Source organism: Rhodoferax sp. (assembly GCF_025354435.1).
Taxonomy (GTDB): domain Bacteria; phylum Pseudomonadota; class Gammaproteobacteria; order Burkholderiales; family Burkholderiaceae_C; genus Rhodoferax_B.
The window spans coordinates 1-43,444 of record NZ_JANXMU010000022.1; the positions used below are offsets into that span (position 1 = coordinate 1).

At 61.5% G+C, this 43,444-nt stretch carries 42 protein-coding genes, 1 tRNA gene and 2 pseudogenes; 21 read left to right on the forward strand and 24 right to left on the reverse strand.

What is annotated here, in order from left to right:
* Positions 1–207: 207 nt before the first annotated feature.
* From Q0T48_RS05350 to folE, 4 genes are all read right to left on the reverse strand, one after another.
* On the reverse strand, positions 208–1,080 hold the full coding sequence (locus tag Q0T48_RS05350; RefSeq protein WP_295953460.1) for a DUF429 domain-containing protein: 873 nt from the start codon (positions 1,078–1,080) through the stop codon (positions 208–210).
* A gap of 2 nt (positions 1,081–1,082) precedes the next feature.
* A complete protein-coding gene (locus Q0T48_RS05355) occupies positions 1,083–1,964 on the reverse strand; it encodes an EamA family transporter (RefSeq protein ID WP_295953463.1) in 882 nt (293 codons plus the stop codon).
* 63 nt (positions 1,965–2,027) lie between these two features.
* Positions 2,028–2,450, reverse strand: a complete 423-nt coding sequence (locus tag Q0T48_RS05360) for a BLUF domain-containing protein (RefSeq protein WP_295953465.1) — start codon at positions 2,448–2,450, stop codon at positions 2,028–2,030.
* A 4-nt stretch (positions 2,451–2,454) separates the two neighbouring features.
* A complete protein-coding gene (gene folE, locus Q0T48_RS05365; protein ID WP_295953468.1) occupies positions 2,455–3,189 on the reverse strand; it encodes a GTP cyclohydrolase I in 735 nt (244 codons plus the stop codon).
* 221 nt (positions 3,190–3,410) lie between these two features.
* On the opposite strand from folE, the gene Q0T48_RS05370 reads away from it, so the two are divergent.
* Complete coding sequence (locus tag Q0T48_RS05370; protein ID WP_295953471.1) at positions 3,411–3,791, forward strand: nuclear transport factor 2 family protein; 381 nt, start codon at positions 3,411–3,413, stop codon at positions 3,789–3,791.
* On the opposite strand, the gene Q0T48_RS05375 is transcribed toward Q0T48_RS05370, so the two are convergent.
* Both Q0T48_RS05375 and xdhC read right to left on the reverse strand, forming a co-directional pair.
* A complete protein-coding gene (locus Q0T48_RS05375; protein ID WP_295953474.1) occupies positions 3,788–5,008 on the reverse strand; it encodes a urate hydroxylase PuuD in 1,221 nt (406 codons plus the stop codon). The two genes, Q0T48_RS05370 and Q0T48_RS05375, sit on opposite strands and share 4 nt — an antisense overlap.
* Positions 5,009–5,124: 116 nt before the next feature.
* On the reverse strand, positions 5,125–5,943 hold the full coding sequence (gene xdhC / locus Q0T48_RS05380; protein ID WP_295953475.1) for a xanthine dehydrogenase accessory protein XdhC: 819 nt from the start codon (positions 5,941–5,943) through the stop codon (positions 5,125–5,127).
* Positions 5,944–5,982: 39 nt separating this feature from the next.
* Here xdhC and Q0T48_RS05385 point away from each other — a divergent pair, with 39 nt between their 5' ends.
* On the forward strand, positions 5,983–6,516 hold the full coding sequence (locus Q0T48_RS05385; RefSeq protein WP_295953568.1) for a hypothetical protein: 534 nt from the start codon (positions 5,983–5,985) through the stop codon (positions 6,514–6,516).
* 168 nt (positions 6,517–6,684) lie between these two features.
* On the opposite strand, the gene uraH is transcribed toward Q0T48_RS05385, so the two are convergent.
* Positions 6,685–7,035 (reverse strand): hydroxyisourate hydrolase, encoded by a 351-nt coding sequence (gene uraH, locus Q0T48_RS05390; RefSeq protein WP_295953570.1) that lies wholly within the window; start codon positions 7,033–7,035, stop codon positions 6,685–6,687.
* A 77-nt stretch (positions 7,036–7,112) separates the two neighbouring features.
* Between uraH and Q0T48_RS05395 the strand changes: the two genes are divergently transcribed.
* The 13 genes and pseudogenes from Q0T48_RS05395 (at position 7,113) to Q0T48_RS05455 (ending at position 21,607) form a co-directional block, all read left to right on the forward strand.
* Positions 7,113–7,784, forward strand: coding sequence for a GntR family transcriptional regulator (locus Q0T48_RS05395; protein WP_295953477.1), 672 nt, complete (start codon positions 7,113–7,115; stop codon positions 7,782–7,784).
* 32 nt (positions 7,785–7,816) lie between these two features.
* On the forward strand, positions 7,817–8,776 hold the full coding sequence (puuE, locus tag Q0T48_RS05400; RefSeq protein WP_295953479.1) for an allantoinase PuuE: 960 nt from the start codon (positions 7,817–7,819) through the stop codon (positions 8,774–8,776).
* A gap of 18 nt (positions 8,777–8,794) precedes the next feature.
* Complete coding sequence (gene uraD / locus Q0T48_RS05405; RefSeq protein ID WP_295953481.1) at positions 8,795–10,570, forward strand: 2-oxo-4-hydroxy-4-carboxy-5-ureidoimidazoline decarboxylase; 1,776 nt, start codon at positions 8,795–8,797, stop codon at positions 10,568–10,570.
* A 7-nt stretch (positions 10,571–10,577) separates the two neighbouring features.
* A complete protein-coding gene (locus tag Q0T48_RS05410) occupies positions 10,578–11,801 on the forward strand; it encodes a M20/M25/M40 family metallo-hydrolase (RefSeq protein WP_295953484.1) in 1,224 nt (407 codons plus the stop codon).
* 266 nt (positions 11,802–12,067) lie between these two features.
* Entirely contained in the window at positions 12,068–14,380 is a 2,313-nt protein-coding gene (locus Q0T48_RS05415; protein ID WP_295953487.1) for an NADP-dependent malic enzyme, read from the forward strand.
* 277 nt (positions 14,381–14,657) lie between these two features.
* Positions 14,658–15,689 (forward strand): annotated as a pseudogene (locus Q0T48_RS05420) (ABC transporter substrate-binding protein).
* Between the two features lie 67 nt (positions 15,690–15,756).
* Positions 15,757–16,551, forward strand: coding sequence for an ABC transporter ATP-binding protein (locus tag Q0T48_RS05425; protein WP_295953490.1), 795 nt, complete (start codon positions 15,757–15,759; stop codon positions 16,549–16,551).
* Between the two features lie 166 nt (positions 16,552–16,717).
* Entirely contained in the window at positions 16,718–17,485 is a 768-nt protein-coding gene (locus tag Q0T48_RS05430; protein ID WP_295953492.1) for an ABC transporter permease, read from the forward strand.
* A gap of 153 nt (positions 17,486–17,638) precedes the next feature.
* Complete coding sequence (locus Q0T48_RS05435; protein WP_295953495.1) at positions 17,639–17,950, forward strand: high-potential iron-sulfur protein; 312 nt, start codon at positions 17,639–17,641, stop codon at positions 17,948–17,950.
* Positions 17,950–18,114, forward strand: coding sequence for a DUF2256 domain-containing protein (locus tag Q0T48_RS05440; RefSeq protein ID WP_295953497.1), 165 nt, complete (start codon positions 17,950–17,952; stop codon positions 18,112–18,114). The genes Q0T48_RS05435 and Q0T48_RS05440 overlap by 1 nt, the downstream gene beginning before the upstream one ends.
* Positions 18,107–19,657 (forward strand): cryptochrome/photolyase family protein, encoded by a 1,551-nt coding sequence (locus tag Q0T48_RS05445; RefSeq protein WP_295953500.1) that lies wholly within the window; start codon positions 18,107–18,109, stop codon positions 19,655–19,657. The genes Q0T48_RS05440 and Q0T48_RS05445 overlap by 8 nt, the downstream gene beginning before the upstream one ends.
* Complete coding sequence (locus Q0T48_RS05450; protein WP_295953503.1) at positions 19,654–20,919, forward strand: FAD-binding domain-containing protein; 1,266 nt, start codon at positions 19,654–19,656, stop codon at positions 20,917–20,919. Before Q0T48_RS05445 ends, Q0T48_RS05450 begins: the two co-directional genes overlap by 4 nt.
* The gene (locus tag Q0T48_RS05455; RefSeq protein WP_295953505.1) at positions 20,858–21,607 is read left to right on the forward strand and encodes an SDR family oxidoreductase; all 750 of its coding nucleotides are present in this window, start codon (positions 20,858–20,860) and stop codon (positions 21,605–21,607) included. The genes Q0T48_RS05450 and Q0T48_RS05455 overlap by 62 nt, the downstream gene beginning before the upstream one ends.
* 2 nt (positions 21,608–21,609) lie before the next feature.
* Here Q0T48_RS05455 and Q0T48_RS05460 read toward each other — a convergent pair whose 3' ends face one another.
* From Q0T48_RS05460 to orn, 8 genes are all read right to left on the reverse strand, one after another.
* On the reverse strand, positions 21,610–23,007 hold the full coding sequence (locus Q0T48_RS05460) for an MFS transporter (RefSeq protein ID WP_295953508.1): 1,398 nt from the start codon (positions 23,005–23,007) through the stop codon (positions 21,610–21,612).
* A 165-nt stretch (positions 23,008–23,172) separates the two neighbouring features.
* On the reverse strand, positions 23,173–24,726 hold the full coding sequence (locus Q0T48_RS05465) for a cryptochrome/deoxyribodipyrimidine photo-lyase family protein (RefSeq protein ID WP_295953512.1): 1,554 nt from the start codon (positions 24,724–24,726) through the stop codon (positions 23,173–23,175).
* Between the two features lie 110 nt (positions 24,727–24,836).
* A tRNA-Ser gene (locus Q0T48_RS05470) sits at positions 24,837–24,929 on the reverse strand.
* Positions 24,930–24,964: 35 nt separating this feature from the next.
* A complete protein-coding gene (locus Q0T48_RS05475) occupies positions 24,965–26,233 on the reverse strand; it encodes an aspartate kinase (protein ID WP_295953514.1) in 1,269 nt (422 codons plus the stop codon).
* A gap of 43 nt (positions 26,234–26,276) precedes the next feature.
* Positions 26,277–27,269, reverse strand: coding sequence for a tRNA lysidine(34) synthetase TilS (gene tilS / locus Q0T48_RS05480; protein WP_295953518.1), 993 nt, complete (start codon positions 27,267–27,269; stop codon positions 26,277–26,279).
* Between the two features lie 6 nt (positions 27,270–27,275).
* A complete protein-coding gene (locus Q0T48_RS05485) occupies positions 27,276–28,742 on the reverse strand; it encodes a sensor domain-containing diguanylate cyclase (RefSeq protein ID WP_295953521.1) in 1,467 nt (488 codons plus the stop codon).
* Positions 28,743–28,867: 125 nt separating this feature from the next.
* A complete protein-coding gene (locus tag Q0T48_RS05490) occupies positions 28,868–30,838 on the reverse strand; it encodes a DEAD/DEAH box helicase (protein WP_295953523.1) in 1,971 nt (656 codons plus the stop codon).
* Between the two features lie 230 nt (positions 30,839–31,068).
* A complete protein-coding gene (gene orn / locus Q0T48_RS05495) occupies positions 31,069–31,656 on the reverse strand; it encodes an oligoribonuclease (RefSeq protein ID WP_295953526.1) in 588 nt (195 codons plus the stop codon).
* A gap of 36 nt (positions 31,657–31,692) precedes the next feature.
* On the opposite strand from orn, the gene Q0T48_RS05500 reads away from it, so the two are divergent.
* From Q0T48_RS05500 to rsgA, 3 genes are read left to right on the forward strand one after another with little or no spacing between them, the layout of a single operon-like run.
* Positions 31,693–33,003 (forward strand): M48 family metallopeptidase, encoded by a 1,311-nt coding sequence (locus Q0T48_RS05500; RefSeq protein WP_295953528.1) that lies wholly within the window; start codon positions 31,693–31,695, stop codon positions 33,001–33,003.
* Positions 33,000–33,350: a 4a-hydroxytetrahydrobiopterin dehydratase gene (locus Q0T48_RS05505; RefSeq protein WP_295953532.1), complete on the forward strand. Its 351-nt coding sequence runs from the start codon at positions 33,000–33,002 to the stop codon at positions 33,348–33,350. The genes Q0T48_RS05500 and Q0T48_RS05505 overlap by 4 nt, the downstream gene beginning before the upstream one ends.
* 56 nt (positions 33,351–33,406) lie before the next feature.
* On the forward strand, positions 33,407–34,276 hold the full coding sequence (rsgA, locus tag Q0T48_RS05510; RefSeq protein ID WP_295953573.1) for a ribosome small subunit-dependent GTPase A: 870 nt from the start codon (positions 33,407–33,409) through the stop codon (positions 34,274–34,276).
* Here rsgA and hisC read toward each other — a convergent pair.
* The 7 genes from hisC to rpsP all read right to left on the reverse strand — a co-directional run bounded on the left by hisC (position 34,273) and on the right by rpsP (position 39,391).
* Positions 34,273–35,298: a histidinol-phosphate transaminase gene (hisC, locus tag Q0T48_RS05515; RefSeq protein WP_295953535.1), complete on the reverse strand. Its 1,026-nt coding sequence runs from the start codon at positions 35,296–35,298 to the stop codon at positions 34,273–34,275. The two genes, rsgA and hisC, sit on opposite strands and share 4 nt — an antisense overlap.
* A gap of 109 nt (positions 35,299–35,407) precedes the next feature.
* The gene (locus Q0T48_RS05520) at positions 35,408–36,391 is read right to left on the reverse strand and encodes a CobD/CbiB family protein (protein ID WP_295953539.1); all 984 of its coding nucleotides are present in this window, start codon (positions 36,389–36,391) and stop codon (positions 35,408–35,410) included.
* Positions 36,392–36,424: 33 nt separating this feature from the next.
* Positions 36,425–37,135 carry a CoA pyrophosphatase gene (locus Q0T48_RS05525; protein WP_295953543.1) on the reverse strand — a complete coding sequence of 237 codons (711 nt, stop codon included), beginning with the start codon at positions 37,133–37,135 and terminating at the stop codon, positions 36,425–36,427.
* Positions 37,136–37,211: 76 nt separating this feature from the next.
* Positions 37,212–37,610, reverse strand: coding sequence for a 50S ribosomal protein L19 (gene rplS, locus Q0T48_RS05530; protein WP_295953545.1), 399 nt, complete (start codon positions 37,608–37,610; stop codon positions 37,212–37,214).
* A 119-nt stretch (positions 37,611–37,729) separates the two neighbouring features.
* Positions 37,730–38,482, reverse strand: a complete 753-nt coding sequence (gene trmD, locus Q0T48_RS05535) for a tRNA (guanosine(37)-N1)-methyltransferase TrmD (RefSeq protein WP_295953546.1) — start codon at positions 38,480–38,482, stop codon at positions 37,730–37,732.
* Positions 38,483–38,499: 17 nt separating this feature from the next.
* Positions 38,500–39,078, reverse strand: coding sequence for a ribosome maturation factor RimM (gene rimM, locus Q0T48_RS05540; RefSeq protein ID WP_295953549.1), 579 nt, complete (start codon positions 39,076–39,078; stop codon positions 38,500–38,502).
* Positions 39,079–39,130: 52 nt separating this feature from the next.
* Complete coding sequence (gene rpsP / locus Q0T48_RS05545; protein WP_295953552.1) at positions 39,131–39,391, reverse strand: 30S ribosomal protein S16; 261 nt, start codon at positions 39,389–39,391, stop codon at positions 39,131–39,133.
* A 173-nt stretch (positions 39,392–39,564) separates the two neighbouring features.
* Here rpsP and Q0T48_RS05550 point away from each other — a divergent pair, with 173 nt between their 5' ends.
* Together Q0T48_RS05550 and Q0T48_RS05555 are read left to right on the forward strand one after the other, a co-directional pair.
* The gene (locus tag Q0T48_RS05550) at positions 39,565–40,086 is read left to right on the forward strand and encodes a GNAT family N-acetyltransferase (RefSeq protein WP_295953556.1); all 522 of its coding nucleotides are present in this window, start codon (positions 39,565–39,567) and stop codon (positions 40,084–40,086) included.
* Positions 40,087–40,095: 9 nt separating this feature from the next.
* The gene (locus tag Q0T48_RS05555; RefSeq protein WP_295953561.1) at positions 40,096–40,542 is read left to right on the forward strand and encodes a hypothetical protein; all 447 of its coding nucleotides are present in this window, start codon (positions 40,096–40,098) and stop codon (positions 40,540–40,542) included.
* A gap of 1 nt (position 40,543) precedes the next feature.
* Here Q0T48_RS05555 and Q0T48_RS05560 read toward each other — a convergent pair whose 3' ends face one another.
* Both Q0T48_RS05560 and Q0T48_RS05565 read right to left on the reverse strand, forming a co-directional pair.
* Positions 40,544–41,554, reverse strand: coding sequence for an inorganic phosphate transporter (locus Q0T48_RS05560; RefSeq protein WP_295953562.1), 1,011 nt, complete (start codon positions 41,552–41,554; stop codon positions 40,544–40,546).
* Positions 41,555–41,567: 13 nt separating this feature from the next.
* The gene (locus tag Q0T48_RS05565; protein WP_295953565.1) at positions 41,568–42,215 is read right to left on the reverse strand and encodes a DUF47 domain-containing protein; all 648 of its coding nucleotides are present in this window, start codon (positions 42,213–42,215) and stop codon (positions 41,568–41,570) included.
* 559 nt (positions 42,216–42,774) lie between these two features.
* On the opposite strand from Q0T48_RS05565, the pseudogene Q0T48_RS05570 reads away from it, so the two are divergent.
* Positions 42,775–43,444, forward strand: a pseudogene (locus Q0T48_RS05570) (hypothetical protein); the annotation flags it as partial.

The following is a 43,444-nucleotide window of genomic DNA, read 5'->3' on the forward strand; positions in this document are numbered from 1 at the left end:
CTGACCTCCCTCGACCAGTCGCACTGCTTCTTGCTTGAATTCGAGCGTGTATCGCGCTCTCGCCGTCTTCGTCATTTCCGTTCTCCTTGCGTGAATTTAAACACTCAGCAAGGGATACGTTTTTCGAGGGCAAGGTCACACTGAAAGAATCAGTAAGTATTCGTTAATAACTATACAGCGACCCCAGCCCGTATCAAGCAAGTTGCATCACACAGTGATGATCCAGCCTTCCAGGGGGTCGAAATGGCCAGGCAGCCCGTAGCGCGGCTGACACGCTGCATGTTGCTGAGCGGCCCAAGCGGCCTGCAGCATGCATAGCACTGCATCCAACGCATCACCACTGGCATCGGCCACCAGTTCGGTACGCTGCCGTGTTGTAAGTTGCAAACGCATGCCCAACCGCAGGGGCCCATGTGCGCCTTGCCCCGCCTCCAGTGCGTGGACCAGGTCGGACCGTGCAGCCAGCCGCTGTGGGGTTTGCTTAGCCTTATCGTCGCTTTTGTAACTGCGCCGTCCGGTTCCTTGGGCCTTGGGAGTCCAGCCGTCCAGCACCTCGCGCGCCAACAAGCCAGGGTAGGCTTCCAGGGCCACGCGCTGTGGATCGCCTGGATGCAAGCCCGGGAAATCCACCCCGGCATCCAGTAGCAAAGGCACGCCCGCATGCAGCATGTAGGCCACGGGCGGATTGACCCATTTCATGGATGGGCTGGAGCCCGCCAACGCGTCGCAGGCGCGGTGGGCAAATTTCCCACCCACTGGCCGGGCATCGCAAAACGCGGCGAATAGGCTGCGAATCTGCGCCCGCTCCAGGCCCGCAAAGTGGCGGATGCAAGCCGCCCACTCCAGCGGCCAGCCCAAGCTTTCCACCAGTTCGCGCGGCAAGCCAAACGGCAGGTCGAAGCCGCCCACCCAAGGCCGTGACTCGACCAACACAGCGGCAAATGCAGCCAGTGAGGACAGGCGTTCCAGGCGCTGCAAAACCACGCGCCCCTCGGCCACCCGGCCCCAGGCCAGCACGATGTTTTTGCGGGCGTTGGGGCTGCTGGAGAAATCGCAGCCCAGAAATTCGGTCACAGCCATTTCTAACCCAGGGCCAGTGCCACCACGCCCAGCGCAATGCAGCCCGCACCCAGCAGCCGGGTGCCCCGCTGACCCTCGCCCAGCAAATGTCCGCCCAGCAATGCCGCAAACAGCATCGACACTTCGCGCGCCGGGGCCACGTGGGACAAGGGTGCAGTTTGCACGGCATACAGCACTAGCACATAAGAGACGGGGCTCAGGATGCCCACCACCAGCGCGTAGCGCCATTGCTGCCGCCACAGCACCCGGGCCGCAGGCAGGTCGCGCAACACGGTGGAACCCATCAGGCCCATGCGCAGCACGTTGCTGGCGTAGTCAAACATGAAGGGGGAGATCAGCAGCACCTTGACCGAATAGCCATCGGCCACGGTGTAGCAGGCTATGCACAGCCCCGTGAGTGCGCCGTAGCGCAGACCTGCGTGCAAACGGGCTGCGTTGACCGGATCCCGCGGAGCCCGCCACAGGCTAGGGCCCCCGGCGATCAGGAACACGCCCAGCACCACGCCGACCAGGCCCAGAGCACCCCAGATGGTGAGGCGTTCACCCAGTAGAAGCACCGCCGCCAGCGACGAAACCAACGGCCCCAGTCCACGCGCCAGCGGGTAGACCACGGTCAGATCGGCCTTGCGGTAGCCGCGCAGCAGCACCACAAAATACAGGGCATGCACGCAGGCGCTGAGGGCCAGCATGCCCCACTGGGTGGCATTCCAGCGCGGCACTTCGTCCAGCCCCAGCCAGATGCCAAGCGGGGCCCACACGACCATACCGACCATCCCCGAGAAGACGGCAAAGTGCGCGTCACCGCCGGCTTTTTTGGCGGCAATATTCCAACTGGCGTGGATCAGGCCCGCCAGCAACACCAGACACAAGGCAAAAGGGGACATGCGAAAAAACAAAAACCCGCAAGTCGGTTAAGGCTTGCGGGTTGGATGGGTCGGTGGGGACAGTTAGACGCGCCCGACGATAGAGGCGGTGGCCATCAGCTCTTCTAGCAAGGCCAGCGACACCTTGCCCGAGACCGCGTACGGGTCCAGCTCGGGCTTTTCGGCGTATTTCAGCAAAATCGACTGGTTCAACTTGAGGATGTTGACCTGGCCCATGGTCCAGCCACCAAAGCGGCGCTCGGAAATTTCTTCAAAGTGCAGCAAAGCCACGTCTTTGTGCCGCGCATCGCGCTGGATGTGGCCATACAGCTCATTGACCGGCATGCGCCCGCCTTCGATGGCCTGCAAGAATATGCCGCCGCCGTAGCACAAGATGCCGGTGATGCCACAGGCGGGGTTGTATTGACGCGACTGGGCCAGGATGGCTTCGATAGCGCCAGGGCTGGTGTCCAGCGCGCGACTGGCGTAGAGCAAACGTACAAGCATGGCGTTAGCCTTTTCTAGGAATGAGGGCCAAAAATTCGCGGCGCAAGTTCGGGTCTTTCAAGAAAGCACCGCGCATCACCGAGTTGATCATCTTGCTGTCCATGTCTTTTACGCCACGCCAGCCCATGCAGTAGTGGCTGGCTTCCATGACGATGGCCAGACCGTCGGGCTGGGTTTTCTCCTGGATCAGATCGGCCAGTTGCACCACGGCTTCTTCCTGGATTTGCGGGCGGCCCATGATCCATTCGGCCAAACGCGCGTACTTCGACAGGCCAATCACGTTGGTGTGCTCGTTGGGCAACACACCGATCCATATCTTGCCAATCACAGGGCACAGGTGGTGCGAGCAGGCGCTACGCACGGTGATGGGGCCGACGATCATCAGCTCGTTCAAGTGCTCGGCGTTGGGGAATTCAGTGATGTTAGGTGTCACCACGTAGCGGCCCTGGAATACCTCTTTGAGGTACATCTTGGCCACGCGGCGAGCGGTGTTGTTGGTGTTGTGGTCGCGGTCGGTGTCGATCACCATGCTGCTGAGCACGCCCTGCATTTTGTCGGTCACTTCGTCGAGCAGCAGCTCCAGTTCACCGGGCTGGATGAACTCGGCAATGTTGTCGTTGGCGTTAAACCGTTTGCGTGCGGCCAGCAGCCGCTCACGGATCTTGACAGACACGGGCGTGCCCTCACCGTCGCGGGCATCGGCCAGCGCAACAGAATTAATAGCGTCGGGTGTTTTCATTAACATCCAAGAATGGTAGCAGGGCGGGCACACTGGCTGCACGCACAGAGTGCAAAGCCCCCAGAAAGACGATCAGCACACAGAACTCGGCTGCCAATCCAAAGCGCTTACAGAGCACGGGATAATCACCCCATCGCGGCCTTGGTGCCGTTTCGCATTCCGCCAGTACGGCCTGCCCTTTGTGGGGTCCGCCGGTGTGTGGCAAACACTAAAAAGAAACTATGGACAACCTCAATTTACTGAACACCCGCGAAGACTGGTATGCCGCATTTTTCGCCGGTGACACCGACTTCATGGCCACCGTACAGGCCGACTCGTTTTGCGTAGTGCATGCCAGCGGTGTGCAATCTAAATGGGAGCAATTGCACGGCATCTCGCGCGCGGTGCAGGCCGATATGTGGTTTCCCGACACGGCCTACAAGCAGGATGCCAGCTTGTCATTGCAATACCACGGTGAATTTGCCGTGGTCTCGGGCCAAAGCCAGACCTTGATCGATGAAACGCCGCACAGCAGCGTCTTCTTCAGCGAGCTATGGCGCAAAACGCCGCAAGACTGGCAGCTTATGCATCTGCACTTCACACCTGTGCCGGACGCGGTTTAGTCCACCGCCGCGCCGCCCTCGAACCACTGCCCGATCAGCGCCCGCTCGGCATCGGTGATGCCGGTGGCGTTGTTCATCGGCATGATTTTGGTGACCACTGCCTGCTGGTAGACCATCTGCGCATGCAGTTTCAGGTTGGCGGGCGAATCCAGCCGCACGTTCTTCATTTGCACTTGCGGGCCGTGGCACATGTAGCAGCGCTGGGCAATGACCGCCTGCACTTTTTCATATGAAATAACCGGCTTTGCCTTGGCCCCACCTTCACTAGCAGCTACAGAAGTAGGAGCAGGCAGGGGTTTCATCCAGACAATCACGCCCGCAATCACCGCCAGACCCACAAGTGCGTAGCCGATGGGGTGCCGGTTACGGCCCAGCAGGTAGCCGTGGCGCAGCACAAAAAACTGCCGGATCGCCGCGCCCGCGAGCATCATCAACACCAGCACCAGCCAGTTCTGCGGGTGGGTGTAGGTAAAACTGTAGTGGTTGCTCAGCATGGCAAACAACACTGGCAACGTGAAATAGGTGTTGTGCACGCTGCGCTGTTTGCCACGCTGGCCATAGATGGGATCGACCGGCTGGCCCGCCTTGATGGCCGCCACCACCGTGCGCTGGCCGGGGATGATCCAGAAGAACACGTTGGCGCTCATGGTGGTGGCGATCATCGCGCCTACCAGCAAAAAGGCCGCGCGCCCGGCAAACCAGTGGCAGGCCAGCCATGCCGCGGCGCACACCAGCACCGCTACCAGTGCACCCACGATGGCATCGCCGCCCTTGCGCTTGCCAAATATCTGGCAGATGCAGTCGTAGGCCATCCAGCACACAACCAAAAACGCCAGCGCCACGCTCACCGCTGCGCCGCTGGACCAGTTCATCAGCGACTTGTCGACCAGGTAGGTGCTGGCGTTCCACAGGTAGGTGACGGTGAACAGCGAAAAACCGGTCAGCCAGGTCGAATAGCTTTCCCAGTAAAACCAGTGCAGGTGCTTGGGCAGCTGCGGCGGCGCACCAGCGAACTTCACCGGGTGGTAAAAACCGCCGCCGTGTACGGCCCACAGCTCGCCACTCACGCCTTGTTTTTTAAGATCTTCATCGACCGGCGGGGTCAGGCTGCTGTCCAAAAAGACGAAGTAAAACGATGAGCCAATCCAGGCGATGGCGGTAATGACGTGGACCCAGCGCAGCAGCAGGTTGGCCCAGTCGAGGTAATAACTTTCCATGTGTCACTCACCCTTGACAGTATTGCGATGCCCACCACTGCGGGCGCTGTAGGCACTAAAAGGTCACGCACAAAAGCCCCGGGGAGTTGGCTCTGCACCGCTGCGACCGGTTGATTCTATGTAGTAAGCCTTTGCAACAACTGTGCCGCTACCGCAACGGCAATCACCTCGGGCTCTTTGCCGGAGATGCCGGGCACGCCAATCGGGCAGGTGACCTGGGCCAGCTCGGCCTCACTGAAGCCGCGCGCAACCAACCGGTGGCTGAAACTGGCCCATTTGGTCTGGCTGCCGATCAGGCCGATAAAAGGCAGATCGCCCCGGCTACGCTGGCGCTGCAGGCAGGCTGCCACGATGTTCAGGTCTTCGACGTGGCTGAAGCTCATGATGAGCACCGGGCTGCCGGGCGCGATGTCCTGCACCGCCTGCTGCACCGGGTCGGAATGTTCGCAGCGCACAGAAGCGGGCAGATCGGCGGGGAAGATGCCGTCGCGGCTGTCGATCCAGGTCAGCGCAAATGGCAGGCGCGCCAGCACCTGCACCAGCGCATGGCCCACATGGCCACCACCAAACAAGGCCACGGGCGGATGTACGGCAGCCAGGTCGGCGCGCAGGCGATGTACATCGGCCTTGGTGAGCACCTCGAACCGCAAATGCACCACGCCCCCACAGCATTGCCCCAAACTGGGGCCTAGCGGGTAGCGCACCACCTCGGCCCCCGGGGCTCCGGTCAAACGGGCACGTGCCTCGGCCATCGCCTGGAATTCGAGGTTACCGCCGCCGATGGTGCCCACCAACTGGTCGGCCAGCACGGCCATCCAGGTGCCCGGCCCGCGCGGCACCGAGCCTTGGGTAGACTGCACCATAACCAATACGGCGGGCGCATGCTGTAAATGCTGGATTAAAGCGTCTGTAGAAGTCACCTGCGAAGTATGCATGGCACACAACATGGCAAGTCAACCTAATCGATTGAAATGATGAAACAAACGCGTTCTGCACGCCACTCTTTGCGCTGGGCGTTGGCAGGGTTCTCCACCGCCATCGCCACCCTGCTGGCCGGATGCGGTACTGCGCCCACGCCCCCTGCTGGGCAGTCGGCTACCCCCACAGCGCCCCAAGCCAGCTCCAAGCCGGGAGCACCCGCCCCCACGCCTGCGGCACCGCCCAAAATCTCCACCGCCACCACGCCACGCGACTACCGCCGTGATGCCGCCCGCCACCTGTACGAACGCAACGCCAGTCGCATCTACCAAGGCAAGCTGCAGCCGAATTTATACGCCGTGGGGGTGCTGGAAGTGCACGTGGACCGCCAGGGTTTGGTCACCGGTTTGCACTGGATGCGCGCGCCCAAACACGCCCCTGAGGTGATCGCAGAAATCGAGCGCACCGTGTACGCCGCCTCCCCCTTTCCGCCACCGTCGCGCCTGGGCCACGTCACCTACACCGACACCTGGCTGTGGGACAAAAGCGGGCAGTTCCAGCTTGATACGTTGACCGAAGGCCAACTTTAGGCAAGCCAGCAAAATACTATAAAAAATAGAGCTACTCGCATAGATTACATATACGCTAGAGGCCTATTTTTTATAAATTAACGTAACTACTCAGCTTCCTCGTGCAGGCAGAACACACGCCGTCCAGAAACACCGCAGAACTGCAGCCTGGGGCTGCGCCAAATTCACTTAGCTACCGCGGTAGGTGGAGTAACTCCAGGGGCTGACCAAGAGCGGCACGTGGTAGTGCTGCTGGGTGTTGGCAATACCAAAGTCCAGACTCACCCGGTTCAAAAAATTCGGCTCGGGCAACACCACGCCACGAGCCTTAAAGTACCCCACCACGTCGAACGTGAGCCTGTAAGTGCCAACCTGCAAGCTGGCGGTATCCAGTAAAAGGCCATCACTGCGGCCATCAGAATTAGTAATGAAACGCTTCAGCAAAGTGCTGCTTTCACCCTGCGTTGAGTAAAGCTCCACTGCCATACCAGCTGCAGGGCTGCCGTGCATAGTATCCAAAACGTGTGTGCTTAATCCCATACGTGTCCTCACATAATCAAATACGTTGTAACCAAACAAATTTGTATACAGTACAAAATTTGCGTTATTATGGTGGTATGGAATCCACCACGACCAATACCAATACGATCGTCGAAGCACTGACCAAGGCGATTGTCGAGCACCGGCTCCACCCCGGCACCAAACTGGCTGAACAAAAGCTAGCCGACCATTTTGGTGTATCCCGCACCCTGGTTCGGCAAGCCCTGTTCCAGCTCTCACAAAACCGCCTGATCCGGCTGGAGCCTGCGCGCGGGGCCTTTGTGGCCGCGCCGTCGGTGGCCGAAGCCCGCCAGGTGTTTTCTGTGCGCCGCATGCTAGAGGCTGAAATGGTGCGCTCCCTGGTGCGTGACATCACGCCAAGCAAAATCAAGGCCTTAAAAGAACAGGCCGTGATTGAAAAAGCCGCGCTCAAAGACAAAGACCTGACCAACCGCACTGAAGTGTTGGGCAATTTCCACATCCGCATGGCCGAGTTGCTGGATAACGATGTGCTGGTACAGATGATGGTGGAGCTGCTGTCGCGCTGCTCGCTCATCACCCTCATGTACCAGACCGACAACCCCACCGACCACGCCAGCGACGACCACGACGAGCTCATCAAGGCGCTGGCCGCCAAAGACGAAGCGCTGGCCGTGCGCCTGATGGACCAGCATCTGCACAACGTCGAAGCCAACCTCACTTTCGACCGCAAAATCCCCAGCAACGATATTGCGATGGCGCTGGCCTGACGCACTGGCCCAAGTTGTGCTTTGAAGCTGCCATGACCGAGACATCCGCCCCCTCCCCCCAACCGTACCCCCGCGACCTGGTCGGCTATGGCCGCAACGTCCCCCACGCCCAGTGGCCCAACCGGGCCAAAATCGCGGTGCAGTTCGTACTCAACTACGAAGAAGGCGGCGAAAACAATGTGCTGCACGGCGATGCAGCCTCGGAAACATTTTTGTCCGAGCTGATCACCGCCCAGCCCTTCCCCGACCGGCACATGACCATCGAGTCGATGTACGAATACGGTTCGCGGGCGGGCTCCTGGCGCATCCTGCGCGAGTTCGAAAAGCGCGGCCTGCCGCTGACTATCTTTGGCGTGTCCATGGCCCTGGAGCGCCATCCCGAACTCACGCAAGCCTTCGTCGATCTGGGCCATGAAATCGCCTGCCACGGCTGGCGCTGGATCCACTACCAAAACCTGCCAGAAGCCACCGAGCGCGAGCACATGGCTGTGGGTGCCGAAATCATCCGCAAGATGACCGGAGGCCTTTGGCCCCAAGGCTGGTACACCGGCCGCGACAGCCCCAACACGCGCCGTCTGCTGGCCGACCAAGGCGGCTTCAGTTACGACAGCGACTACTACGGTGACGATCTGCCGTTCTGGATGCCCACCACCAAAACCGACGGCACGGTAGAGCCGCGCTTGGTCATCCCCTACTCGTTGGACACCAACGACATGCGCTGCGTGCAGATACAGGGCTTCAACACCGGCGATCACTTTCTGCAGTACCTCAAGGACAGCTTTGACGTGCTCTACGCCGAGGGTGAGGACGCCCCCAAGATGATGAGCATCGGCATGCACTGCCGGGTGCTGGGCCGACCGGGCCGGTTTGGTGCGCTACAAAAATTTCTGGACTACGTGCAAAGCCATGAACGGGTCTGGATTTGCCGCCGCATCGACATCGCCGAACACTGGCAAAAAGTCCACCCTTACAGCCCTGTAGCAGCCCTGTAGCCCCCCTTGTAAACACCCATGCCCTTGACGCTCGCCTTCCTCAACACCGCTCCCCAGCACGAGGTACTGCAGCAGCTACCCGGCCTGTACGAGCACTCCCCCTGGATCGCAGAAAAGGCCCTGTGCGCGCGGCCCTTTGCCTCGCTGGCCGCGTTTAAGTACGCCATGGTGCAGGTGCTGGGCGAAGCGGGCACACAAGCCCAGTTGGACCTGATCCGCGCCCACCCCGAGCTGGCGGGCAAAGCCGTCGAGCCGCTCACCGCTGAATCCAGCCATGAACAAAACCAGGCCGGCCTGACGCGCTGCACGCCGCAAGAGCTGGCCCAGTTGCAGCAGCTCAATGCCGACTACGGCCAGAAGTTCGGCTTCCCGTTCATCCTGGCCGTGCGCGGGCCGCGCGGCGCGGGGCTGCGCAAGCAGGAGATCATCGACACCTTTGTGCGCCGCCTGCGCAACCCGGCCGACTTTGAGCACGCCGAAGCGCTGCGCAACATCCACCGCATCGTTGAAATCCGCCTCAATGATGCGTTTGACACCCACCCCGCGCAGGGCAACACGGTGTGGGACTGGCAAGAAGACTTAAGCGTCCACACCGACCCCGGCTACGCCGAACATGGCCAGCTCACCGTCACCTACCTGACCGACGCGCACCGCGCCTGCGCCACCCAGATCGCCCAGCGCATGCGCGACTGCGGTTTTGACACCGTGCAGATCGATGCCGTGGGCAATGTGGTGGGCCGTTACCTGGCCGCCACGCCCGATGCCAAAACCCTGCTCACCGGCAGCCACTATGACACCGTGCGCAACGGCGGCAAGTACGATGGCCGCCTGGGCATTTTTGTGCCCATGGCCTGTGTGCAAGCCCTGTCAAGCCAAGGCAAACGCCTGCCGTTCCACTTTGAAGTTGTGGGCTTTGCCGAAGAAGAAGGCCAGCGCTACAAGGCCACCTTCCTCGGCTCCGGCGCGTTGATCGGCCACTTCAACCCCAGCTGGCTGGACCAGACCGATGTGGACGGCATCAGCATGCGCACCGCCATGGCCCACGCCGGTTTGCAAGTTAACGACATCCCTGCCCTGCAGCGCAACCCGGCCGACTACCTGGGCTTTGTCGAAGTCCACATCGAACAGGGCCCGGTACTCAATGAGCTGGACATTCCGCTGGGTATCGTCACCTCCATCAACGGCAGCGTGCGCTACACCGGCGAAGTGCTGGGCGTGGCCTGCCACGCGGGCACCACGCCCATGAACCGCCGCCGCGATGCCGCCACCGCCGTGGCCGAACTGGCGCTGTACGTCGAGCAACGCGCCGGGCAAGACGGCGACTCGGTCGGCACCGTGGGCATGCTGCAGGTGCCCAACGGCTCCATCAACGTGGTGCCCGGCCAGTGCAACTTCAGCCTGGACCTGCGCGCCCCGAACAACGCCCAGCGCGATGCCCTGGCCAACGATGTACTCGCCCAGCTGCAGTCCATCTGCGACCGCCGGGGCCTGCGCTACACGCTGGAAGAAACCATGCGCGCGGCCGCCGCACCCAGCGCACCCCTGTGGCAGCAGCGCTGGGAAGCCGCCGTCGAGTCCCTGGGGGTGCCCCTGCACCGCATGCCCAGCGGCGCGGGCCACGATGCCATGAAGCTGCACGAAGTGATGCCCCAGGCCATGCTGTTTGTGCGCGGCCAAAACGCCGGTATCAGCCACAACCCTCTGGAAAGCAGCACTGCAGACGATATGCAACTGGCCGTGGATGCCTTCTCCCACCTGCTGAACCATCTTTTGAACAACCTCTCTCCCGACTAAGCACTCCATGACAGATTACGCCCCGCTCGATACCTGGATTGACCAGCATTTCGACGAAGAAGTCGCCTTTTTGCAAGAACTCATCCGCGTCCCCACCGACACGCCGCCCGGCAACAACGCCCCCCACGCCGACCGCGCCGCCACACTGCTGGAAGCCATGGGCCTGGCGGTGGAAAAGCACCCCGTACCCGCCGCCGAAGTGGCCGCCGCAGGCATGGAATCCATCACCAACCTAGTGGTACGCCGCCAATACGGTCCCGGCACAACCATCGCCCTGAACGCCCACGGCGACGTAGTGCCGCCCGGCGACGGCTGGACCCGCGCGCCCTACGGCGGTGAAATTGCCGACGGCCACATCTTTGGCCGCGCCACCGCGGTCAGCAAGGGCGACTTCGCCAGCTTTACCTTCGCCGTGCGGGCGCTCGAATCCCTGGGCCTGCCGCTCAAAGGTGCGGTCGAACTGCACTTCACCTATGACGAAGAATTCGGCGGCGAACTCGGCCCCGGCTGGCTGCTCAAAAACAACATCGTCAAGCCCGATCTGATGATCGCCGCAGGCTTCTCCTACCAGGTCGTCACCGCCCACAACGGCTGCCTGCAGATGGAAGTCACCGTGCACGGCAAGATGGCGCATGCCGCCATTCCCACCAGCGGCGTAGACGCGCTGCACGGCGCGGTACAGATTTTGAACGCCCTGTACGCGCAAAACACGCTGTACCAGCAGGTCACGTCCAACGTGGAAGGCATCACCCACCCCTACCTGAACGTGGGCACTATCCAAGGCGGCACCAACACCAACGTGGTTCCCGGCAAGGTCACGTTCAAGCTCGACCGCCGCATGATCCCCGAGGAGAACCCGGTTGAAGTCGAAGCCAACATCCGCCAAGTGATTGCCGATGCCGCCGCCAGCCAGCCCGGCATCATGGTAGATGTCAAGCGCCTGCTGCTGGCCCACTCCATGCAGCCCCTGCCCGGCAATCAGCCGCTGGTCGATGCCATCCAGAAGCACGGCTTGGCGGTGTTTGGCGAACCCATCCCGGCCATGGGTACCCCCCTGTACACCGACGTGCGCCTGTACGCCGCCGCGGGCATCCCCGGCGTGATCTACGGCGCGGGCCCCCGCACCGTGCTGGAGTCCCACGCCAAGCGCGCCGACGAACGCCTGAGCCTGGAAGACCTGCGCCGCGCCACCAAGGTGATCGCGCGCACGCTGGTGGATTTGTTGAAGTAACGAACCAGCAACCACCCCATCAGCGGTATGGCATCCCTTCGCGAAACACCGCAGAACTGGCTCTGCCAAGCTGCTGGTGTTGCCCCCTAGCCAAGGGCGTTGGCGAAAACACGCAGTGTGTAGCCTGGGGTAAGCAACATACTCAGATACATTTTTTGCATCGGAATAGGTAGTCTCCACCGGGACTATCCGTGATTGCTTGCGTTAGGCTTACACATCTAATTCGGATTTACGCAGCAACAACACCAAAGAGGACACACAGCAAAATGGCACAAGACATTTCCCCCGCAGAAATGGCGCTGCGCGACGCAGCCCGCGAATACCACTGCACCCCCACTAAGGGAAAAATCTCGGTCAACGCGACCAAGCCGCTGTCTAACCAGCGCGACCTGTCGCTGGCCTACTCCCCTGGCGTGGCCTACCCCTGCCTGGACATCCAGCGCGACCCATCCCTGGCGGCCGAATACACCTCGCGCGGCAACCTGGTCGGCGTAATCACCAACGGCACAGCGGTGCTGGGTCTGGGCAATATCGGCCCGCTGGCTTCCAAGCCAGTGATGGAGGGCAAAGGCTGTTTGTTCAAGAAATTCGCCGGTATCGACGTGTTCGACATCGAACTGGCCGAGAACGACCCCGACAAGCTGGTGGACATCATTGCCGCCATGGAACCCACGCTGGGTGGCGTGAACCTGGAAGACATCAAAGCCCCCGAATGCTTCTACATTGAGCAAAAGCTGCGCGAGCGCATGAACATCCCGGTGTTCCACGACGACCAGCACGGCACGGCCATCATCTCGTCGGCCGCCCTGCTCAACGGCCTGGAGCTGGTGGGCAAGAAGATCGAAGACGTGAAAGTAGCGGTGTCCGGTGCCGGTGCCGCCGCCATTGCCTGCCTGGACGTGATGGTCGGCCTGGGCGTGCAGCGCAAGAACATCTTCGCGTGCGACTCCAAAGGCATCATCTACCAGGGCCGCCCCGGTGGTTTTGACGCGTCCAAAGAGCGCTATGCCCAAGACACCTCGGCCCGCACGCTGGCCGACGCGGTCAACAACGCCGACGTGTTCCTGGGTTGCTCCGCCGCCGGTGTGCTGACGGCCGAAATGGTCAAAACCATGGCCGCCAAGCCCATCATCCTGGCGCTGGCCAACCCCGAGCCCGAAATCCGCCCCGAGCTGGCCAAGGCCGTGCGCCCCGATTGCATCATTGCCACCGGCCGCTCGGACTACCCGAACCAGGTCAACAACGTGCTGTGCTTCCCGTACATCTTCCGGGGCGCACTCGACTGCGGCGCAACCAAGATCACCGAAGCCATGAAGCTGGCCTGCGTGCGCCAGATTGCCGACCTGGCCAAGGCCGACATCAGCGAAGAAGTGGCCGCCGCCTACTCGGGCAAAGAGCTGGTGTTTGGCAGCGAATACCTGATCCCCACGCCGTTTGACTCGCGCCTGATTCTGCGCATCGCCCCTGCCGTGGCCAAGGCCGCCGAGGAGTCCGGCGTAGCCACCCGCCCGATCAAGGACTACGAGGCCTACCGCCAAAGCCTGATGCGCTTTGTCTACCAAACCGGCATGTTCATGCGCCCGGTGTTCAGCGCTGCCAAGGCCGTGCCTGCCAACGCCAAGCGCGTAGCCTATGCCGAAGGAGAAGACGAACGCGTACTGCGCGCCGCCCAGCTCGCCGTGGACGAAAACCTGGCCCACCCCATTTTGATCGGCCGCCCCGCCGTCATCGAGGCGCGCATTCTCAAAGCCGGTCTGCGCATCCGCGTGGGTACCGATGTAGAAGTGGTGAACCCCGAGGACGACGCCCGCTTCCGCCAGTACTGGGAAACCTACCACCGCCTGATGGGCCGCCGCGGCGTGTCGCAAGACGTGGCCAAGGCCGCCGTGCGCCGCTCCAACACCACCATCGCCGCGCTGATGGTGCGCCTGGGCGATGCCGATGCCATGCTGTGTGGCCTGCTGGGCCGCTACGAAGGGCATTTGCAGCACATCAACGACATCATCGGCTTGAAGAAAGGTGCGTCTGGCTTTGCGGCACTGAACGCGCTGATGCTGGAGAAGCACACCCTGTTCATCACCGACGCGTTTGTCAACGAAGACCCCACCGCCGAGCAGCTCGCCAGCATCGCCGTGATGGCCGCCGACGAAGTGGCCCGCTTCGGCCTGCCGCCCAAGGTGGCGTTTTTGTCGCACTCCAACTACGGCTCATCCGACCGCCCCTCGGCCCGCAAAATGCGCACCGCCCACGAACTGTTCAGGGCCATGGCCCCGGACATCGAGTCCGATGGCGAGCTGCAAGGCGACACCGCCCTGCTGCAGCCCATGCGCGAAGCCGCGCTGCTGGATGCCGAAACCAACCTGCACGGTGAAGCCAACCTGCTGGTCTGCCCCAACTTGGACGCGGCCAACATCTTGTTCAACGTGCTCAAGGTTACCGGCGGCAACGGCGTGACGGTCGGCCCCATCCTGTTGGGTGCAGCCGCCTCGGCACACATCCTGACCCCATCGGCCACCGTGCGCCGCGTGGTCAACATGACAGCGCTCGCAGTAGCCAACGCGGTGACCTTCCGCAAGTAGGTACACCCCTAGGCTTGCGCACTTCGTGTCGCAGCGCCACCCCCTCGCATCGGTTTGCCAAAACCGATGCGACACGCAGGGGGCAACACCTACGGCTTGGCAAAGCCAGTTCCATGGTGTTCTGGAGGCGCTGGTTTCCCCTGCGGGGATTGCACCAGCTTTGATTCCTTTGCAATTGGGGTGATCGCAGGCAAAAAATGCGCACTTTTATAGTGCGCTTTTTTGTTTTAGTGGCACCCTTATTGCTGTAACGTTTGGATACCCCTTTGGAGTCCCGATGAAAAAACGCGTCTTTCTGCACACCGTCCTTGCCAGCGCCGCCCTGCTGCTCACCGCCCCCGCCTTCGCCCAGACAACGCCCATCAAGTTCCAGCTCGACTGGCGCTTCGAAGGCCCGGCAGCGCTGTTCCTCACCCCGGCGGCCCGTGGCTATTTCAAGGATGCCAAGCTGGACGTGACGATCGACGTGGGCAACGGCTCGGGCGGCACTGTGACGCGGGTAGCCTCGGGGGCCTACGACATGGGCTTTTCCGACATGGCCGCGCTGATGTAGTTCCACGCCAACAACCCCGACGCGCCCAACAAGCCGGTGGCGGTGATGATGGTCTACGCCGACACCCCGGCCTCGGTGATGGTGCTGAAGAAATCCGGCATCAAAACCCCCGCCGACCTGAGCGGCAAAAAGTTCGGTGCCCCGGTGTTTGACGCAGGCCGCCGCGCCTTCCCCATCTTTGCCAAGGCCAACGGCATTACCGGCGTGCAGTGGACCAGCATGGACCCACCACTGCGCGAAACCATGCTGGTGCGCGGCGACGTGGATGCCATCACCGGCTTCACCTTCACCTCGCTGCTGAACCTGGAAGCGCGCGGCACCCAAGCCGCCGACGTACTGGTGCTGCCCTACCCGCAGTTTGGCGTGAAGCTGTACGGCAACGCCATCATCGCCTCGCCCAAGCTCATCAAGGAGAACCCGGCCGCCGTCAAAGCCTTCTTGCAGGCCTTTGCCAAGGGCATGAAAGAAGTCATCGTCCGGCCTGCCGCCGCCATCGAAGACGTAAAGGCCCGCGACGGCATCATCAACGCACCCCTGGAACTGCGCCGCCTGAACATGGCCATCGACACCGCCATCAACACCCCCAATGCCCGCGTCGAGGGCTTTGGCCAAACCACGCCACCGCGCCTGTCGCTGATGGCCTCACAGGTGTCGGACGCATTTGCCACCAAAACGCGGGTCAACCCCGACGCGGTGTGGAACGGCAGCTTTTTGCCCAGTGCGGCCGAGTTAAACGTTTTATCCGCCAAAAAGTAATTACTATTTTTTTAATAGCTACTAGCGTAAGCAGAATCTACGCTAGAGGCCTATTTCTTATAAATTTGTGAACACACCTCCTTTTGTGGACTTCCGCGATGTCTGGCTGGCCTACAACGACACATTGCTGGCACAGAACCAGTTTGCGGTAGAGGCGATCGACCTGCAGGTGCAGCAGGGCGAATTCATCGCCATCGTCGGCCCGTCGGGCTGCGGCAAGTCCACCTTCATGAAGCTGGCCACCAGGCTGAAGATGCCGTCCAGGGGCAGTATCCGCATCGACGGCCAGCCGGTCACCGGGCCGCTGAAGATATCGGGCATGGCTTTCCAGGCACCATCGCTGCTGCCCTGGCGCACCACGGTAGACAACGTGCTGCTGCCGCTGGAAATCGTGGAGCCCTACCGCTCCAATTTCAAAGCCAAGCGCAAGGAATACGTGGAGCGCGCCCGCCAGTTGCTGCAAAAGGTAGGGCTGGGCGGCTATGAAGACAAGTTTCCCTGGCAGCTCTCGGGCGGCATGCAGCAGCGCGCCAGCATCTGCCGCGCACTCATCCACGAACCCAAAATGCTGCTGCTCGACGAGCCCTTTGGCGCACTCGATGCCTTTACCCGCGAAGAGCTGTGGTGCATCCTGCGCGACCTGTGGACCGAGCAGCGCTTCAACGTGATCTTGGTGACCCACGACCTGCGCGAGTCGGTGTTTCTGGCCGACACGGTGTACGTGATGGGCAAAAGCCCGGGCCGCTTTATGCACAAACAGCACATAGACCTGCCCCGCCCGCGCGACCTGGAGCTGACCTACACGCCCGCGTTCACCGACATCGTGCACGCCCTGCGCGGCCACATCGGCAGAAACAAGTGAACACCCCCAGGCTACTCACTTCCCCGGGATCGGCCCGAAGGGTCGATAACGCATGTAGCGCCCACCCCCTTGCAGGGGGCAACACCTGTGGCCCGGCAAAGCCGGTTCCACGGTGTTTCACGAGGGGTCGCCCGTCGCCCCCTGACTTACAAAGAATCTCCTATTTATGCACAAGAAAACATTAGAAACTTGGTCGCCCTGGGTACTGCTGCTGGCCATCCTGCTGCTGTGGCAGGGCATTTGCAGCACCTTCAACGTGTCCGAATTCATCTTCCCCAGCCCCTGGCGCATCTGGACCCAGCTGGTCGAATTCAAAGGCACCATCGCCGCCCACGCCTGGCGCACCTACTGGGTGACGATGGCGGGCTTCTGCCTGGCGATTGTGGTCGGCGTGCTGCTGGGCTTTGTGGTGGGCAGCTCGCGCCTGGCGTTCGCCGCCATCTACCCGCTGATGACGGCCTTCAACGCCCTGCCCAAGGTCGCGTTTGTGCCGATTTTGGTGGTGTGGTTTGGCATTGGCACCGGCCCGGCCATCCTCACCGCGTTTTTGATCAGCTTCTTCCCCATCATGGTCAACATCGCCACCGGCCTGGCGACGCTGGAGCCCGAGCTGGAAGACGTGCTGCGGGTACTGGGTGCCAAGCGCTGGGACGTACTCACCAAGGTGGGCCTGCCGCGCTCTATGCCCTACTTTTTTGGTTCACTCAAGGTGGCCATCACCCTGGCGTTTGTGGGCACCACGGTGTCGGAGATGACCGCCGCCAACGAAGGTATTGGCTACTTATTGATCTCGGCCGGCTCCAGCATGCAGATGGGCCTGGCCTTTGCCGGGCTGATGGTGGTGGGCGCGATGGCCATGGTGATGTACGAGCTGTTCAGCTTCATTGAGAAGCACACCACCGGCTGGGCGCACCGCGGATCACAGGGTGATTGAAAAAGTGACTGAGTAGTATCAGACTAAACTGCTGCGTATTGATTTTGATCAAAGCGGCGCGCGCTGGTCTTGCGTATGCTCCGGCCACCGTTGCTTTTGACGGAGGCAGTCCGCCGATCTTCCCCTGGGGAACATCGGCAGGAGATACCCAAAATGACCCACCCACGACGCGTTTTCCTGATGTCCCTTGCGGCCACCAGTGCAGCCCTTTCCACCCTCAGCACCAGCGTGCACGCCCAGGCCAAGGTCGATGAAAAAGACCCCCAGGCCGCCGCCCTGGGCTATGCTGCCGACACCACCAAGGTGGATGCCAAAAAGTATCCCAACCACGCCGCGGCCCAGATGTGCGGTAGCTGTGCGCTGTACCAGGGCAAACCGGCCGATGCCGCCGGTGCCTGCCCGCTGTTTGCAGGCAAAGTGGTCAGCGCCAAAGGCTGGTGCAGCGCCTGGGCCAAGAAGGCCTGATGCCCGCTGCTACGTTCAAGGGCAACAAGCAGTCCCTGCCCAGCAAGCCCTGTGTGGCTTGCGGCAGGGCCATGGCCTGGCGCAAGTGCTGGGCCAAAAACTGGGCCGAGGTGAAGTACTGCTCCGATGCCTGCCGACAAGCCCCCAAGGCCAAACATGCTTAGAAACCTGGTCATCGTGCTGGGCGACCAGCTTGACCTAGCCTCTAGCGCCTTCGACGACTTCGACCCCGCACAAGATGCCGTGTGGATGGCCGAAGTGGCCGAGGAGTCCACCCACATCTGGTCCAGCAAGCAGCGCATCGCCCTGTTTCTGGCGGCCATGCGCCACTTTGCCAAAGGCCTGCGGGATGCAGGTCTGCCATTGCACTACACCCGCCTAGACCAGGCCGACAACCAGGGCAATCTGGCCGCCGAATTGCAATTTGCTATAGAAAAACTAGCGCCTCGCGCATGCATCATCAGCGGTGCAGGTGATTTCCGTGTGTACCAAGCGATCCAGGCCGTGGCCAAGCAAACAGGTGTGCCGCTGGACGTGCGCGAAGACCGCCACTTCTACGCCACCGTGCGCCAGTTCGCCGCCCACGCCCAAGACCGCAAAACCATCCGCCTCGAATATTTTTACCGCGCCCTGCGCAAACAGCACGGCGTGTTGATGGAAGGCGAGCAGCCCGCTGGCGGCCAGTGGAACTTCGATGCCGAGAACCGCGAAGCCTTTGGCAAAACCGGCCCCGGCACCGTGCCGCCCCGCACCACGTTCGCACCCGATGCCACCACGCAGGAGGTCATCGCACTGGTCAACACCCGTTTCGCCAGCCACCCCGGCACGCTGGACAGCTTTGCCTGGCCCGTCACCCGCGCGCAGGCGCTGCAGTCGCTGGATGCCTTCATCGTCGAGCGCCTGCCGCTGTTTGGCCGCTACCAGGATGCCCTGTGGCCGGGCGAGGCCTGGCTGTACCACTCGCACCTGTCGGCGGCGCTGAACCTCAAGCTGCTGAACCCGCGCGAGGTGGTGTCCGCCGCCGAAGCCGCCTACCAAGTGGGCGCGGCACCGCTGGCCTGTGTAGAGGGCTTTATCCGCCAGATTCTGGGCTGGCGCGAGTACGTGCGCGGCATTTACTGGACGCAAATGCCCGGCTACGCCGAGCGCAATGCCCTGGATGCACATGAGCAGCTTCCCGCCTGGTACTGGACCGGCCAGACCGACATGGCCTGCCTGCACGACGCGATCGAACAAACCCTGGCCCACGGCTACAGCCACCACATCCAGCGGCTGATGGTGACCGGCCTGTTCGCCCTGCTGCTGGGCGTAGAGCCACAGCAGGTGCACGCCTGGTACTTATCGGTCTACGTGGATGCCGTGGAATGGGTGGAGCTGCCCAACACCTTGGGCATGGCGATGTACGCCGACGGCGGCCTGATGGCCAGCAAACCCTACATCGCCACCGGCAAATACATCGAACGCATGGGCAGCAAACAGCATTGCGCCAGCTGCCGCTACGACCCGGCCCTGCGCGAAGGCGCGCTTGCCTGCCCGTACACCACGCTGTACTGGGACTTTCTGGCGCGGCACGAAAAGCTGCTGGCCAAGAACCCGCGCATGGCGCTGCAGGTGCGCAATTTGGCCCGCCTGAGCGAAACGCAAAAGCAGGCCGTGGCCGAACGCGCCGCCGCCATTCGCAGCGGTGCAGTGGGAGGTATTACATGAGCTTCGAACCCACCCTGGCCGCCGCCCAGGCCCGCCTCAAAGCCGTGCGCCCCGCCGAATACGCCCGTAGCCGCAACGCCATCGAAGGTGCCGTCACCGGCCTGTCGCCCTACATCACCCACGGCTTGGTCACCCTGCCCGAGGTGCTGGCGGACGTGGCGGCGCAGCACAGGCTGGACATAGGGCACAAGCTCGTCTTCGAGCTGGGCTGGCGCGAATACTTCCGCCACGTGTGGCAGCACCAGGGCAACGGCATCTTGCAGTCGCTGCACGAAGGGCTGCTGCCCAAGAGCGCCTACGCCCCCGAGATGCCCGCCGACATCCTCCAGGCCCGCACCGGCATCCCGGCCATCGACACCGCCGTGCGCACCCTCTATGCCACCGGCTACTTGCACAACCACGCCCGCATGTGGCTGGCCAGCTACATCGTGCACATCCGCAAAGTGCATTGGTGCGCCGGGGCCGACTGGATGATTGCCCACCTGCTCGACGGCGACCTAGCCAGCAACCACCTGAGCTGGCAATGGGTGGCGGGCACGGGCAGCACCAAGCCCTACCTGTTCAACGCCGAAAACGTGGCTAAGTACTCGCCACCCGACTGGCACAGCCCCGGCAGCGCGATCGATACGTCCTACGCCGCGCTGGATGCCATCGCCCACAGCCCACGCGCCATAGCCGGGTTGCCCGGAACCGAAGGCCTGGTGGAGCCCGCGGTGTCCCCCACCCCGCCCGATGTCACCGCCCCCGATGCCGCGCTGGTAGCCGGCCGCGACGTCTGGCTGGTCCACCCCTGGGCGCTGCGCCTCCCGCCGGACCTGCCCGCCCAGACACTGTGCATTGGCATCTATCTTGAAGGATTCCATAGCACCTGGCCCTGGAGCCGCCTGCGCTGGAGCTTTGTGGGGGCCCGCATGGCCGAGCTGACCACGGCCCGCTGGCACGCCGACACCGCCACGCTGCATCAAGCCCTGCGCGGTGCACGATCGGTACGCACGGTGGCCGACGCACACGTGGATCTGAGCGCCTTTGCCCAGGTCGAACCCGCCCCGCTGTTGTTTGCCGAAGTCGCCCGCCCCTGCACCTCGTTCTCGCAGTGGTGGACGCGCACCGCGCGTGGCATCACCCAGTTGCACGACCTCCCCGGACTGGCAGGCCTGTCGGCAGGCCCCTTGTTTGACCACCCTTTAGAAAGCACTCCCCATGACAACGACAATCCCCCAGATCGCCCTGGTGACCGGCGCACGCGGTGGCATAGGCCGTGAAGTCGTGGCCCAGTTGCGCCAAGCAGGGCACCGCGTCGCCGCAGTAGGCCGCGATGCCGCCACGCTGGCCGAATTGGCAGCCGATGCCCACATCGCCGTCGACACCACCACGCCAGAAGGTGCCGCCGAGGCGATTGCCGCCTGCGTGGCCCAGCTCGGTGGCCCGCCCACGCTGCTGGCCCACTGCGTCGGCAGCACCCTGATTGCGCCCCTGCACCGCAGCACGGCGGCCCAGTACCGCGAGGTGCTGCGCATCAACCTGGACAGCGCCTTCTTCATGCTGCAAGCCTGGGTGGAAGCCCTGCGCGTGGCCAAGCTGCAAGGCGCGGCAGTACTCGCCTCCAGCGTGGTCTCGCGCATAGGCGTAGCTAACCACGAAGCCATCGCCGCCGCCAAAGGCGGCATCGAAGCCCTGGCCCGCAGCGCCGCCGCCACCTACGCCCCGCTGGGCATGCGCGTCAATGTAGTCGCCCCCGGCATGACCGACACCCCCATGACCGCCGGCATGCTGCGCATGGACGCGATGCGCGAAGGCGCGGGCAAGCAATACCCGCTAGGCGGCGTGCAAACCGCGGTGCAGGTGGCCGATGCCATGGCCTGGCTGCTGAGTGACGGCGCGGCGCGCATTACGGGGCAGGTAATTGCGGTGGATGGTGGCTTCACCACCGTGCGGCCGCTGGTGAAGTAGCCCTACTTACGCGCCACAAAATGGTCCCCCGCCCCCTGGGGCAGGCGCAGGGTGTCCAGCAAGCCCACCAGCGCGACCGTAGCGGCGACCACGAACGCCAGCTTGTACTCAAAGGCAGTCGTGGCCACGCCCAGCGAGCCCGACAGCCCCTGGCCCAGGCGGACCGCCATCGCACCCAGGGTGATGCCCGCGGCCATGCTGACCTGTGAGACCACGTTGAACAGCCCGTTGGCATCGGCCATCTGCCGCTCGGGTACGTCGGCGAAGGCGATGGTGCCAAGGCAGGTGAACTGCATCGAACGCGTCATGCCGCTGATGAACAACATGGGCACCAGCACGGCAGCAGGCGTGGCAGGCCCCACCAGCGCCCAGGAAGCCAGGCACAGCGCGACCAGCAGCCCGTTCCAGAGCATCACCGGGCGGTAGCCGAAGCGCCGCAGGATGGGCGTGGTCACGCTCTTCATGGACAAGTTGCCCGCAAACATCACCAGCAGCCACAGGCCCGAATGCAAGGCATCCATGCCCAGACCGAGCTGGAACATCAGCGGCAACAAAAACGGCAGGCTGCTGATCCCCATGCGCGCGAGGGAACCGCCGACCATGGCCGCCCGAAAGGTAGGGAAGCGCATCGGCGCCAGGTCCAACATCGGGCTGGCTGCACGGCGGAAATGCCGCACGGCCGCGGCCAGCAACATACCGCCGCCCACGCACACCAACAGGTTGACCGCATCGACCGCGTTGCTCAGCTGCTCCAGCCCACCCAGCAGGGCAAACATGCCACCGCCGCACAGCACAAAACCGGTCCAATCGAAGGGCTTGCGCGTCGCAGGCTCCAGCTTCGGGATGAGCCACAGCGCCAAGCCAAAGGCCACCATGCCCAGCGGCACGTTGAGAAAAAAGATCCAGTGCCAGCTGGCGTGGTTCACGATGAAGCCGCCCAGCGGCGGCGCGAGCACCGGGGCCACCAGCGCGGGCCAGACCAGGTTGGACATCGCCGCCATGCGCCCGGCTTGCGGTGTGTGGCGCAGCACCAGCAAGCGCCCCACCGGCACCATCAGCGCACCGCTGGCACCCTGCAGCACCCGCAGTGCGATGAAGGTATGCAGGTCCGTGACCAACCCGCAGACCACCGAGGTCAGCGTGAAACCGGCAATGGCGCAGGCGAATACTTGGCGCGGGCCGACGCGGTCGGCAATCCACCCACTGACCGGGATGAACACGCCCAGCGCCAGCAGGTAGGCGCTCATCGCCACGTTGAGCTGCACCGCATGCACCCCGAACGAGCGCGCCATGTCTGGCAAGGCGGTGGCGATGATGTTGCCGTCCAGTACCTCCATGAACATCGCGCCAGTCACCAAAAATGTCACCCACCGCAGACGTACCCCTTCCAGCTTGTTCATGCAACGCGCCCTGCATCTCCCGGCAGGGGCAAGACCCGCTTACGGCACGGTTTGACGATACAAGCCATATCCGCTATCTCCTTTAATTTTTATTAGCCATTTTGGCCTCTAGCACAGGTGGAATATACGGTATACGCTACATATTAAATAGCAAAACCACTATCCTCAGTCTACAAACAGATCCAGCTGCGGTGAGGCCTGCGGCACGCGTGGAGACTTGCTGCGGGCCATTCCTGTGCGCGGCAAACCCGCTTTGCGCGAGCCATGCCGGTTCTGGATCGCATCCGCTTCGGCCCGTGATTCTGCCGTACCGCGCAGGCCATACAGCCGCTCTTTGGCCATCTTTACCGCGGCCGCATCGTCCACGATAGGCGCAGGGTAATCCTGGCCCAGCACACAGCCCACGCTACGCTGCTGCGCCGCACCCATGCGCCACGGCGTGGCCAGCAATATCAAGGGCACCTGTGCCAGCTCGGGCACCCAGCGGCGGATGAACACGCCGGCCGGGTCGTGGTCTTGCGCCTGTTTGGTGGGCGAGTAAATGCGCAAGGTGTTGATACCGGTGGTGCCGCTTTGCATCTGCATCTGGCTCCAGTGGATGCCGGGCTCAAAGTCCAAAAACTGCCGCGCCAAAAACACGCCCGTAGCCCGCCAGTGCAGCCACAGGTGGTAGGACGCAAACGACACCAGCATGGCGCGCATGCGAAAGTTCAGCCAGCCGGTAGCGCGCAGGCTGCGCATGCAGGCATCGACCATGGGATAGCCGGTCTGGCCCGCGCACCAGGCCTCGAAGCGGGCTGCATCGAAGTCGTTTTCGCGCAGACCGTCGCACACGCGGGCGAAGTTCTGGAATTCGATGCGCGGTGCGTCCTCCAGCTTTTGCATGAAATGGCAGTGCCAGTGCAGCCGCCCCGAAAATCCGCGCAAAGCCGCGACCCAGTGCCGCCCGTCCGGGTCGCCCTCGGCCTTGATCTGCGCAATCCGTGCCTCGGTCGCCTGGTACACCTGCCGCACCGACAGCGAGCCAAAAGCCAGATGCGGGCCGAGGCGGCTGCAGCCCTCTTCGGCCGTCAAAGGGCTGGACAGCGACTGCCGATAGTCGCCACCGCGCAGATGCAAAAAGCTGTGCAAGGTGGCGCGCGCGGCCGCCTCGCCTGCGGCCTGCAACTGGCGGCCATGGGGCGTGCAGCCCAGTTGGGCCAGCGTGGGCAAATCCGACATGGCGACCCGCGCACCAGCCCAGCCCGCAGGCATCGCCACCTGTGGTGCCGCCATGCGCTGCTGCCAACGCGCCGCCCAGCCGTTGCGCGAACGCAGGCGGCGGATGACCCCGGTGTGGGCAAACTCCTGCCACTGCACGCCCTGCGCACGGCACCAGTCCCCCACCGCCAGATCGCGTGCATAAGTCCAGCCGGAGCCGGTTTCCTCGTGGCTCAGCAGGTGCTGAAAGCCATGGCTGCGCTGCAACTCGGCAAACACCTGCAACACCGGCCCCACCTGCACCAGCAGCGGCAGGCCGCGCTCTGCCAGCACACTGCGCAGCTCGGCTAGGCAGGCCAGAGTGAACGCTACATGCTGGGCATCGCATTCTGGGCTGGCCAACCATTCGGGCTCCATGACAAACACCGCCAAGGCCGCGCCCGGCAGGGCCGCTGCAGCCGCCAGCGGCGCGTGGTGAGCCGATCGCAGATCTTTTTTTAACCAGACAACAATGCTCATGAACTAACTGTCGTCGATTTGCGAATTTGAGTCTGGCGCTGGGGTATTGCTAAAAAATAACACCAACAAAAAAGCCCTGCAACTTTGCAGTTGCAGCGCTTTCGTGTTTTTGGAGGAGACGGAGGGATTCGAACCCTCGATGGAATTTTAAGTCCCATACTCCCTTAGCAGGGGAGCACCTTCGGCCACTCGGTCACGTCTCCAAGACTAAGATTATCGCACGACTTTCGGTGGTTTTTTACGCCACGGGCTGGTCGAGTTCAAAAGCTTTGTGCAGGGCACGCACGGCCAGCTCCATGTACTTCTCGTCGATCACCACCGAGGTCTTGATTTCGCTGGTGGAAATCATCTGGATGTTAATGCCTTCTTCGCTCAGGCAGCGGAACATTTTGCAGGCCACGCCCACATGGCTACGCATGCCAATTCCGACGATGCTGACCTTGCAAATCTTGGCATCGCCAATGATTTCGGTGGCACCCAGCTTGGGCAGCACTTTTTCTTTCAGCAGATCGACCGTCTTGGCGAAGTCGTTGCGGTGCACGGTGAAGCTGAAGTCGGTTTTGCCGTCTTTGCTAACGTTTTGGATGATCACATCGACTTCGATGTTGGCATCGGCCACGGCACCCAGAATTTGGTAAGCAATACCAGGGGTGTCGGGCACGCCCAGCACGGAGACTTTGGCTTCGTCGCGGTTGAACGCGATGCCCGAGACAATGGCTTGTTCCATATTTTCGTCTTCTTCAAAAGTAATCAGGGTGCCAGATTTGGCTTCAATGGCGATGTCGATGTCCCACGGGGTGAAGCTGGACAGCACCCGCAGCGGCACTTTGTATTTGCCTGCAAATTCGACCGAGCGAATCTGCAGCACTTTGGAGCCCATGGAGGCCATCTCCAGCATTTCTTCAAAGCCTACGGTCTGCAGGCGGCGCGCCTCGGGCACGACGCGGGGGTCGGTGGTGTAGATGCCGTCCACGTCGGTGTAGATCAGGCATTCAGCGGCTTTCATGGCGGCGGCAACGGCCACGGCCGAGGTGTCGCTGCCACCACGACCCAGCGTGGTGATGTTGCCCGCTTCGTCCACGCCCTGGAAGCCGGTGACGATGACGACCTTGCCGGCCACCAGATCGACACGTACCTTCTGGTCGTCGATGGATTCGATACGCGCCTTGGTATGGGCGCTGTTGGTCAGAATCGGCACTTGCCAACCGGCATAGCTGACCGACTCCATGCCCTCGCCTTGCAGCGCAATGGCCAGCAAGGCCACCGAGACCTGCTCGCCGGTAGAGGCTAGCATGTCGAGTTCGCGCTGGTAGGCATCGGTGATTTTGGCGGGTGCCAGCTCTTTGGCCAGGCCCAGCAGGCGGTTGGTTTCGCCGCTCATGGCGCTGGGGACCACCACCATCTGGTGGCCCGCGCGCGCCCATTTGGCGACGCGCTTGGCGACAAGGCGGATGCGCTCGGTGGAGCCCATCGACGTGCCGCCGTATTTGTGAACGATCAATGCCATGGAATGTAGAAGACGCTAGAAGTTGAATGCCTGACGGCACGAATTACCCGGGCTTTGCAGCGGTCGCGGATGCGATAGGCAAAGCCTTCGGATTGTACCAATCCAGTAACAAGCCCCGGCGCACGGCAAAGCCTGCGCCCACTTTAATGTGGATTTTTTGCCCGCGGGTGGTACAGGCGGCGATTTGGTGCTGCAACTCGTGCAATTGCGCGGTGCTGGGCGTGGTGTGGTGGCTGCCCGTGAGCCAGTGGCGCAACACGTTGGCTTGGCGGGCAAATGACAGGCTTTGCAGGGTGGCAATGGCAGGCGGATTACCCACGGTGGCCAAATCTTGCACCGCCACTTCCGCCAGCACAGTTTGCGCCTGCGCTGCGTGGGCCGCACTGCGGGCAAAGGTTTCGCGGAACTGCGGAAACGCGGCCTCCAGCACCGGCAGCAACTGGGCGCGGATGCGGTTGCGGGTGAAGCGCTGGTCTGCGTTGGTCGGGTCCGTCACGTACGCCACGCCGCGCTGCGCCAGCCAGTCGCGGATGTGGTCGGCCCGCACACCCAGCAGCGGGCGGTGGTACTGGATGCCGTCGCGCGCCCAGCTGGCGGGCATGCAGGCCAGCCCCGGCAGGCCTGCGCCCCGGCTCAGGGCCAGCAGCAGGGTCTCCACCTGGTCATCGGCATGTTGGGCCAACACTATAGTTTTGATAGCAAACTGTGTAGATTCCACCTGCGCTATCGCCCCAAAAGCCTTGTGACGTGCCTTGCGGGCTGCATCCTCCGGGCTTTCGCCGGGCGCAGGCTGGGCCTGGACACGTACCACCTGCAGCGGCACCTGCAGCCCGGTACAAAAAGCTTCGCAGTGGCGCACAAAATCATCGGCGGCGGCCTGCAGCCCGTGGTGGATGTGCACAGCCTGCACCTGGCCCGGCCAGCGCTCGGCACAGGCCAGCAGCAAGGCGGTGGAATCGGCTCCACCACTGAACGCCACGGTCAGGGGCAGGGTCGGCGCAAACGCCTGTACGGCATCAACCAGGGTATAGCCCATTGCCGTCTAACCGATGTGCCCGCGCCGCTCGATGTTCTGCTCTTGGTAGTAGCGGGTTTTTTCGACGTACATGGCACGGTCGGCCCGGATCAGTGTGGCCTCCAACTGGTCGCTGGACGTACAGGTGGCCATACCGATGGCGATACTGAGCTTGTGGCCGGAATAAAACTGGTTGTTGAGTTCCAGGATCGAATGCAGGCGGTCGATGGTGGCCTGCGCCCCGCGCTCGTCCGAGCCGGGCAGCAGCATGGCAAATTCATCGCCACCGGTACGCGCCGCACAAGCCTGCGGACTCGCCACCTTGCTGAACACCTCGCCCGCCCGCCGAAGCAGCGCATCGCCCGCCACATGGCCGTGCTCGTCGTTGATTTGCTTCAGGCCGTTCAGGTCCATCACCAGCACGCTCAGCGGCCATGGGCCCTTGCGCGACAGGCGGTTGAGCTCGTCCATGTAGAAGGCGCGGTTGCGCAGCTGCGTCAGCGAGTCGTGCTTGCCCAGGTATTCGAGGTAGGCCTCGGCCTTTTTGCGCGCGGTGATGTCCACCAGCGAGACCAGCACCAGGTCCCAATCGGCCAAGTGCCCGGGCAGCACGGCAAACTGCATGTGGATGTTGACCAGGTCGCCGCTGAGCCGGTAGTTGACCACTTCGCGCATCAAGGTGGTTTTGCCTTGCCACAGCTCGCAGAGCTGCTCGGCAAATGAATCGCGCATTTCGCCCTGGAACACATCGCCCAGTCGGACCAGCAGCTCGGCTTTGTTTTGGGCTCCAAACATGGTGAGGGTTTGCTGGTTCACGTCGATGACGCGGATTTCCTGCATGCAGCGGGTCACAAATTCAGGGTGCACATTGATGAAGGTGCGAAAGTCTTCGATGCCGCGCATGCGTACGTCTTCAATCAGCCGCTTCACCGCGCTGAAGTCCTCTACCCACAGGGACACCGGGGAGTAGTCGAACAGGTTGCGCGCATGCTGTTCACTGGCAGCCAGCAGGTTCGAGGTTTGCAGCTCTTGGGTGATGTCTTGCAGGGACACCATCACGCGGTCCCAAAGTTCCTCGTGGCCTTGCAGTACGCGGGCCTGTACTTTGACATCCAGCCGGCGACCGTCCAGCGTGTAGTTCACGGTCTGCACGGCAAAACCCATCTGCCCGTCCCACATAGGAATCATCTGATGCGCCAGGTGGTCCAACATGTCGCCGCGAAACACCTGCTGCAAATTGGCCAACAAGTGCTCTTGGCTGCTGGCACCAAACAGCTCCAACGTGCGCTGGTTGACCTCCAGAACTTGCAAGGACGCCGCGCATTCGGCCAGGCATTCGGGATACACCGCCACATGGGTGCGCAAATCAGTAATGCCCTCGGCACGCCAGCCGTCAAACAGGCGTTTGAGCGCGCTGAAATCCTCCAGCCACAGGGACACAGGGGCCAGCGCGAACAATTGGGTGTAGTCGGCCGGGGATGACAGTTGGGACACGTTGATAACCTCCAGACGGGTATTGTGGCGGCTCGCCGCAGCGCAAATAGAAGGCCCTTCAGCTTTGGGCGAAAAAAAACCAGGCCGCAGGGGCCTGGTTTTTTAGAAGGTCAAAACCTTAGGAATTAACGTGCGGGCTTGGGAGCCAGACGCTTCTTGGTGTCGCGGGGCACAAACACTTTGCCGCCGTTGCCAGCACCGACACCGGGCTTGCTGAAAGCAGGCTTGGAGAAGGCGGGACGGGGTGCATTGAAGTCACCACGCTCGGCACGGTCGCCACGGGGGGCGAAGTCGGTGCGCTCACCACGGGGAGCAAAGTCGGGACGGGGCGCGAAATCACTACGGGGAGCGAAGTCAGCACGGTCGCCACGGGGGGCAAAATCGCCACGAGGAGCACCACGGTCGCCACCAAAGCCACCGCCGTTGCCCTGGAAGCCACCGGTGCGGGCTGGAGGACGGCTGTTGCGGTCGTTGAAACCGCTGGCACCGCCGTAGCTGCCACCATCGCGCTGACCACCACGATCGCCGCCGAAGCCACCACCATTGCCGCCGCCACCGAAGCCGCCGCGGTCATTGCCACGGGGCGAAGGACCAAAGCTGCGACCACGGGGAGCTCCATCACGGCTGCCACCACCAAAACCACCGCCACCGGCACGTGGAGGACGCGAATCGGGCTGGCGCTGTTGTGGCTCCATACCAGGAATCACTTCCGCCTTGAACTGTTGGTGGCTGTAGCTTTCGATGTCGAAAATCTTGCGGCGGTCGCGCATTTCAGCGAAGGTCACGGCGATACCGTCGCGACCCGCACGGCCGGTACGGCCAATACGGTGGGTGTAGTCTTCGGCCTTCATTGGCAAGCCAAAGTTGAACACGTGGCTGATGCTGGGCACGTCAATACCACGGGCAGCCACATCGGTTGCCACCAGGATTTGCACTTGGCCTTGGCGCAGAGCCATCAGGCGGCGGTTGCGCAGACCCTGGCTCAGGGCACCGTGCAATGCGACGGCGCTGAAGCCCTCTTGTTGCAGGTCGGCGGCCAGGCCGTCGCACTCGATCTGGGTGCTGGCAAACACGATCGCCTGGGCAATCGAGGTGTCACGCAGCCAGTGGTCAAGCAGCTTGCGCTTGTGCTGGGCGTTATCGGCCCAGAACAAGATTTGCTTGATGTTCTGGTGTTTTTCTTGTGGGCTGTCGATGGTGACGCGCTGGGGTTCGCGCATCACGCGCTGGGCCAGTTGCTGGATGCGCGGCGCGAAGGTGGCGCTGAACATCATGGTTTGCTTGCGGCCAATGGTCATTTGGTTGACATCGGCGAGGTCGTCCGAGAAGCCCAGATCGAGCATACGGTCGGCTTCGTCCACCACCAGGAACTGCACCTGGTCGAGCTTAATTTGCTGCGAACGCTGTAAATCCAACAGACGGCCAGGAGTAGCCACCACCAAGTTAGCATTTTGCAGCTTGGCGATTTGCAACTGGTAAGGCATGCCGCCGACCACGTTGGCCACGCGCAGGCCACGGCAATGGGCCACCAGGCCAATCGCGTCATGGGCCACTTGCTGGGCCAGTTCGCGGGTGGGGCACAGGATCAGGGCACCGGGGGTTGCGGCCTTGAAGTTGCGTGCATTGGTGGGGTCTTTGCGCTTGGCGCGCTTGGGAGCAGCTTCGCCGTTGGCAGCAGCTTCGGCCACAGCGGCTTCGTATTCGGCTTTTTCAGCGGCTTCGGCTTCGGCTTGCTGGCGCAGCAGAGTGTGCAGCACGGGCAGTAGGAAAGCAGCGGTTTTGCCGCTACCGGTTTGGCTGGACACCATCAGGTCGACAAAACGAGCGGACTCGCCTTGCATAGCCATGGGGATGGTTTGCATTTGCACAGCGGTAGGCTGGGTGTAGCCCAGGTCGGCCACGGCTTGCACCAACTCAGGGGCCAGGCCCAGAGTCACAAAGCCGTTAGGCAGTGCGGGAGCGGCGTCCGCTTCAGCGGCAACAGCCACGTCAGCGCCTTCGACGGACAGCAAAGTCTCGGTCACGAAGGTGTCGTTGGCGGAAGAAAAGTTAGCGGCAGGCGAAAAATCACCCGCGACGTCAAAAGAGTCGTTCATTTAATTACTCACACGGAGACACCGCAAAGGCTGCAGTGCGCCCCATTAATGGTTAAAAAACATCAACCATCAAACGGGGCCGGTACTTGAGACGGTATTGAAACCTGGTACCAGTTGGCGCAACTTTGTGCGCCAGATGTGTGAAGGGAGATGTGCAAAGTGCCCTGGATTGCTTCTATCGTTTCCAGTGCAGCCTCGAATTATAGCCCGGATTCGGGTTTCCACCTAATTTAATCGGCAGTCATCTTCAAAAAGTGTGTGCGGTAGTGCACAAGTTCCTCAATCGATTCATGCACATCGGCCAGCGCGGTGTGGGCTTGCTGCTTTTTAAACGAAGCCGCCACCTCGGGCCGCCAGCGCTTGGCCAGCTCTTTCAGCGTGCTCACGTCCAGGTTGCGGTAATGGCAAAAAGCCTCCAGCTTGGGCATGTACTTGGCCAGAAAACGCCGGTCCTGGCCGATGCTGTTGCCGCACATCGGCGAAGTGCCTTTGGGGATGTACTGCGCCAGAAAGGCGATGATCTGCGCCTCGGCCTCGGGCTCTGTGAGCGTGGCGGCCTTGACCTTGTCGATCAGGCCGCTGCGGCCATGCGTGCCCTTGTTCCAGGCATCCATTTTGTCCAGCAGCGCATCGGACTGGTGGATGACCAGCACCGGACCTTCGATGCGCGGCTCCAAGCTAGGGCCGGTGACGACCACGGCGATTTCGATGAGGCGTTCGACTTCCGGGTCCAGCCCGGTCATTTCACAGTCCAGCCAGATCAGGTTTTGGTCCGATTTGGCCAGTAATACAGGGGATGGGGTGTTGATTTCAGCCATAAGGCGCATTGTCACCGATGGCCTAAACTCCCGGACATGCAAGATACCGCTCCTTTTTCTCCGTTTTCACCTTCACTCGCCCTGAGCCTGGGCTTTGCCACCGTGTTGTTGATTGGCATCATCGTCAAGATGTGGCTGGCCTCGCGCCAGATCCGCCACGTGGCCCAGCACCGCCACACAGTGCCCGCCGCCTTCGCCAGCAGCATCACCCTGGAAGCCCACCAAAAAGCCGCCGACTACACCATCACCAAGGCCCGTTTCGGTCTGCTGGAGCTGTCGCTGGGCACGGCGGTGTTGATGGGCTGGACGCTGCTGGGCGGACTGAATCTGCTGAACCAAAGCCTGCTGGCCTGGCTGGGCGGTGGCATGCAGCAGCAGCTGGCAGTGCTGGTCGGCTTTGTGCTGATCAGCGGACTCATCGACATGCCCTTATCGCTGTACCAAACCTTTGTGATCGAAGAGCGCTTTGGCTTCAACAAGACCACCTTCAAACTGTGGCTGGGCGACTTGCTCAAGTCCAGCCTGGTAGGTGCCGTGATCGGCCTGCCGATTGCCGCGTTGATCCTGTGGCTGATGGGCACCGCCGGGCCACGTTGGTGGCTGTGGGCCTGGAGCGCCTGGATGGGCATTAACCTGCTGCTGCTGATGGTCTACCCCACCTTCATCGCCCCGCTGTTCAATAAATTCAAACCACTGGAAGACGTTGCCTTGAAGGCCCGCGTCACCGCCCTGATGCTGCGCTGCGGCTTCGCGGCCAAGGGCCTGTTTGTGATGGACGGCAGCAAGCGCAGCGCGCACGCCAATGCCTACTTCACCGGCTTCGGTGCCGCCAAGCGCGTAGTGTTTTACGACACCTTGCTGAGCAAACTGGCCCCCGCCGAAGTGGATGCGGTGCTGGCCCATGAACTCGGCCACTTCAAGCACAAGCACATTCTGCAGCGCATCGTGACGATGTTTGCCTTCAGCCTGCTGGGCTTTGCGCTGCTGGGCTGGCTGTCGACCCAGGTGTGGTTCTATACCGGCCTGAGCGTGATTCCCAATATGTCGGGCGCGCCCAACGACGCGCTGGCGCTCCTGCTGTTCATGCTGGTGACACCGGTGGTGACCTTCTTCATCGCCCCGCTATCGGCCCAGGTGTCGCGCAAGCACGAGTTCCAGGCCGACGCCTACGCAGTGCAGCAGACCAGCGGCCAGGATCTGTCGTCCGCCTTGCTGAAGATGTACGAAGACAACGCCTCCACCCTCACGCCCGACCCGGTGTTCGTGAAGTTCTACTATTCGCACCCACCCGCCACCGAGCGGCTGGCGCGCATGGCCCACGGTGCGGCACAAGGAGTAATGGCATGACATCTGATTTCATGAAAAAAGACTGGTCCACGCAGAAACGCTCTGCACTGACAGCTACACAAATCGTAGCAAAACTGGCCCACGTGGACGGCTGGCAGCTGGACGGCGATGGGGCCGCGGTGGCCATCACCAAAACCTTCCGCTTTGCCAACTACTTCGAAACCATCGCCTTTGTGAACGCCGTGGCGTTTGTGGCCCACACGCAAGACCACCACCCGGACTTGCAGGTCAGCTACAACCGCTGCGTGGTGCGCTTCAACACGCACGACGCGGGCGGCTTGTCGGTCAGCGACTTCGACTGCGCGGCGCTTCTGAATGGCTTGCTGGTGACGAAAGCCCCGGTTTGAGCGGCCGCCCCGCCCTCCTCCCTGGTTTGGTGGTCGCCACCTATGGCCGCCACTGCATGGTGGAACGCCCCGACGGCACCCGCCTGATCTGCCACCCGCGGGGCAAAAAAAGCACGGCGGTGGTGGGCGACACAGTGCAATGGCTGCCCGGTGCCGAAGGCCAGGGAGAAGACGGCACGATCGAAAAACTGCAGCCGCGCCGCAACCTGTTCTACCGCCAGGACGAGATTCGCACCAAGTCGTTTGCCGCCAACCTGGACCAGGTACTGATCCTGATCGCCGCTGAGCCCGAGTTCTCGGAAACCCAGTTGTCGCGCGCCCTGATTGCCGCCGAGGCCGAGCGCATCAGCCCGCTGATCGTGCTGAACAAACAGGATTTGACCGTGCCCTTCGAGCGCGCCTGGGGCTGGCTGGCCGCCTACCGCGACATGGGCTACCGCATGCTGCCGCTGTCGCTCAAGGGCTCCAGCGACAGCCTGGATGCATTGAAGGCCGAACTGGCGGGCAAGACCACGCTGGTACTGGGCCCGTCGGGCGCAGGCAAGAGCACGCTGACCAACCACCTGGTGCCCGGCGCACTGGCCGCCACGCGTGAAATCTCGCAGGCGCTGAACACCGGCAAGCACACCACCACCAGCACCACTTGGTACTGGGTGGACAAGGCGGCCAACACCGCGCTGATCGACTCGCCCGGCTTCCAGGAGTTTGGCCTGCACCACATCGATGCCCGGCATTTGTCGGGTCTGATGCCGGACATCAAACCTTTTGTGGAGCGCTGCAAGTTCTACAACTGCACCCACCTGCACGAGCCGGGCTGCGGGGTAATTGCAGCGGTCAAAACCGATTCCAGCGCAGGCTCCATCAGCGATAGGCGCTACAAAATCTATAAAGACCTGTTTGCGGAACTGGACGCGCCGAAGTTCTAACCGAGGATGGCCGCCAGCGCTTCCAGCAGCGTGTCGCACTGCGCCGGCGTGCCCACGCTGATGCGCAGGTACTGGGCGATGCGGGCCTGCTTGAAATGCCGCACCAGCACCGCCCGTGCCCGCAGTTGCGCCGCCAGCTCTGCCGCATCAAATTGTGGCTGCCGGGCAAACACAAAGTTGGCCTGTGACGGCAGCACCTCGAAACCCATGTCCTCCAGTTGCAGCACCAGGCCTTCGCGGCTGTGGACCACGGCGGCGCAGGTCTGGGCAAAGTAGGCCTGGTCTTCAAATGCCGCCAAGGCACCGGCTTGCGCCAGACGGCCCAGCGGGTAGGAATTGAAGCTATTCTTCACCCGCTCCAGCGCCTCGATCAACGGCCGCTGGCCACAGGCCAGACCCACGCGCAAACCGGCCAATGAGCGTGATTTGGACAGAGTTTGCGTAACCAGCAGATTCGGGTAGCGGGCAATCAAACCCACGGCAGATTCGCCGCCAAAATCGACATAGGCCTCGTCCACCAGCACCGCGTGCTGCGGGTGTATTTGCAGCAGGCGTTCGATCTGTGCCAGCGGCAGGCCGATGCCGGTGGGTGCGTTCGGGTTGGCGATGACCACGCCCGCCAGTTCCGGGGCCGTCAGCATTTCCACATCCACCCGCAAGCCCTCGGCCAGGGGAACGATGTGCATGGGGATGCCGTACAGCCCGCAATACACCTGGTAAAAGCTATAGGTTACGTCTGGCATTACCAGCGGCGCGCCCTGCTGGAACAGGGCGAAGAAGGCATGTGCCAGCACCTCGTCCGAGCTATTACCTATAAACACCTGGTCCATTTGCAGGCCGTACTGCCGGGCAATCTCGGTGCGCAGGGCGACGGATTCCGGGTCGGGGTAGAGCTGCAAGCCCTGCTCGGCTGCGGTCTGGATGGCGGCCACCACCTGGGGAGACGGTGGATACGGGTTTTCGTTGGTGTTGAGCTTGGTCAGCTTGACAAGCTTGGGCTGCTCGCCGGGGACGTAGGGCACGAGGCCAGCGACCACCGGGCTCCAAAAAGGGGAAGAAGTCAAAATGCTACTACTTTCATAGCTACTAGCATAGGCACCACCTACGCTAGAGCCCTATTTTCTTTAAAAATCAGCCCAACAGATTGGCCAGGGTCAACAGGGCCAGCATGCCCATCCACAAGACGACAGCCCGCCACACCAGGCCCACCACGCTGCGCAGATGCGCCAGTTCGGGATCCCGGCCCGGAGTGGACTCGGTGTCCACACCCAGCTCCAAAGGGGTTGCCTGGCTGTAGCCGATGGCGTCCATGGTCTTTAAAGCCTCACCGCCCAAGCGCACGTTCAGCGCGCCCGAGGTGGCGGCCAGCACCACGCCGTCGTTGTCGTTGGGAAAGCGCTGGGCATAGTTGCGCCAGCTGTCGATAGCATCTTCAAAACTACCCACCACGGCAAAACCCAGCGCCGTGGCACGGGCGGGCAGCCAGTCGATGGCCGTCCAGGCACTGGCTGCGGCTTTTTGCAGCGAGGCACTGGCGGGCTGGCGCCGGTCGCGGGCCTTGTGCATCCAGTAGCGCGACACAAACTCGCTCAGCCGGTAGAACACCGCGCCCGCAGGTCCCAGACCCAGCGCGGCCAACACCGAGTACCAGGCCAGCACACCAAACACATGGCGGTGCGCGGCAACCACTGAATACTCGATCACATGGCGCACGATTTCGCTGCGCGGCAGTTCGCTGGCATCCACCTGCTGCCACTGTGCCAGGCGCTCACGCGCCAGGGGTTCGTCGCCACTTTCCAGCGCATCGCGGATCTCGGTGAAATGGTGGCTGAACTGCCGAAAACCCAGGGTGATGTAGAGCACCGCCACGTTCCACAGCACCGCCACCGGCCAGCCTATGGCCCATACCAGCAACCAGTGCAGGCCCAGCGCGGCCAGGCTGGGCAACACGACGGCCAAGGCCCACGCGACCCAACCGTGCTGCGGTTTGCCAGCATCAAAATTACGGCTGGATGCCCGCACCCAGGCGCGCAACAGGCCGTGTATGGGGTTGTCTCGGGCTACGGGGCGCACCTGCTCTACCAAGAGCGCAAACATGATCGCAAAAAAGCTCATGACACGATGATAACGGCCTGCTGTGGCGCGCCTTCAGGCGGACAAAAATCGGTAGAAATTTCGCAGCATGCCCGCGGTGGCACCCCAGATGAAACGCTCGCCCTGCGCATCGGTGTAGGGCATGGAAAACCACTCGCGTTGCACCCCGTCCCATTCAAACGCATGGCGGCGGTGGTGCGCCGGGTCCATCAGGAAAGCCAGTGGCACCTCGAAGGCATCGGCCACTTCTTCGGGCTGGTGTACCAGCGTGAAACCCGGCTGCACCAGCGCCACCACGGGCGTGATGATGAAGGCGGTACCGGTCACGTAAGCGGGCAACTGGCCGATCACCTGAACGTAGTCACTTGGCAGTCCCACCTCTTCCCAGGCCTCACGCAGCGCGGCGGCGCTGGCATCTGCGTCGGCGGCATCCACCTTGCCGCCGGGAAAGGCGATCTGGCCGGCGTGGGACGACATATGGGCGGTGCGCTGGGTCAGCAAAATAGTGGGGCCACCTTGCGCCAGGCTGTGCAGCACGATGGGGATCAGCACCGCGGCCTGGCGGGGCGTGCGGTCGGTAAAGCGCGGCTCGGACCGGACCTCGGGCTGCCACACCGGTGGGCTCTGGAAGCGCTGGCGCAGGGCTTCGGGCAACAGCTGCGCCGCGGCTACCGCAGGCAGGTGCGCGTCATGGCCCAGCACCGGCACTTGGCGTGGGTCGAAATTAGGCAGCTTCGATAAAGGGGTGAGGGGTAATTGGGACATCTTATGATTTCAAAGACCCACAAAAAAGCCGCCACAGCTTGACGCATGTGGCGGCTTTTTCAAGGAACAGTGCAGATTACGCTGCAGCAGCGGCTGCCTTGGCAGCTGCGACCTTGACGCGGTTAGGCAACTTTTCCTTGATACGCGCCGACTTGCCGCTGCGGTCACGCAGGTAGTACAGCTTGGCGCGGCGCACGTCACCGCGGCGCTTGACTTCGATGCCAGCGATCAACGGGCTGTAGGTTTGGAACGTACGCTCCACGCCTTCGCCGCTGGATATCTTACGCACGGTGAAGCCGCTGTTGAGGCCACGGTTGCGCTTGGCAATCACGACACCTTCATAGGCCTGCACACGCTTGCGCGCGCCTTCAACCACGTTGACGCTGACGATCACCGTGTCGCCAGGGGCGAACGAAGGGATCACTTTGGCCAAGCGGGCAATTTCTTCTTGCTCAAGAATTTCGATTAAGTTCATGGTTTTCCTCTAGTGATCATGCCCGCGCCAAAATTAGCTAGTGCTTTACCAAAATGGAAAGCGGCCGGGTATAGGATCGAAAAGCCTTCAAGTATAGCATTTGACGCTATACAGCTTGTTCAGGCGGGCGGCAGGCTCTTCAGAAAGCGCTCGTCGTCTCGGCCCAGGCGTCCTGCAGTGCGGGCAGCCTGCAGCAAATCGGGGCGGCGTTCTGCGGTGAGCTGCAGCCGCTGGTCACGCCGCCAACGCTCGATCTGCACGTGGTGGCCCGACAACAGGGCCGCAGGCACGGCGTGGCCCTCCCAGGTTTCGGGACGGGTGTAGTGCGGGCAGTCCAGCAGGCCGTCGAGTGCGGGGTTGAAGCTGTCAAACTGGTGGCTGCCTGCGTCGTTTAACACGCCGGGCTGCAAACGCGCCACGGCATCCAGCAAAGCCAAAGCTGCAATTTCGCCACCCGACAGCACAAAGTCGCCCAGGCTGATCTGGTGGGTCACAAAACGGTCGATAAAGCGCTGGTCGATACCTTCGTAGCGTCCACACACCAGCACTGCGCCTGCACTGGCCGACCACACTTCGACCGTGGCGTGCGTGAGTGCAGGACCCAAAGGGGAAAATAAGACGACGGGTGCGGCATCCGTACGGGCAGCCTGGATGGCCGCCAAACAGCGTGCCAGTGGTTCGGCCAGCATGACCATGCCGGGGCCGCCGCCAAAAGGCCGGTCGTCTACCCTGCGGTAGTTGCCATCAGCAAAATCACGGGGGTTCCACAGGTGCAGCTCGACCAGGCCCGATTCGAAAGCACGGCGTGTCACGCCGCTGGTCAAAAACGGCGCAAATAACTCGGGGAAAAGGCTGATGATGTCGAACCGCATGCGCAGCGCCTAGCGGTTCAGTAGTCTGGTTGCCAGTCTACGGTGATCAGGCGCGCAGGCAAATCGACTTTGTCGACGTACACGGCGACAAACGGCACCATGCGCTCCAGGGCTTGCACGGCACCGGCCTCGTCCACTTCTTGGTAGGCGATGACCAGTACGGTTTGCGCGCCGGTAGACAGCAGTTCTTTAACCTGCCCAAGCGCAACGCCTTCGCGGTTGACCACGTCCAGACCGATCAAATCGACCCAGTAATATTCATCGGTGGAGACGCTAGGGAAACTGGTGCGGGCCACGAAAATACGTGAACCACGCAGCGCCTCGGCAGCATCACGCCCCACCACCTCATGGGATTGGGCCACGACACCGCCAGAATGTTCTTTGGCTTCCAGCACGCGCAGCAGCCGGGTTCCGTCGAAGGGTTTAGCACCCCGCTCGGTGGGCTGCAAATACCAGCGTTTGGAAGAAAAAAGCGCCTCGGGTGCGGCGCTGTGGGAGACGACCTTGAACCAGCCTTTGACTCCCCACGCATCACCAATACGCCCTACTTCAATGGCATCCGCCGGTAAATCTGCGGTATCGAGTAAGGGCATCATGGTGTGCGAAGCGGACAAAAATACGGTGTGTACTGTCGTCCGCTATTTTCATTTAGGCAGTAGGAGCGGCTGCTTTGGCTGCTTGGGCGATCAGACGTTCCACCGTAGGGGAAGCCTGGGCACCAACGCTACGCCAGTAGGTCAGACGGTCTTGCACGATACGGATGCTTTCTTCATTGGCAGTAGCGCTAGGGTTGTAAAAACCGACGCGCTCAATGAAACGACCGTCACGGCGGTTGCGTTTATCGGCCACAACGATATTGAAAAACGGGCGTGCTTTTGCACCGCCACGGGCGAGTCGAATAACGACCATGATTTATCCTTCGGGGTAGCTGGAAATGATTCCAACCGATTGCCACAAGTACCAAGCGTGCGCCTGGCGCTTACATGGCGTTTAATCCCAGCGTTGAGACACGCAACTGACCACCTAGCCAGTGACACGCTGAAAAGCCTTCTATTATACCGCGACCCAACTCTTCTTTACCCATGCCCACCATCCGTCCTGCACGCGACGAAGATATCGCCGCCATTACCGCCATTTACACCCACCACGTACTGCACGGCACCGGCACTTTCGAGACCACCCCGCCCAGCGCCGATGACATGGCCACCCGCCGCGCCGACGTGTTGGCCAAAGGCCTGCCCTACCTGGTGCTGGCAGAGGCAGACCGGGTGGTGGGTTTTGCCTACTGCAACTGGTTCAAGCCGCGCCCAGCCTACCGGTTTTCTGCCGAAGACTCGGTGTATTTGGCTCCCGACAGCGGCGGCAAAGGCTGGGGACGGCTGTTGCTGGCCGAATTGGCGGCCCAGGCCGAGCGGTTAGGCGTGCGCAAACTGATCGCCGTGATTGGCGATTCGGCCAATGCGGGCTCGATCGGCGTACACCAATCCCTGGGCTTTACCCACGTGGGCGTGTTGCGCGCTTGCGGCTGGAAATTTGGCCGTTGGCTGGACGTAGTGATGATGGAAATGACATTGGGCGCGGCCGACAGCAATTCGCCTGAATAATCAGGCCCTATGAAAAACAAAACTATGGCCGCCTGGCTGGCATTCTTAGGTGGCCCGCTCGGCCTGCACCGTTTCTATCTGCGCGGCCTGGGCGACCTGTGGGGCTGGCTTTATTGGATTCCTACCGCTTTGGGGCTGTACGGTGTGCAGCGGGTGCAAGTCGCTGGGCTGGACGACCACTGGAGCTGGATTTTGATTCCACTGTTGGGTTTCAGCATGGCCGCCAGCGCGCTGACCGCCATCATCTACGGCCTGATGGCTCCCGAAAAATGGAACACCAAATTCAACCCCTATAACGCAGCCGATGCCTTACCCGGCCAAACCAACTGGATCACCGTAGGTGCACTGGTCTGCGCCCTGCTGGTAGGCACCGGCACCTTGATGGCCAGCCTGGCCTTCAGCTTCCAGCGCTACTTCGAATACCAGATCGAGCTAGGCCAAAAACTGAGCCAGTGATTTAAAAAATCTGCAAGCTGAGCCAGTAGGCAATAGCAGCCACAAACGCGCTGGCGGGGATGGTGAAAATCCAGGCCCACACAATCGTGCCCGCCACGCCCCAGCGCACCGCACTGGCCCGCTGGGTAGAACCTACGCCCACAATTGCACCGGTGATAGTGTGGGTGGTAGACACTGGCACGCCCATAGCGGTAGCCAGGAACAAGGTCAAAGCCCCACCCGTTTCAGCACAAAACCCGCCTACTGGTTTCAGCTTGGTGATCTTTTGCCCCATGGTCTTCACAATCCGCCAACCCCCAAACATAGTGCCTGCCGCAATCGCGGTGTAGCAACACACAATCGCCCAAGTCGGTGGCGCGGTGTCGGTGGAGGCCGAATAACCCGTGGCAATCAGCAGCATCCAGATGATGCTGATGGTTTTTTGCGCGTCGTTACCGCCGTGGCCCAGACTGTAGGCCCCCGCGGACACCAACTGCAGGCGACGGAACCAGCGGTCCACCTTGGACGGCGTGGCGCGTCGCCAAATCCAGGCTACCGCCACCATCATCAGCGAACCCAGCAAGAAGCCCAGCACAGGGGAGATAAAGATAAATGCGACGGTTTTGAGGATGCCGCTAGACACCAGCGCACTGGAACCCGCCTTGCCCATCACCGCACCCACAATGCCGCCAATCAGCGCATGCGACGAACTGCTGGGGATACCGTAGTACCAAGTCACGAAATTCCAGAAAATCGCCCCGATCAAGGCACCAAACACCACGTGGACATCGATCACACCCGGGTCGGCAATTCCTTTGCCCACGGTGGCGGCCACGCTCAGGTGAAAGATAAAAATCGCCACAAAATTGAAAAACGCGGCAAATACCACGGCCTGTCCCGGCTTGAGCACGCCCGTAGACACTACCGTGGCGATAGAGTTCGCCGCATCGTGGAACCCGTTCATGAAATCGAACAGCAGCGCCAACGCCACCAGAACCACCACCACCCACAAACTTACCTGCACCGTTGCCATGGAACGCCCCGGCTCAGGAGTTCTCGAGGACGATGCCCTCGATCACATTGGCCACGTCTTCGCATTTGTCGGTAATGGTTTCCAACAGTTCGTAGATCGCCTTCAGCTTGATGACCTCGCGCACATCTGGCTCTTCGCGGAACAGCTTGCTCATGGCCGAGCGCATCACCCGGTCGGCATCCGACTCCAGGCGGTCGATTTCTTCGCAGGTCTTCAGGGCCGCCTCGGCCGTGGCAGGCTCGGCAATCTTGCCCAGCATATACACCGCATCTTTCAAACGCTCGCAACACTTTACACTCAAATCGGTCAGACGGGTAATTTCTTCTGTCATGTGGCGCACGTCGTAGAGCGCCATGGTTTCGGCCGAATCCTGGATCAGATCAGCAACGTCGTCCATGGTGTTGATCAGCTTGTGGATCTGCTCACGGTCGATGGGCGTGATGAAAGTCTTGTGCAGCAGCTTGTTGACATCGTGCGTCACGCGGTCGGCCGCACTCTCGGCGTTATCCACATCACGGTTGTACTGCTCGCGCAGGTACGGGTCGTTGTAGTTCGCCACCAACTGCGAAAAAGCCCGCGCAGCTTCTACGATGCGATCCGCATGCTGGTTGAACATTTCAAAAAAATTGCCTTCACGCGGCAACAGCTTGCCAAACAGCATGGCGGACTCCTAATGGGGGGATTGCGTTAGAAATGTGACGGAAAGATGACTGCGCGAAGTTTAACCGCGACGAGCTGGGCAAAAGCCATGCGCCAAATGCCAGGCAAACGCTCTGACCGCTTTCGCCGCACCCCACGCAGTCACCTAAAAGCAGCACCTAAGCATCATTCCATGTAAATTACGTCAGCAGAAACCCTACTAGCAACCGATTAGAGCGGGTATATTAGAGATAGTGGTGTCGACCGAGTAAAAGTGAAAATGTGGTGCCATATTTCGTACCCAAAAGTTGCGGTAAGCACCCTGACTTGAAGAAGTTCATGCTCTCAAAAAAAGAGCACTGAGCCCTAAAAATAATTCCCCAAAAATCTTAAGTATTTTCTTTTCTAGATTAATTAAGCATAATTATAAATTAATTTACCTCCTCTGATTTAATTTAAAAAATATATCATATTTATATATACAAAAATTTTTACAAAATCTCATTAAATACCTCCCCTCCAATGCTTATGCCTCATAAAATTTCGACGCACGATGGGTGAAATAAAAATTTCGACATGGCATGATTATTGTATGCAATATTTTTATTATAAAAATAGAATTCACCATACAATCAAAATCAGCTCCAGAATCAAGGACAATAATTTCAATGGATAGCCAAACACTACTTAGTGAAGACTTAACCGCAGTAACCCAAAATGGTGCTGGGGCGTTGGGAAAGGATAATCTGCTAAGCCTCATAGAATCCATAATAGATCCTGGAATGCTGGTATTATCGCTATGGGGAGTGGCATTTTTCTTTGAAAGAACAGTGCCTCCAACCTACCTTATCCTTTCGGTCATAGTTTTTGCTATGACCTTTCCAGGAACGACACAACTACAGTCTTCTTTCCGGAAACTTGTCGCCCAAACACTGGTCAACTGGACCGCTATTGCAGCGCTTCTATTGGCTACCGGTATCGTTACGCGTTACATAAGCGGTTTCTCACAAAATGCCCTAATTGCGTGGCTTTGGGTTGCGCCACTAACCCAAATTGTTGCACACCAGTTATTGCGATTCGTAGCACCTCTTATCGTTAATTTGCAAGGCCCTCTGACCTTGCCCTCGAAAAACGTATCCCTTGCTGAGTGTTTAAATTCACGCAAGGAGAACGGAAATGACGAAGACGGCGAGAGCGCGATACACGCTCGAATTCAAGCAAGAAGCAGTGCGACTGGTCGAGGGAGGTCAG

Coding starts and splice junctions, on each gene's coding strand:
- Q0T48_RS05435 (WP_295953495.1), top strand. CDS start 17,639: ATGACCCACCCACGACGCGTTTTCCTGATGTCCCTTGCGGCCACCAGT.
- Q0T48_RS05445 (WP_295953500.1), top strand. CDS start 18,107: ATGCTTAGAAACCTGGTCATCGTGCTGGGCGACCAGCTTGACCTAGCC.
- Q0T48_RS05430 (WP_295953492.1), top strand. CDS start 16,718: ATGCACAAGAAAACATTAGAAACTTGGTCGCCCTGGGTACTGCTGCTG.
- rplS (WP_295953545.1), bottom strand. CDS start 37,610: ATGAACTTAATCGAAATTCTTGAGCAAGAAGAAATTGCCCGCTTGGCC.
- Q0T48_RS05395 (WP_295953477.1), top strand. CDS start 7,113: ATGGAATCCACCACGACCAATACCAATACGATCGTCGAAGCACTGACC.
- Q0T48_RS05465 (WP_295953512.1), bottom strand. CDS start 24,726: ATGAGCATTGTTGTCTGGTTAAAAAAAGATCTGCGATCGGCTCACCAC.
- Q0T48_RS05555 (WP_295953561.1), top strand. CDS start 40,096: ATGAAAAACAAAACTATGGCCGCCTGGCTGGCATTCTTAGGTGGCCCG.
- Q0T48_RS05455 (WP_295953505.1), top strand. CDS start 20,858: ATGACAACGACAATCCCCCAGATCGCCCTGGTGACCGGCGCACGCGGT.
- Q0T48_RS05460 (WP_295953508.1), bottom strand. CDS start 23,007: ATGAACAAGCTGGAAGGGGTACGTCTGCGGTGGGTGACATTTTTGGTG.
- rimM (WP_295953549.1), bottom strand. CDS start 39,078: ATGATGCCCTTACTCGATACCGCAGATTTACCGGCGGATGCCATTGAA.
- rsgA (WP_295953573.1), top strand. CDS start 33,407: ATGGTGGAACGCCCCGACGGCACCCGCCTGATCTGCCACCCGCGGGGC.
- uraD (WP_295953481.1), top strand. CDS start 8,795: ATGCCCTTGACGCTCGCCTTCCTCAACACCGCTCCCCAGCACGAGGTA.
- trmD (WP_295953546.1), bottom strand. CDS start 38,482: ATGCGGTTCGACATCATCAGCCTTTTCCCCGAGTTATTTGCGCCGTTT.
- rpsP (WP_295953552.1), bottom strand. CDS start 39,391: ATGGTCGTTATTCGACTCGCCCGTGGCGGTGCAAAAGCACGCCCGTTT.
- Q0T48_RS05450 (WP_295953503.1), top strand. CDS start 19,654: ATGAGCTTCGAACCCACCCTGGCCGCCGCCCAGGCCCGCCTCAAAGCC.
- folE (WP_295953468.1), bottom strand. CDS start 3,189: ATGAAAACACCCGACGCTATTAATTCTGTTGCGCTGGCCGATGCCCGC.
- uraH (WP_295953570.1), bottom strand. CDS start 7,035: ATGGGATTAAGCACACACGTTTTGGATACTATGCACGGCAGCCCTGCA.
- Q0T48_RS05385 (WP_295953568.1), top strand. CDS start 5,983: ATGAAACAAACGCGTTCTGCACGCCACTCTTTGCGCTGGGCGTTGGCA.
- Q0T48_RS05565 (WP_295953565.1), bottom strand. CDS start 42,215: ATGCTGTTTGGCAAGCTGTTGCCGCGTGAAGGCAATTTTTTTGAAATG.
- Q0T48_RS05415 (WP_295953487.1), top strand. CDS start 12,068: ATGGCACAAGACATTTCCCCCGCAGAAATGGCGCTGCGCGACGCAGCC.
- puuE (WP_295953479.1), top strand. CDS start 7,817: ATGACCGAGACATCCGCCCCCTCCCCCCAACCGTACCCCCGCGACCTG.
- Q0T48_RS05350 (WP_295953460.1), bottom strand. CDS start 1,080: ATGGCTGTGACCGAATTTCTGGGCTGCGATTTCTCCAGCAGCCCCAAC.
- tilS (WP_295953518.1), bottom strand. CDS start 27,269: ATGGGCTATACCCTGGTTGATGCCGTACAGGCGTTTGCGCCGACCCTG.
- Q0T48_RS05370 (WP_295953471.1), top strand. CDS start 3,411: ATGGACAACCTCAATTTACTGAACACCCGCGAAGACTGGTATGCCGCA.
- Q0T48_RS05560 (WP_295953562.1), bottom strand. CDS start 41,554: ATGGCAACGGTGCAGGTAAGTTTGTGGGTGGTGGTGGTTCTGGTGGCG.
- Q0T48_RS05520 (WP_295953539.1), bottom strand. CDS start 36,391: ATGAGCTTTTTTGCGATCATGTTTGCGCTCTTGGTAGAGCAGGTGCGC.
- Q0T48_RS05500 (WP_295953528.1), top strand. CDS start 31,693: ATGCAAGATACCGCTCCTTTTTCTCCGTTTTCACCTTCACTCGCCCTG.
- Q0T48_RS05410 (WP_295953484.1), top strand. CDS start 10,578: ATGACAGATTACGCCCCGCTCGATACCTGGATTGACCAGCATTTCGAC.
- Q0T48_RS05375 (WP_295953474.1), bottom strand. CDS start 5,008: ATGGAAAGTTATTACCTCGACTGGGCCAACCTGCTGCTGCGCTGGGTC.
- Q0T48_RS05360 (WP_295953465.1), bottom strand. CDS start 2,450: ATGCTTGTACGTTTGCTCTACGCCAGTCGCGCGCTGGACACCAGCCCT.
- Q0T48_RS05475 (WP_295953514.1), bottom strand. CDS start 26,233: ATGGCATTGATCGTTCACAAATACGGCGGCACGTCGATGGGCTCCACC.
- Q0T48_RS05550 (WP_295953556.1), top strand. CDS start 39,565: ATGCCCACCATCCGTCCTGCACGCGACGAAGATATCGCCGCCATTACC.
- orn (WP_295953526.1), bottom strand. CDS start 31,656: ATGGCTGAAATCAACACCCCATCCCCTGTATTACTGGCCAAATCGGAC.
- xdhC (WP_295953475.1), bottom strand. CDS start 5,943: ATGCATACTTCGCAGGTGACTTCTACAGACGCTTTAATCCAGCATTTA.
- Q0T48_RS05505 (WP_295953532.1), top strand. CDS start 33,000: ATGACATCTGATTTCATGAAAAAAGACTGGTCCACGCAGAAACGCTCT.
- Q0T48_RS05440 (WP_295953497.1), top strand. CDS start 17,950: ATGCCCGCTGCTACGTTCAAGGGCAACAAGCAGTCCCTGCCCAGCAAG.
- Q0T48_RS05525 (WP_295953543.1), bottom strand. CDS start 37,135: ATGTCCCAATTACCCCTCACCCCTTTATCGAAGCTGCCTAATTTCGAC.
- Q0T48_RS05490 (WP_295953523.1), bottom strand. CDS start 30,838: ATGAACGACTCTTTTGACGTCGCGGGTGATTTTTCGCCTGCCGCTAAC.
- Q0T48_RS05355 (WP_295953463.1), bottom strand. CDS start 1,964: ATGTCCCCTTTTGCCTTGTGTCTGGTGTTGCTGGCGGGCCTGATCCAC.